The organism is Kitasatospora sp. NPDC034023 (assembly GCF_055575795.1).
In genome coordinates this window covers 461,372-502,732 of sequence record NZ_JBVIRY010000003.1, presented here as the reverse complement: position 1 = coordinate 502,732, position 41,361 = coordinate 461,372, and the positions used below count along the sequence as shown (strand labels likewise).

The 41,361-nt window shown below is 69.9% G+C and carries 32 protein-coding genes and 3 pseudogenes (1 of these 35 running past the window's edge); 20 read left to right on the top strand and 15 right to left on the bottom strand.

The annotated features are described in order from the left end of the window. Positions 1-151: 151 nt before the first annotated feature. From ACZ52R_RS07125 to ACZ52R_RS07070, 12 genes and pseudogenes are all read left to right on the top strand, one after another. Positions 152-364, top strand: a complete 213-nt coding sequence (locus ACZ52R_RS07125; protein ID WP_465753018.1) for a hypothetical protein — start codon at positions 152-154, stop codon at positions 362-364. A gap of 14 nt (positions 365-378) precedes the next feature. Continuing rightward, positions 379-1,209: an arylamine N-acetyltransferase family protein gene (locus ACZ52R_RS07120; protein ID WP_360263029.1), complete on the top strand. Its 831-nt coding sequence runs from the start codon at positions 379-381 to the stop codon at positions 1,207-1,209. Then, positions 1,209-3,329 carry an aminodeoxychorismate synthase component I gene (gene pabB / locus ACZ52R_RS07115; protein ID WP_465753016.1) on the top strand — a complete coding sequence of 707 codons (2,121 nt, stop codon included), beginning with the start codon at positions 1,209-1,211 and terminating at the stop codon, positions 3,327-3,329. The genes ACZ52R_RS07120 and pabB overlap by 1 nt, the downstream gene beginning before the upstream one ends. Then, positions 3,326-4,153: an aminotransferase class IV gene (locus ACZ52R_RS07110; RefSeq protein WP_465753014.1), complete on the top strand. Its 828-nt coding sequence runs from the start codon at positions 3,326-3,328 to the stop codon at positions 4,151-4,153. Before pabB ends, ACZ52R_RS07110 begins: the two co-directional genes overlap by 4 nt. Before the next feature lie 13 nt (positions 4,154-4,166). Next, positions 4,167-5,096 carry an AurF N-oxygenase family protein gene (locus tag ACZ52R_RS07105; RefSeq protein ID WP_465614751.1) on the top strand — a complete coding sequence of 310 codons (930 nt, stop codon included), beginning with the start codon at positions 4,167-4,169 and terminating at the stop codon, positions 5,094-5,096. A gap of 40 nt (positions 5,097-5,136) precedes the next feature. After that, on the top strand, positions 5,137-6,546 hold the full coding sequence (locus ACZ52R_RS07100; protein WP_465753033.1) for a class II 3-deoxy-7-phosphoheptulonate synthase: 1,410 nt from the start codon (positions 5,137-5,139) through the stop codon (positions 6,544-6,546). A 98-nt stretch (positions 6,547-6,644) separates the two neighbouring features. Further along, positions 6,645-8,246 (top strand): ANL family adenylate-forming protein, encoded by a 1,602-nt coding sequence (locus ACZ52R_RS07095; RefSeq protein WP_465753012.1) that lies wholly within the window; start codon positions 6,645-6,647, stop codon positions 8,244-8,246. A gap of 337 nt (positions 8,247-8,583) precedes the next feature. Next, a complete protein-coding gene (hemA, locus tag ACZ52R_RS07090; RefSeq protein WP_465753010.1) occupies positions 8,584-9,798 on the top strand; it encodes a 5-aminolevulinate synthase in 1,215 nt (404 codons plus the stop codon). 82 nt (positions 9,799-9,880) lie between these two features. Beyond that, positions 9,881-11,422: a long-chain-fatty-acid--CoA ligase gene (locus tag ACZ52R_RS07085; RefSeq protein WP_465753008.1), complete on the top strand. Its 1,542-nt coding sequence runs from the start codon at positions 9,881-9,883 to the stop codon at positions 11,420-11,422. Between the two features lie 126 nt (positions 11,423-11,548). Then, positions 11,549-12,351, top strand: a pseudogene (locus ACZ52R_RS07080) (IS630 family transposase); the annotation flags it as partial. Positions 12,352-12,433: 82 nt separating this feature from the next. Then, positions 12,434-12,973, top strand: a pseudogene (locus tag ACZ52R_RS07075) (transposase); the annotation flags it as partial. A 17-nt stretch (positions 12,974-12,990) separates the two neighbouring features. Beyond that, a pseudogene (locus tag ACZ52R_RS07070) lies at positions 12,991-13,263 on the top strand (transposase); the annotation flags it as partial. Positions 13,264-13,363: 100 nt separating this feature from the next. Here ACZ52R_RS07070 and ACZ52R_RS07065 read toward each other — a convergent pair. Continuing rightward, positions 13,364-14,380: an Lrp/AsnC family transcriptional regulator gene (locus ACZ52R_RS07065; protein ID WP_465622786.1), complete on the bottom strand. Its 1,017-nt coding sequence runs from the start codon at positions 14,378-14,380 to the stop codon at positions 13,364-13,366. A gap of 110 nt (positions 14,381-14,490) precedes the next feature. On the opposite strand from ACZ52R_RS07065, the gene ACZ52R_RS07060 reads away from it, so the two are divergent. Further along, positions 14,491-15,462: an alpha/beta hydrolase gene (locus tag ACZ52R_RS07060; RefSeq protein ID WP_465622788.1), complete on the top strand. Its 972-nt coding sequence runs from the start codon at positions 14,491-14,493 to the stop codon at positions 15,460-15,462. Continuing rightward, complete coding sequence (locus ACZ52R_RS07055) at positions 15,459-16,301, top strand: NAD(P)H-binding protein (RefSeq protein WP_465622790.1); 843 nt, start codon at positions 15,459-15,461, stop codon at positions 16,299-16,301. The genes ACZ52R_RS07060 and ACZ52R_RS07055 overlap by 4 nt, the downstream gene beginning before the upstream one ends. Positions 16,302-16,332: 31 nt before the next feature. On the opposite strand, the gene ACZ52R_RS07050 is transcribed toward ACZ52R_RS07055, so the two are convergent. Further along, positions 16,333-17,394, bottom strand: coding sequence for a terpene synthase family protein (locus ACZ52R_RS07050; RefSeq protein WP_465622792.1), 1,062 nt, complete (start codon positions 17,392-17,394; stop codon positions 16,333-16,335). 43 nt (positions 17,395-17,437) lie between these two features. After that, entirely contained in the window at positions 17,438-18,892 is a 1,455-nt protein-coding gene (locus ACZ52R_RS07045; protein WP_465622793.1) for a cytochrome P450, read from the bottom strand. Positions 18,893-19,496: 604 nt separating this feature from the next. On the opposite strand from ACZ52R_RS07045, the gene ACZ52R_RS07040 reads away from it, so the two are divergent. After that, the gene (locus ACZ52R_RS07040; RefSeq protein WP_465622795.1) at positions 19,497-19,973 is read left to right on the top strand and encodes a hypothetical protein; all 477 of its coding nucleotides are present in this window, start codon (positions 19,497-19,499) and stop codon (positions 19,971-19,973) included. Positions 19,974-20,164: 191 nt separating this feature from the next. Here ACZ52R_RS07040 and ACZ52R_RS07035 read toward each other — a convergent pair whose 3' ends face one another. Continuing rightward, a complete protein-coding gene (locus ACZ52R_RS07035) occupies positions 20,165-22,891 on the bottom strand; it encodes a beta-L-arabinofuranosidase domain-containing protein (protein ID WP_465622796.1) in 2,727 nt (908 codons plus the stop codon). Positions 22,892-23,490: 599 nt separating this feature from the next. On the opposite strand from ACZ52R_RS07035, the gene ACZ52R_RS07030 reads away from it, so the two are divergent. From ACZ52R_RS07030 to mmsB, 4 genes are all read left to right on the top strand, one after another. Then, positions 23,491-24,933 carry a non-reducing end alpha-L-arabinofuranosidase family hydrolase gene (locus ACZ52R_RS07030; RefSeq protein WP_465753006.1) on the top strand — a complete coding sequence of 481 codons (1,443 nt, stop codon included), beginning with the start codon at positions 23,491-23,493 and terminating at the stop codon, positions 24,931-24,933. Between the two features lie 623 nt (positions 24,934-25,556). Continuing rightward, a complete protein-coding gene (gene chvE, locus ACZ52R_RS07025; RefSeq protein WP_360501618.1) occupies positions 25,557-26,657 on the top strand; it encodes a multiple monosaccharide ABC transporter substrate-binding protein in 1,101 nt (366 codons plus the stop codon). A 106-nt stretch (positions 26,658-26,763) separates the two neighbouring features. Further along, complete coding sequence (gene mmsA / locus ACZ52R_RS07020; RefSeq protein WP_465622799.1) at positions 26,764-28,332, top strand: multiple monosaccharide ABC transporter ATP-binding protein; 1,569 nt, start codon at positions 26,764-26,766, stop codon at positions 28,330-28,332. After that, positions 28,329-29,573 carry a multiple monosaccharide ABC transporter permease gene (gene mmsB / locus ACZ52R_RS07015; protein ID WP_465622800.1) on the top strand — a complete coding sequence of 415 codons (1,245 nt, stop codon included), beginning with the start codon at positions 28,329-28,331 and terminating at the stop codon, positions 29,571-29,573. Before mmsA ends, mmsB begins: the two co-directional genes overlap by 4 nt. A gap of 96 nt (positions 29,574-29,669) precedes the next feature. Here the strand turns inward: mmsB and ACZ52R_RS07010 are convergent, their stop codons facing one another. Beyond that, positions 29,670-30,749, bottom strand: coding sequence for a LacI family DNA-binding transcriptional regulator (locus ACZ52R_RS07010; protein WP_360501626.1), 1,080 nt, complete (start codon positions 30,747-30,749; stop codon positions 29,670-29,672). A gap of 309 nt (positions 30,750-31,058) precedes the next feature. On the opposite strand from ACZ52R_RS07010, the gene ACZ52R_RS07005 reads away from it, so the two are divergent. Next, a complete protein-coding gene (locus ACZ52R_RS07005) occupies positions 31,059-31,238 on the top strand; it encodes a hypothetical protein (protein WP_465753004.1) in 180 nt (59 codons plus the stop codon). A 156-nt stretch (positions 31,239-31,394) separates the two neighbouring features. On the opposite strand, the gene yjfF is transcribed toward ACZ52R_RS07005, so the two are convergent. The 10 genes from yjfF to ACZ52R_RS06955 all read right to left on the bottom strand — a co-directional run. Continuing rightward, positions 31,395-32,381: a galactofuranose ABC transporter, permease protein YjfF gene (gene yjfF / locus ACZ52R_RS07000; RefSeq protein ID WP_465753002.1), complete on the bottom strand. Its 987-nt coding sequence runs from the start codon at positions 32,379-32,381 to the stop codon at positions 31,395-31,397. After that, complete coding sequence (locus ACZ52R_RS06995; protein ID WP_465753000.1) at positions 32,378-33,430, bottom strand: ABC transporter permease; 1,053 nt, start codon at positions 33,428-33,430, stop codon at positions 32,378-32,380. Before ACZ52R_RS06995 ends, yjfF begins: the two co-directional genes overlap by 4 nt. Then, on the bottom strand, positions 33,430-34,980 hold the full coding sequence (locus tag ACZ52R_RS06990) for a sugar ABC transporter ATP-binding protein (RefSeq protein WP_465752997.1): 1,551 nt from the start codon (positions 34,978-34,980) through the stop codon (positions 33,430-33,432). Before ACZ52R_RS06990 ends, ACZ52R_RS06995 begins: the two co-directional genes overlap by 1 nt. A gap of 56 nt (positions 34,981-35,036) precedes the next feature. After that, positions 35,037-36,035 carry an ABC transporter substrate-binding protein gene (locus tag ACZ52R_RS06985; RefSeq protein WP_465622807.1) on the bottom strand — a complete coding sequence of 333 codons (999 nt, stop codon included), beginning with the start codon at positions 36,033-36,035 and terminating at the stop codon, positions 35,037-35,039. A gap of 356 nt (positions 36,036-36,391) precedes the next feature. Further along, positions 36,392-36,553, bottom strand: coding sequence for a hypothetical protein (locus ACZ52R_RS06980; RefSeq protein ID WP_465622808.1), 162 nt, complete (start codon positions 36,551-36,553; stop codon positions 36,392-36,394). A gap of 354 nt (positions 36,554-36,907) precedes the next feature. Then, positions 36,908-37,114, bottom strand: coding sequence for an aldose epimerase family protein (locus tag ACZ52R_RS06975; RefSeq protein ID WP_465753031.1), 207 nt, complete (start codon positions 37,112-37,114; stop codon positions 36,908-36,910). A 33-nt stretch (positions 37,115-37,147) separates the two neighbouring features. Further along, on the bottom strand, positions 37,148-37,480 hold the full coding sequence (locus tag ACZ52R_RS06970) for an aldose epimerase family protein (RefSeq protein ID WP_465752995.1): 333 nt from the start codon (positions 37,478-37,480) through the stop codon (positions 37,148-37,150). Between the two features lie 76 nt (positions 37,481-37,556). Continuing rightward, positions 37,557-39,062: an L-arabinose isomerase gene (gene araA, locus ACZ52R_RS06965; protein ID WP_465622811.1), complete on the bottom strand. Its 1,506-nt coding sequence runs from the start codon at positions 39,060-39,062 to the stop codon at positions 37,557-37,559. 11 nt (positions 39,063-39,073) lie between these two features. Then, complete coding sequence (locus ACZ52R_RS06960) at positions 39,074-39,754, bottom strand: L-ribulose-5-phosphate 4-epimerase (protein WP_465752993.1); 681 nt, start codon at positions 39,752-39,754, stop codon at positions 39,074-39,076. Between the two features lie 4 nt (positions 39,755-39,758). Further along, positions 39,759-41,361 carry the 3' portion of a ribulokinase gene (locus tag ACZ52R_RS06955; protein ID WP_465753029.1) on the bottom strand. It continues 113 nt past the right edge of the window, so 1,603 of the gene's 1,716 nt are visible here — the last part of the coding sequence; its start codon lies beyond the right edge, outside the window; its stop codon occupies positions 39,759-39,761.

The window sequence follows — 41,361 nt, the reverse complement described above, 5'->3', positions numbered from 1 at the left end:
GACCAACATCGCCGCCGCAGCCGACCACTACCGGTCACGCCCCGACCACGCCACCGCACTCCTCAAGATCACCTGCTGAGAACGCATCAGCCCTGGGTCTTCCGCCCTGCTGTTCGGCAAGGCCACCAAGGCGTGGCTGGCGATTTTCGTCGTGCTCAGCGTCGGCGGCGTGCTGTGGGCCGGTTCCCAGACGCCGATGGGGTGGGCGTTCTACCTGATCGTCGTGCTCGCGGGAATCTTCTTGTCCTATCTGGTCGTACGTGTGGACCTGGATGATCCGCAATCGTGCTGGGACACCTTCGTCGCCAACACGTACTTCGGCTGGATCGTTCTCGCGGCCGCGGTCGCCGGGCAGTTCACATGAAGGATGAGCTACGTATGACGGATTCGATGTGGCAGGGCAGTGGCGTCGACCTGGACGCCTACCTGACCCGCGTGGGCTACCAGGGCGACGTGGCTGCGGACCTCTCCACGCTGCGGGGTCTGCACGCCGCCCACGTCGACGCGATCGCCTTCGACAACCTCGACGCGGTGCTCGGGCGGCCGACGGTGCCGTTGGACCTGGACAGCGTCCAGGAGAAGATCGTGCGACAGGGCCGCGGCGGCTGGTGCCTGGAACAGGTCGTCCTGATGGCGGCGGTGCTGGACCGGATCGGCTTCACGTTCTCGGCGTTCGCGGGCAGGACACGGATCCGCACCGGGAACAAGTTCGGTCCGGCACTCCACGTAGCCCTGTGCGTGCAGCTCGACGACGAACGCTGGATCTTCGACGTGGGTTTCGGTGCATACGGGCCGCACGTCCCCATCCGCCTCGCCGAGAACTCGCGGCTGGACGGCGATTGGCCCTTCGACGTGGTGCGGGAACCGAGTGGTGAACACGTGCTGCGGTTCCTTCGACCTGAGGGTCCCGCAGAGCTCTACGGTTTCACCACCGACGCGCGCTATCCGTCGGACTTCGAGCTCCTCAACCATTTCTGCCTGACTCACCCGCGCTCGCCGTTCAACCACCGCATGGTCCTCCAGCGCACTCAGCCCGACGTGAGGCACCTCCTCGTCGGCAGCACTCTCACGGAGATACGTCCCGCAGAGCCGGCGACCTTCCGGGAACTCGACAAGGACGAGACGCTTTCCGCTCCCGAGGAAATCTTCGGGATCACCTTGGAACCGGGCGACGTCCAAACGCTCCGGAAGATCTTGGACGGCCCGTGATGCGTACCTTGCTGCTGGACAACTACGACTCGTACACCTTCAACCTGTACCAGTTGATCGCCGAGATCAACGGCCGGGAGCCCGTCGTCATGGTCAACGACGATCCGATGTTGTCCAGCCTGCGGCTGGAGGACTTCGACAACATCGTCGTCTCGCCCGGCCCTGGACGGCCGCAGAACCCGCGCGACGTCGGCCTCCTCGGCGACCTGCTGCGTCGCACCACGCTGCCCGTGCTGGGCGTCTGCCTCGGCCATCAGATGATCGCGCACCTGGCCGGAGCGTCGGTGGCCGCCGCGCCCGAACCGAGACACGGGTACCTCGCCAAGGTCTCCCACGAGGGAGATCCGCTGTTCGCCGGCATTCCGCGGGAATTCGTCGCGGTTCGCTACCACTCGCTGTGCGTGCAGGAGCCCCTGCCCGAGGAGCTCATCGCCACCGCGTGGGCAGACGACGGTGTACTCATGGCGCTGCGTCACCGCGATCTGCCGCAGTGGGGCGTGCAGTTCCACCCCGAGTCGATAGCTTCCCAGTACGGGCGTGAGATCCTGCGGAACTTCGCCGATCTGACCCGCCGGACGCAGCACAAACAACGGCCCTCCGTCACCGACACCGGAACGGACACGGACACCGGCACCGGCACCGCACTGGCCGGCGAGACGCCCGGCGCGGTCGAGGAACTGGGAATCATCAGCACGGCCGTGCCGACCGCTGCCGATTCCGAGGCCATCTTTCTGAAGCTCTTCGACAACACCCCGTACTGCTTCTGGCTGGACAGCAGCCGGGTGGAGGAGGGCCTGTCCCGGTTCTCGTTCCTCGGCGACACGTCAGGTCCGCTCAGCGAGGTCCTGACCTACCGCACCGGCAGCGGGACAGTGGAAGTGCGCGACGCGAACGGCGTCGGCATCGTCACCGGCAGCGTGTTCGACGTCCTCGAACAGCGGCTGCGCGACCGGCGCATCCCCGACTCGGACCTGCCGTTCGACCTGACCGGCGGCTACGTCGGCTACTTCGGCTACGAACTCAAAGCCGAATGCGGGGCCACGGCCAGCCACACCGCCGAAACGCCGGACGCCATCTGGATGTTCGCCGATCGCGTCATCGCGGTCGACCACCAGGAGGGACTGACCTACCTGGTGGCCGTCCACGACGAGAAGACCCGGCGTGACGCGCAGGAGTGGGTGGAACGGACGTCCGCGCTCCTGACGGGCCTGAACCCGGCCGATGTCGAGCCGCCGCGCGAACCCGCCGCCGGCCCGCCCCCGAATGCCGAGGAGTACCTCGGCCGCGGCCGGAGCCAGTACCTGGCGGACATCACGGAGTGCCAGCGGCAGCTGAACCGGGGCGAGAGCTACGAGATCTGCCTGACCAACAAGTTGCACATGCCGTTCCACGACGACGACACGTCCTTCTACCTGCGGCTGCGCCGGGCGAACCCGGCACCGTACGCCGCGCTCCTACGCCTGGGCGACGTCACGGTCTTCAGCTCCTCGCCGGAGCGGTTCCTGCGCATCGAGAGGGACCGCACGGTCACCAGCAAGCCGATCAAGGGCACGGCCCCGCGCGACGCCGACCCGGTGCGCGACGCCGAACTGGCCGCCGTCCTCGCCTCCAGCGCCAAGACTCAGGCCGAGAACCTGATGATCGTCGACCTGTTGCGCAACGACCTGGGCCGGGTGTGCGAGGTGGGCAGCATCGAGGTCGACCCGTACCTGGCCGTCGAGAGCTACGAGACCGTGCACCAACTGGTCTCCACCGTTCGCGGACGGCTCAGTGACGGGGTCAGCGCGATGGACTGCGCCCGGCAGTGCTTCCCGGGCGGGTCGATGACCGGAGCGCCGAAGCTGCGCACCATGGAGATCATCGACCGCTTGGAGACGGAGGCCCGGGGTGTCTACTCCGGCGCCCTCGGCTACTTCGGCCTCTCCGGCGGCACGGAACTGAACATCGTGATCCGCACCGCGGTCCGTGTCGGTGACCGGTTGACCATCGGAGCCGGCGGGGCGATAGTGCTCGACTCCGACCCGCACGAAGAGTACGAGGAGATGCTGCTCAAGGCGGCGGCGTCGCTCCGCGCCTGGCGTGCGCCGGCGGTGTCGGACGTGGGCGGCTCCCGACGATGAACACGGCAAAGAGCACGGCCACCGACCAGGGCGTCCGCCGGTGCTGGGACCCCGATGGCGGATGGTCGACGGCCGACGCCGCCGGGACGGTGCTGGCCATCGACTCCTGGCTCGTGGACGAGGGGCGGGTGCGGGGACTCGACCGGCACGCCGAACGCTTCGGTTCGGCCTGCGACCGGTTCGGCGGACCGGGAGCCGAACGGACGAACCGGTTCCTGCGGGCGGTCGCCGAGTCGCTGCCCGCGCAAGGCCGATGGTTTCCTCGCGTCGAACTCGTGGAGACCGGGTCGGGAACGCGGCTGCGGATGTGGCTGCGCCCCGCGCCACCGCGCACCGCGACCGTCCGGTTGTGGACCGCGGCGGGACCCGACCGCCGTCGACTGCCGGCCGTCAAGGGCGCCGACCTGGATCACCTGGCCTCCCTACGCGCTGCCGCGGCTGCGGCGGGAGCTGACGAGCCGGTGCTGGTCTCGACGGAAGGGCATGTGGTCGAAGGGGCGTCCACGAGCATCGTCTGGTGGCGGGGCGACACGCTGTGCGGGCCACCACCCGGCCCCGGCCTGCTCCCCGGGATCACCCGCGCCCTGCTCGGCGAGCTCGCCGCCACGGCAGGGCACCAGGTCGTCACCGAGCAGGCCACCGCGTCGGATCTCGCCGGCGTCCCCGTCTGGACGCTGAACGCCCTGCACGGCATCCGGCCGGTCACCGAGGGGCTGGGCCGGTTCCAGGACACGGACGCCGCAGCGGCCGAGCGCTGGCAGTCGCGCCTGGCCGCGCTCGCCGTTGCGGCCGACGCCTCGCTGATTCCTGTGGTGAACCCATGAAGGAGGTTTCCCGATGACCTCGGCACGTGAAGAGCCCACGTACGAGCGCGACTTGCTGGTGCAGCTGACGCGCCGCTGGGGGAAGCGAGTGGCCGTCAAGAAGGACGAGCTCGACCTCGACGGTCACTTCGACACGGCGATGCCGGACTTCCCCGAACGCCTCGTCCCGGTGCTGGGACTGCCGGGTGCCGACCGGCTCGACCAGGACGCTCGCGAGCGCATCCTGTCCGCGGCGTGGATCTCCTACAACGCCAAGACCGCGGCCATCGAGGACGAGATCATCTTGCCGGCCTGCCGGTTGATGCTCCAGGAACGGATCCCCGTCCGCCACGACGACGTCGCCGTCGACGCGCTGCACCAGACGATCATCGATGAGCACTACCACATCCTGATGTGCCACAACGCCGTCGGCGTGACCCGCAGGCGGCGCGACCTGACGGACCTGCGGTTCGCGCCGGGCGCCTGGTCGGTCGTCCGGGAGCTGGAAGCCACCCGCGCCGGGCTGTCCGGGTTCGACCGCGACATCGTCGACATCGCGTTCTCCCTGGCCGCCGAGACGACGATCAACGGGTTCCTCTCCACACTCGGCACCGCCCAGGAGATCCAGCCGATGAACCGGATCACCACCGATCTGCACCGGCGGGACGAGAGCGGACACGCGGTGGTGTTCCGTGAGTTGTGCGGCTCGCTCTACCGGAACCTGGACGGCGCACTGCAGCGGACGTTCCGCGAAGCGCTCGTCGCCGGGCTGACCGCGTTCCGCTCCGCGGACCTGGACCCCTGGGTGACCGTGGCGGCCCAGGGCGGCTTCGAGATCGACACCGATCAGCTGAGCGAGTGGGCCGCCTCCCGTCCCGTGCCCGCGCGGGACACCGGACCGTTGCAGCTGCTGCTCGACGACCTGGGCATCAGCCACGATCTCGTCGAGATGGTCCACCCATGACCGCCCCGCACCGTTGAGCCGTGAGAAGCGGACGGAGATCCTGTTGACCCCCACCGGCGAAGCCGCCGCGCACTGGCGCACACTTGTCGCCCATCAGCGGCCGGAGTGGCCTAGCCTGGCTGAGCTCGGCGACGTGATGGATCAGCTGGCAGCCGTGCTCCCGTTGGTCACGCCGCAGGAGTGCGACACGCTCACCGCTCGACTCGCCCAGGCGGCAGAGGGCAAAGCGTTCCTGCTGCAGGGTGGCGACTGCGCCGAACGCTTCGGCCGCCTCTCGACGCAGGCGATTCACAGCAAACTACGCCTCCTGCAGCAGATGGCCGTGATCCTGGCGTACGCGTCGGCGGTGCCGGTGGTCACGGTGGGCCGGATGGCCGGGCAGTACGCGAAGCCCCGATCCCGGCCGACCGAGACCGTCGACGGGCGCACGCTGCCGGTCTACCGGGGCGACGCGGTGAACGGCGTCGGCTTCAGCCAGGCCGAACGACGGCCGGACCCGTCCCGGCTGCTTCGGATGTACGACGCTTCGCGCTACACCCTGGACGCCATGCGCGCATTCGCCCGTGTCGGCACCGATCTACGCCAACTGCACGAGGAGAACCAGGACTTCGTCTCACGCTCGGCTGCCGGTGAACGCTACGGCGAACTCGCCGGTCGAATCGGCCGGGCACTGTCCTCCAAGGACGCGCGCGGCGGCGATCCGTCGCGCACCACGGAGTTGTTCGCCAGCCACGAGGGATTGCTGCTCGACTACGAGGCCGCGCTGACCCGTTACGAGCCGCGTTCCGGCCGAAGGTACGCGGGCAGCGGCCACATGCTGTGGATCGGCGACCGCACCAGACAGCTCGACGGCGCCCACGTCGCCTACTTCGCGACCATCGACAACCCGATCGCGGTGAAGCTGGGCCCTGCCACCACGCCCGAGCAGGCGCTGGCCCTGATCGACCGCCTCGACCCCGACCGGCGGCCGGGCCGGCTGACGTTCATCGTGCGCATGGGCGCACACCGCGTGCGGCACCTGCTGCCGGAACTCGTGGAGAAGGTCACGGCTTCCGGCGCGCCGGTGGTGTGGGTGTGCGATCCGATGCACGGCAACACCTTCGAGGCGCCCAGCGGGCACAAGACCAGGCGGTTCGACGACATCCTCGCCGAGGCCGCCGGCTTCTTCGAGGTGCACCAGGCGCTCGGCACCCACGCCGGCGGACTGCACGTGGAGCTGACCGGCGAGGACGTGACCGAGTGCGTCGGCGGCGGCGCCGATCTGGGTTTCGACGACCTGCACCGCAGGTACGAGTCGGCGTGCGACCCGCGCCTCAACGGAGGCCAGGCGCTTGACCTGGCCTTCCTGGTAGCCGAGATGTTCAACCCGGGAGCAACCGGCGTCGTGGCACCGGAGGCAGCGGTGAACGCCGCGGCCCAGGGCGCAAGTCACAGCAACTCTCCCGCCTAGTTCGCCGCGTGAAACCAGCAACATTTTCGAGTGCCCACGCTCTCGCGATCATGTAATCCTACACCGATCAATAAACGGGTCGGCGGAATGGAGTTCCGATGCCTTCGAAGGAGAATTACGCCCGCCGGGTGCTCGAGGCGCTGGCGTCCGATCCTGACCGGATTGCCCTGTGGCGGGAAGGCGAAGAGTTCACCGCAGGCCAGTTCTCCAAGGCCGTTCTCACCGCGGCGGAAATCTTGCGTCGGCACTTCACGGAACACCGAGCTCCGATTGCGGAAGGCAAGGATCCGGTTGTGGCGGTGCTAACCGTCACCAACACCCCGGCGACCATCATCTTCCGCTACGCGGCCAACCTCGCCGGGGCCACCCTGGTCCACCTGCACTCCACGAACGCGGTGGATCCCACCGATCAGCTGGCCGCCGCCGCCCGGCAGGAGATGCTCAGCAGGACCGGGGCGACCTTCCTCGCCATCGACAAGGAGAACGTCGACGCGGCCCGCGAGCTGTGCGACCGGCTGCCTGAGCCACCGCGTCTCGCCGCTCTCGGCCCCCTCGGTCCCGATGTCCTGGACCTCTCGTCGGGCGACTCGTACGCCTTCGACCTCGACGCCGTCGAGGTCGACCCCGAACAACCGGCCGTGGTGATCTGCACCAGCGGTACCAGCGGCAGCCCCAAGGCTGTCACAATGCCGTACCGCGTCCGCAGCCTCTACCTGCAGGTGGGCCCCCGGGTGGGCTTCCAGTCCCCGGAACCCATCGTGTACCTGTCGACCCTTCCGGTGAGCAACTCCAGCGGTACCGTCGTCGACCTCGCGCTCGCCTCCGGCGGAACGGTCGTCCTGCACGACGGGTTTGAGGCGGGCGAAGTGCTGCGGGCCGTGGAACAGCACCGCATCTCCACGCTGGCGATCACCCCGCCGCAGCTGTACATGCTGGTCGACCACCCCGACATCGCCACCACCGACCGGTCGAGCATCAGGAACATCACCTACGTCGGCTCCCCCGCAGCTCCCGCCCGCCTGGCCGAGGCGGTCGAGGTGTTCGGCCCGGTGCTGACCCAGATCTACGGGACCACGGAGACCAGCCCCATCAGCATCCTGACCCCGCCGGACCACTCCGACCCGGCACTCTGCCGGACCGTCGGGCGTCCGACCGCGGAGGTACGCATCCGCGGCCTGGACGACGACCGTGACGTCCCACCCGGCGAGATCGGCGAGGTGTGCGTGCGGAGCCCGTCCACCATGCTCGGCTACTGGGGCGAACCGGAGCTGACCGCCGTGACCATCCGCGACGGCTGGGTGCACACCGGCGACCTCGGTTCCCTCGACGAGAACGGCTTTCTGCGCCTGCACGGCCGGATGGGCGAGGTGATGAAGACCAACGGCATCAAGGTCCGTCCCACAGATGTGGAGAACGCGCTGCTAACCCATCAGGAGGTCGCCCAGGCCGCGGTGTACTGCGTGGTCGACGACGACCGCGTGGAGCACATCCACGCCGCCATCGTGGTGCGGCCGGGCAGCACCGCCGACTCCGGGGCGCTGATCGGTCACGTCGCTGCCGAGCTGTCCCCGAATCACGTACCGGCCGTGGTGACGTTCTACGACGCACTGCCCCTCACCGGTGCCGGCAAGCCGGACATGCAGACGCTGGTCGCACTAGCTAGCGCTCTCGCTGATAAGCCGTTGTCTTACCGGATGTGATCGGTAGGTTTCCGCAGGTCAGGCTTAGGCTCGGCGACCGCGCGACAGGGTTGGTCCATCCGGCGAGACAGGTTCCCACTTGGACCGGGGGCCACGTTTCTGTCAATCTCGGCAGTCCTCCTGGCGGGGATGCTGTCGAAAATCCTGGCCTGACCGGCCTGAGACCGATGACTGGCTGACTCTCGCTACAGGCGCTCTGTTGGCGGCCCAACCAGCCCCAAACGCACCGGTGCTACTGGGGATCGAGTCCCAGGCCGGATCCACCTTCCCAAATTCCGTTCGATCGACAGCCTCGTGATCGATATGACAGCGGCTTCTTTAGAGAGCGAGTGGCATAATGACCGCACACCTGGATTTCTTCACTCATGAGATGAAGGAATTCGCCGACCACAGCCGTCAGTTCCTGGAGGTCGGTCGGCGTGCCGGACGGTTCCCGAGTGCCACTGCCCGGGAGGGGCAGGCAGGCGCCGAGCTGGAGATCAGCGTCTGGTGCAGCAACGACTACCTCGGCATGGGGCAGAACCCGGCCGTGCTGACCGCCATGAAGGAGGCCGTCGACGCGTTCGGCGCCGGCTCCGGCGGCTCCCGCAACATCGGTGGCACCAACTACTACCACGTCCTGCTGGAGCAGGAGCTCGCCGCGCTGCACGGCAAGGAGGCGGCGCTGCTGTTCAGTTCGGGCTACACCGCCAACGACGCCGCGCTGTCAGTGCTGGCGGGCCGGATGCCCGGCACCGTGGTCTACTCAGACCAGCTGAACCACGCATCGATCATCGACGGGCTGCGGCACAGCGGTTGCGAGAAGCGGATCTTCCGGCACAACGATGTCACGCACCTCGAGGAGCTGATCCGCGCCGACGGCGACCGCCCGAAGCTGATCGTCCTGGAGTCGGTGTACTCGATGTCCGGTGACATCGCGCCGCTCGCCGAGATAGCCGCCGTCGCCGAGAAGTACGGCGCCACCACGTACATCGACGAGGTGCACGCGGTCGGCATGTACGGCCCGCGCGGTGCCGGGATCGCCGCCCGGGACGGCATCGCCGACGAATTCACCGTCGTGATGGGCACCCTGGCGAAGGGCTTCGGCACCGCCGGCGGCTACATCGCCGGGCCCGCCGCGATGGTGGACGCGGTGCGCAGCTTCGCCCGCGGCTTCATCTTCACCACCTCGCTGCCGCCGGCCATCGCCGCCGGCGCGCTCGCGGCGGTCCGCCACCTCGTCGTCTCCGACGAGGAGCGCGAGCGGCTGCGGAACAACGCGCAGCTGCTGCACCGGCTGCTCGACGAGCAGCGCATCCCGTTCGTCTCGCCGATGTCGCACATCGTCTCGGCGTTCGTCGGCGAGGACGCCACCTGCCGTCAGGCGTCGGCGCTGCTGCTGGACCGGTACGGCATCTATGTGCAACCCATCAACGCCCCCAGCGTGCGGGAGGGCGAGGAGATTCTGCGCGTCGCGCCGTCCGCGACGCACACCACGGCCGATGTCGAGAAGTTCGCGGAGGCGCTGGACGCCATCTGGCAGGAGCTCGACATCCCGCGCACACAGGCGTGAGGCGGGGACGGCGGTCGGGGGCCCTGGCGCGCCCGGCCGCCGTCGTCGCTGCTTTCGACCGCAATCGATCAGCGGAGGTTTGGTGACTCTCTCGGTAGCAGCCGTTCTCGCCGAGTCGGCGGTACGACGTTCGGACCACCCGGCGATCGAGTTCGCCGGAGCTCGCCTGACGTACCGTGAACTATGGTTCCGTGCCCGGCAGTACGCCACGGTGTTGGACGAACGGGGTACTCGCCCCGGTGACCGGGTGGCGCTGCTGCTGCCGAACGGCCTGGAGTTCCCGGCGGCCTACTTCGCCGTGCTGGCGCTCGGCGCGGTCGTGGTGCCGATGCACGCGCTGCTGAAGGCGACCGAGATCGAGTACGTGCTGCGCGACAGCGGGGCCCACGTGCTGATCTGCGCCGGGTCGTTGCTCGCCGAGGGGCGCAAGGGAGCGGAGATCGCCGAGGTGCCGCTGCTCGCGGTGCGGGCCGACGCGGAGTGCGAAGCGCCGCGGCTGGACGTGCTCGCCGAGCACGCCGAACCGATCGCCGCCTACCGGCCGTGCGCGCCCGACGACCTCGCGGTGATCCTCTACACCTCCGGCACCACGGGTCGGCCCAAGAGCGCGATGCTGACCCAGCTGAGCATCACCATGAACGTCACCGTCGGGATGCTCTCCCCGTTCGACTTCCGGGCCGAGGACGTGCTGTTCGGTTGCCTGCCGCTGTTCCACACCTTCGGGCAGATCTGCGGCATGCTGACCTGCTTCCGGGCGGGCGCCACCATGGTGCTGACGGACCGCTTCGACGCCGCGGGCGCGCTCGACCTCATGGTCGCGCACAGGTGCACGGTGTTCATGGGCGTCCCGACGATGTACCTGGCGCTGCTCGACGCGGCCGCCGCCACCCCGCTCCGCCCGCCCCTGGACCGCGCGTTCTCCGGCGGCTCGGCGCTGCCGGTCAAGGTGCTGGAGGAGTTCCAGGCCACCTTCGGCTGCACGATCTACGAGGGGTACGGGCTGACCGAGACCTCACCGGTGGTCGCGTACAACCAGCGGGCCTGGCCGTGCAAGCCGGGCACCGTGGGCCGCCCGATCTGGGGCGTCGAGGTGGAGATCGCCAGGGCCAACCTGGAGGGCCGGATCGAGCTGCTGCGGACGGGCGAGGTCGGCGAGATCGTCATCCGGGGCCACAATGTGATGGCCGGCTACCTGGGCCGGCCCGAGGCGACCTCCGAGGTGCTGGTGGACGGCTGGTTCCGCTCGGGCGACCTCGGGGTGAAGGACGCGGACGGCTATCTGTCGATCATCGACCGCAAGAAGGACCTGGTGCTTCGCGGCGGGTACAACGTGTACCCGCGCGAGCTCGAGGAGATGCTGGTGCACCACCCGGCGATCGCGCAGGTCGCGGTCATCGGCGTCCCGCACGAGCGGCACGGCGAGGAGGTGTGCGCGGTGGTGATCCCGCGCGCGGACCGGACGCCGGACGAGGCGCTCGGCGCGGAGATCGTCGCCTGGAGCCGGGAGCGGATGGCCGCGTACAAGTACCCGCGCCTGGTGGAGTTCGTCGACGCGTTCCCGCTCGGCCCCAGCGGCAAGGTGCTCAAGCGGGAGTTGGCGCAGTGGTTCGGCGCCGAGCGCTGAATCAGACCGCCAGCAGCCCGCGGAACCTGTCAAGGCGATCAAGGCAGGTGATGTTGCGCCTACTCCACTTGAACTCGCCTTGTCGTAGGTGCTGAGAGCTGTCGATCCGTGGGTATGCCCCCGTCCGTGCGATACGCGCAGGGGGGCGGGTTCACTGCCCAGGAACAGCAGCGCCGGGAGCGGGTGCGGCTTGATGCCGCCGAGCGGTTCGAGCGTGGTGACAGCAACGGAATGATCGCCCGCGACCTGAGAGGGACGGTGCGGTCGGTCGAGCGGTGGCGCCGTGCCTGGCGGGAAGGTGGCTCGGTGGCACTTGAGCCGAAGGGGCCTCAGTCCCCGCCGAGGCTGGGCGAGCGGCAGTTCGCCCAGTTGGAGGGGGAGTTGGAGAAGGGGCCGTTGGCGCACGGCTGGGAGGACCAACGGTGGACGCCGGCGCGGATCAAGACGGTGATCGGCCGCCGGTTCCATGTCTCGTACACGGTTCAGGGTGTCTGGAAGCTCTTGCGGCGCAACGGCTGGTCCTGCCAGCAGCCGGTTCGTCGGGCGATCGAGCGCGACGAGGGCGCGGTCGAGGTCTGGAAGAAGCAGGTGTGGCCGCAGGTAAAAGCCTAGTGGCGACGCTCGGGGCCTGGCTGGTGTTCGAGGACGAGGCCGGGGTGTCGACGACACCGGCGCGCGCCCGAACCTGGGGACGCCGTGGCTGCACCCCTGTCGTCCGGGTGCGCGGCCGCTCCCGCCGGCGGGTCTCGATCGCCGCCCTGGCCTGCTACAAGCCTGGTGAATGATCCCGGCTGATCTATCGGCCCGGGCCGGACGACAGTCAGGGCCGGGCCAAAGGCCGCAAGAGCTTCGCTTGGACCGACTACCGAGACCTGATCGTCGCCGCGCACAACCAGCTCGGCGGCCCGATCGTCCTGATCTGGGACAACTGTGAGACTTGCGACGTGCCGCTGGGACCGGAAGCCTGACCCGTGGGACAACTGGCCGCAGTGCCCTGTTTAGGATCTGTCGGTGACCAATCCGGCGCTGGTCGCCACCTGCGTGGCACTGGGCGAGGATCGAGGTGAGGCCGTCTTCACGATGCGCCTGCTCGCCCGCCGGATCCAGAACCTTGGTCAGGAGATCAAGGAGTTGACCCGGCGAATGACCGCAGCTGTCCGGTCCAGCCGGCCCCAGCTCCTGAAGCTCGTCGGCGTCGGCCCCGACAGTGCCGCGGTCCTCCTCTCCGCCGCGGGTGACAACCCGGACCGGCTCACGGACGAGGCGTCGTTCGCCGCATTGTGCGGGGTCAGCCCAGTCGAGCAATCCTCCGGGAAGACCCAGCGGCGACGGCTGAACCGCGGCGGTCACCGGCAGGCCAACGCCGCCCTCTACCGCATCGTCCAGTCCCGCCCGCGCTGGGATGAACGCACCCAGGCCTACCTGCAACGGCGCACCGCCGAGGGCATGTCCAGGCGTGAGATCATCCGCTGTCTGAAGCGCTACGTCGCCCGAGAGCTCTACCGGCACATCCGGCCTTCTGCGAGTCCGGTCACTCCTTCGGCAGTTTGACGAACCATAGGGGCATCCTGAACACCCACCTGATGCCGCCGATGCAGGCGTTCATCCAGGCGAACCAGGACTGGCTGACCGTCTACCAACTGCCGGCGTATGCCCCCGATCTCAACCCGGTCGAGGGGATCTGGTCGCTGCTGCGGCGGGGGTTCCTGGCCAACGTCGCGTTCGCCGACCCGGAGCACCTGGTGCGGACGGTCAGACGAGGGTTACGGAAGGTCCAGTTCCGCCCGCACCTCATTGACGGCTGCCTGACTGGGACCGGGCTGGCCCTTGCCCCACCGTGACCACCGACATCGCGAGTTCAACCTGAGTAACCCAGCGGTGTTCGGGCTTCTCGGGGTCGAAGCGGCAGCCGGCGTCCCACGTCGACCGCTCGTTCTGCCCTCACCTCGACAAGGCCGGTCGGAGCGGCATGGGAGTGCGTTTGGCGGCGTGGCTGACGATGGCCGTCTCGACATGGGTGATGCCCAGGCCGACCAGGTCGCTGGAGAGGAAGCCGTAGAGGGTCGTCAGGTCCGGGAAGTACGCGGCCGCGTGGAGGTTCGAAGGTCCCGAGGTGGCGAAGGCGCCGTGCACCGCGGGGTGGTCGGCCAGCGCCCGGCCGGCGGCGGCCAGATGGTCCGGCGCCACCCGCAGCAGGAACTTGGCTTCGATGGGCAGCCCGAGGCGGCGGGGGTCGACCAGCACCTGGGTGATCAGTCGGCCCTGGGCGGCCATCTGGGCGAGGCGTCGCCGCACCGTGCTCTCCGGGTGGCCGGTGCGCTCGGCCACGGCCACCGCGGGCAGGCGCGCGTCGAGGATGAGGGCGTCGATGAGCTCCTGTTCCAGGGCATCGGTGTCGACGCCGTACGGGCCCGGGGATCCGGTACCGGCCGCCCCGGGGACCGGCTCGCCCGGGCTGAGAGCCTCGCGTTCGGACACCGTCAGCACCTGGTGGCGCCACTCGGAGGTGAGCCGGAAGACGTGCAGGATCGTGGCGCTCTCCAGGGACGTCACCGCCTGGGTGGAGGGCAGTCGGCGGAAGACCAACTGGTCGCGTGAGCCCGGCTCGGTGCGGGCGACCGCGAAGATCTCGTCACCCGACGTGGTGACGTCGATGAAGGGGATGTCCTCGCGCGCCGCGAGCGCGGCCACGATCGTGTCGAGCTTTCCCCGCAGGACCCGGATGCGCAGGAACAGGGCCCCGGCCGAGCCCCCGTTGCGCGGTCGGGCCACCGGTGAGATCACCACGCGCACGGTGCCGTCGGCGCCGAGCGCGTGCAGTCGGCGGCGGACGGTGGCGGGGCTGAGCCCCAGCACCTTGGCCGCCCGCTCCGCGGTGAGGCGGCCGTCCCACTGCAGCGCGGCCACCAGCCGCTGATCCGGGAGGCTCAGTACGGAATTCGTCGATTCGCGCGCCATGAAGGAAAGTTTCGCTCATCCCGTGGCCTCGCGGCGCCCGTTCCGGGGACGACGCCCCAACCATGGAGGTCATCCGCTCCGAGAACGACGGATCCACCACGGAGGTCCACATGCCCGTGTCCAAGGAACAGGACTCCAAGCAACGGGAGCCCAAGCAACAGGAGCCCAGGCAACGGGAGAAAGTACGCTTCGCCAGCGGCGACACCGCGTGCGCCGCCTGGCACTACCCGGGGTCCAACGGCGGCTGCGTGATCATGGCCGGCGGAACCGCGGTGACGAAGGAACCGGCCTCGGACCTGTTCGCCGCCCGGTTCAACGAGGCCGGCTTCGCGGTCCTCGCCTTCGACCACCGACGGTTCGGAGAGAGCGGGGGCACGCCGCGTCAGATCGTCCGCCTCGACGAGCAGATCGCCGACTGGCACGCCGCGATCGAGTACGCCGCCGCGCTGCCCGACGTCGACCCGGACCGGATCTCGCTCTGGGGCTTCTCGCTCGCGGGCGGCCACATCTTCCGCGTCGCGGCCGACCACCCGCGACTGGCCGGCGCGATCGCCCAGACCCCGCTGGTCGACGGCCTCGCGGTCGCTCCCCACGCGCTGCGCTCCATGACGCCCCTCGCGCTGCTGCGGCTCTTCGGGCGCGGTGTCGCGGACGCGCTCGGGGGCCTGCTCGGGCGGGCGCCGCTGCTGGTCCCCGCCGCCGGACCGCGCGGCGCCGTCGCCTCGCTCACCACACCCGACGCGATGGACGGCGACCGGGCCCTCGACCCCGAGCGTCGCCATACGAACTGGGACCAGACGGTCGCCGCACGGATCGCCCTCCAGGTCGGCGGGTACCGGCCCGGCCGCCACGCCTCCCGGATACGGTGCCCGCTGCTGGTGGTCGTCTGCGACCAGGACCGGAGCGTGCTCCCCGGCCCCGCCGTCCGGGCGGCCCGGAACGCGCCGGCGTCCGAGGTGGTCCGGCTGCCCGGCCGCCACTACGCCCCGTTCCTGGAAGCACACGAACAGGCCGTCGAGGCGCAGATCGCGTTCCTGCAGAAGCATCTGGCAACACCAGTCCGGACAGGAGAAAGCACATGATCATGGTCACCGGTGCGACCGGAACCGTCGGTCGCGACGTACTGAGACTGCTGGTGGCGGAGGGAGCCGAGGCGGCGGCAGTCACCCGTGATCCGGCCGCCGGCGGGTTCGCCGACGGTGTCCGGCCGATCGTCGGGGATCCGTCCACGCCGCGGTCGCTGGCGTCGGCGCTGGACGGTGTGGAGGCTCTCCTGCTCAGTCCGCGTGCCGTCGGCGGCGCGAGCGCCGAGCTGCTGGCGCTCGCGGCCGAGCGCGGCGTGCGGCGCGTGGTGGTGTTGTCGGCGGTCACCGTCGAGTACGGCGGCGGGTACCGGCGCTTCGCCGAGGAGTTCGAGCAGGTCGAGGCCGCAGTCAGAGCCTCCGGGTTGCCGTGGACGTTCCTGCGGTGCGCCGACTTCGCCGCCAACGCCCTGGCCTGGGCGCCGCAGATCCGCGCGACCGGCACCGCTCGGGGCGTGTACGGCGATGCGGCCACCTCCCCCATCCACCAGCGGGACATCGCCGAGATCGCCGTCCGGGCGCTGCTGGACGCCGCCCACGCGGGCCGCGCGTACGCGATCACCGGGCCGGAGTCGCTCACCCAGCGCGACAAGGCCCGGCTCATCGGCGAGGCCATCGGCAGGGAGCTGTCGTTCGAGGAGATCTCCCCCCAGGAGCTGCGCCGGGCGCTGCTCGCCCAGGGGCTGCCCGAGGACGTACCCGACCGGCTGATCGGCTACGCGGCCGCATGCCTGGACGAACCGGGCCCGACGACGGACACCGTTGCCCAGCTCCTGGGACGCCCCGCCCGGACCTTCGCCACCTGGGCCGCCGACCACGCGGCCGCCTTCCGCAGCTGAGGCTGTCATGAGGGGGGCTCACGGGTGAGCGTCAGGCCGGGGTCCGCCCACCGAGCAGATCCGGGTCACGGGTGAGGCGGAGGGTGTCGATGTCCACGTAGCGGCGGGAGTTGATCCCCCATTCCAGGTTGCCACGCATCCAGGCCTTCATGCCGTCGGTGAAGGTGCCGACGGCGGCCCGGTCGGCCTCCGGCAGGCCGTGCCAGCTGCCGCAGAGGGTGGTGAGCGACTCCTCGGCGTGCAGGAAGACCTCGATGTCGCGGGCGACCTTGCGGTACACGTGGTCGATGGCATCCTGGATGCCGCAGCGGAGTTCCCGGCTCACCGCGAGCACGCCGTTGGTGACTTCCCCCACGACGAGTTCCTTCTGCAGGGAGAGGACGTCGTTGACCCAGACGACGACGTCGGAGGCCTTGTTGACCATCGTGCGCAGCTGCTCGGACTCGTGGAGCAGGGCGGGTACTTCCAGGCCGGCCGCGTACTCCAGCAGGTCCAGTGAGGGGGTGATGCCGCCGGAGGCGCGGCGCAGCTGGGTGTAGCCGCTGACGGCGGGGACGTGCCGGTGTTCGCGGTTGACCGCCTCGTAGCGGAAGGCGTCCAGGAACTGCCCCATGTGGGTGATGAAGCGCAGCTGCCACTGGATGCTCTGCCGCCCGGCGAGGCGCCGCCACACCTCGGCGAGTTCGTCCACGAGCGGCGGTGCGTCCCCGGCCGGTGACGGTTCGGCGGAACGGAGCGAGAGGGCCGCGAGCATCCGCAGGGTGGCGCGGGTGTGGTCGGCGGCCTCCGCGGAGGCGCAGCCGTCGTACAGGTCGTCGATGACGAAGGCCCAGGTGAACCAACCGGCGAGCGGCGAGAGTCGCTCGGCGCGCAGGTGCGGGTAGCAGCGGGCGATGAGCTCGCCCAGGTGGGTGTCGGCGAGCCGTCGGCGGGCGCGCGGTCCGTCGACCAGGCCGTAGCGGTCGGCCCACTCCAGGATGAGCCGCTCCAACTCCTCCCGGTGCGGGGACATCCGGGGAGGCAGCCGGTACAGGACGTGGTCGGGGTCGGGCAGCAGTCGCAGGTCGAGGGGGACGGTTCGGGGGGTCGTCATGCGGGTGTCGGTCTCCTTCCGGCCGGTTCGTTCCGGTGCGGTTTCACGGGCGCCTGTGCAGCCGTAGGCGCAGCGGGGCCGGGTGGATCACCGTCCACGGGCGGGGCTCGACCAGGTGCGCGGGCAGTGGTCCCGGCAGCGGTTCCAGCCGCCACCGGGAGGTGATGACCGCGACGGCCAGGGTGAGTTCGGTCAGGGAGTAGACGTCACCGATGCACTTGCGGGAGCCGGTGCCGAACGGAACGTAGGCCTGGCGCGGGAGTTCGGCCTGGCGGGCGGGCGACCAGCGGTCGACGTCGAAGCGTTCGGGGTCGGGGTAGAGGTCGGGGCGGTGGTGGAGGAGGTAGGGGGAGAGCAGGACGGCGGTGCCCGGGCGGAGGCGTTCGCCGGCCAGCTCGACGGGCTCGGTGACGGTGCGGCTGTAGAACCAGGCGGACGGGTAGAAGCGGAGCGTCTCCGCCACCACGCGGCGGGCGAGGTCCAGGCGCGTGACGTCCGCCAGGGTGACGCCGGGGGGCGTGACGCCGGGGGGTGTGACGGCGGGGTCGGCGTCGGTGTCGGTGTCGTTCGGGAGGGTCTGGGCGGGGAGGACGGCGCGTGCCTCCTGGGCGACGGCGTCGGCCAGTTCCTCGTCCCGGGAGAGGAAGTGCAGGGCCCAGCCGAGCGCCGAGGCCGAGGTGCCGATGCCGCCGGTGAGCATGGTGACGACCTGGTCGCGCATCTCGCGGTCGGTCAGGCCCTCCTCGACCATCAGCGTGAGCAGGTCGTGATCGCTGTCATCGCCGCTGCCGCTGCCGCTGCCGCTGCCGCGACCGCTACCGCGCCGGCGGTCCTCGATCGCGCCGTCGACCACCTCGTCCACGGTGCGGCAGGCCTGGCGGAAACGGCGGTTGGCCCGCGTCGGCAGCCGGTCGAGCAGCCGGGACGGGGAGCGCATCTGCCGGCCGATGCCCTGGTGGAAGTCCGGGTAGACGGCGGCGATCCGGGCCACCGCGGCGGAGGGGCCGTCCGCGGAGAACATCGTCCGGGTGATGATCCTGGCGATCAACTGATAGGCGTGCTCCTCGACTTCGATCACCCGGCCGTCCGGCCAGCCGCCCGCGGTGGCGTGGATCTCCTCCAGCATCACCGGCAGGTAGCGGGTGAAGGCGTCCGGCCGGAAGGCGGGCTGGAGTTGCCGGCGCTGCCGGCGATGCACGTCGTGGGGTGTGGAGCCCAGCCCGTCGCCCAGGAACCAGCGCAGTTTGTCGAAGAGCGGGCCGCCCTTGTCGAAGTGCCGGGTGTCGGTGAGGACGTGGTGGAACAGGTCGGGGGTGCAGACCATCATCGCGCGCTGCGGTCCGAGCCGGAGCTCCACCAGATCGCCCTGGTCGGCGAGCGAGCGCAGGAACGGCAGCGGATTGCGGAAGAGGGCCGGGACGTGTCCGAGCAGCGGGAGGGCGCCGGCCGCCCGCGCGGCGCGGTGGGCGGTGGTGGTGGTTGCGGTGGGTGCCGTCATGTCTCCCCGTTCGACGCAGGGCGGAAGTCCGGAGGCCGGCGGGGGCGCCCGGCTTCCTGGGGCAGTCAATCTGGCACTCGGCGTCGGGAGTTGAGAAGGCCGGAACCGATCCGAAAATATGTCTTGGGACGGATTTCGGCCGGTGTGACGCATGCTGTCAGGAACATTTGCTCCCGGGGCCCTCAGCGGCGTCGCCCTGCACCTCGCGGGCCGCGTCCCCGGCGGCGCGGGCCGGAAGGCGCTGCTCCAGTGGTGATCGTGCGGTGCGCCCCGTGATGCGTTTCGACGAACTGAAGGCCGCTCCCCGTCACGCGAAATTCACAGACCGACGTCTACTCGCATAGACAACGATGGGCCATCCTGGTGCGATGCCGGCGCCCGAAGCCCGCCCCTCGTTCCCCGGGGAACCGCGGGCGGGGGTGCCGGACGGATAGGTCGGCCCTCGCGCCGGCGCACTGCCGCGTCACAGCACTGCGTACGACCCCGCCGTCCGAGCCGGTTCCGTGGGCCCGGCGCCGGGCTTACCGTCCTCCCGCCGAGGCGCGGCAGGAGGGCAGGAGGGCAGGAGTCGTCGCAGGCACACCATCCTCACCGGGAGATGCAGATGAAGCCACGCACCGCAGCCACCGTCGTCGCCCTGACCGCGGCCGGCCTCGCCGTCTCGGCGCCCACGGCCGGCGCCAGCGGTACCAAGCTGTCGCAGTCGGCGGCCGCCAGTCAGTTCAGCAACGCCGGCATCACGTGGAGCTCCAGTGGGGGCTGCACCACCAGGTCCAACCCCGCCTGTACCTCGTTCGAGCAGATCAACTCGGGCACGGTGAGCGCCGTCATCACCCTCAAGCGGGCCAGCGGCTGCGCCATCAACATCACGGGCGGGACCGAGGTGGGCCACGCCTCCGGCACCTACAGCCACTACAACGGCTACAAGGTCGACATCTCCCGCAGTTCCTGCATCGACGGTTACATCCAGAACAGCTTCACCTACATCGGCTACCGGGGCGACGGCTACCCGCAGTGGAAGGCCGCATCGGGCAACCTGTACTGCAACGAGGGCAACCACTGGGACATCCTCGTGTACTGACACCGACCTCGGGTGGGGCCAGTGCTCGCAGTGGACCAGCCGTGAGCAGACATCCGATCAGCGTCGCCCGCGGGATGGGGCTTCGGCGGGCCCCAGGGCCGGGGCCCGCCGGAGATCGGCGGGGTGGAGAGGGAAGGTTTCCTCCATGTCTCCGCGATCGGCCTGTGGTGATCAGCGGGCTCGGCGCCGGGTCAGATGAATCGCCACAGGTGGTCGCTGGTGCCGTTGTCGTCCCAGAGGACGGTCTGGGCGCCCTGGGCGGTGGAGCCACCGGAGACGCCGAGGACGCGGCCGCTGTTGGCGCACTGGATCCTGAAGGTGTCACCGCCGCCGTGGCGCAGGCGCCACCGGTGGTCGGCGGCGCCGCCATCCGCCCACTGGACGATCCGGGCGCCGTTGGCGGTGCCGCCGTTCTCCACGGCGAGGACCTTGCCGCTGTTGGCGTTGCGCAGGCGCAGGTAGCCGCCGGTGTCGACGACGGCCGTCCAGAGGTGGTCGGCGGTGCCGTTGTCGTCCCACTGGATGGCGAGGCCGCCGTCGGCGGTGGACATGCCCTGCACACCGAGGACCCGCCCGCTGGCGACGTTCTGGATGCGCCTGGCACCGTCGGGGACGAACTGCCACTGGCCGGCTGCGGCGCCGCTGTCGGGCAGTTGTACGGCTGCGGCGCCGTTGGCGGTGGAGCCGCCTTCGATACCGAGCAGCTTGCCGCTGTTGGCGTTCTGGAACTTGTGGTAGCCGTTGCCGGCGTCGACGACGGTCCACCGGTGGTCGGCGGTGCCGGTGTCGGCCCACTGGAGGATCGGGGCGTTGTCGGCGGTGGACATGTCCTGCACGCCGAGGACCTTGCCGCTGTTGACGTTGCGCAGCCGCAGTGCGGTGCCGTCGACGGTGAGGACCCAGTTGTGGTCGGCGGTGCCCGTGTCGGGCCACTGCAGGGCGAGGCCCCCGTCCGCGGTGGACATGTTCCGGATGCCGAGGACGAGTCCGCTGGCCGCGTTGACGAGACGGAAGCCGGCGGAGCTGTCGGTCCGCCAGTAGGCGGTGTAGTTGAAGCCCTGGGCGTCGTGGAACGGGGCGAGACCGACCGTCGCTCCGTCGGCGGTGGCCGTGAAGGTGAGGGCGGTACTGCTGGTCCGGGTGATCGAGGACGGGTCCAGGGCCGGGAGGGAGGACAGCGCGGTGCTGCCGTAGTTGCCGGCCAGGACGACGGGGCCGTAGGTGATCGCGGCGACACCGGGATTGTCGTTGGCGGCCTGGAGGGCCACCCGCATGGGGAGCTTCACGGTGACGGTGTCGCCGGAGGCCCAGGACCGGGTGAGGGTGGCGTAGGTGCCCGGGGTGGCCGTGACGGCCTGGGCGACGCCGTTGACGCTGATGGTGGCGCCGGAGGTCCATCCGGGGATGCGGACGCGCATCGACCAGGTCCCGCCGACGCTGCCGGTGACCTTGAGCGTCGTGGTGTCGTCGGCCGGGTACGAGGTGGTCTGGGTGACGGTGATGCCTCGCTGGGTCCAGTCCAGGACGGAGGGGAGGAACAGGTTCACCGTGAGGGTGGTGCCGTCGTGGAAGTAGATGGAGTCCATCAGCTTGGTGTTGGACTCCATGCCCGTTCCCTGGCAGCACCAGAACGTGCCGTAGTCGGTGCTCCAGGTGCCGCCGCCCCAAGCCGGCCCCTTGCCGCGCCGGGCGCCCGGGTTGAGGGACGTGAAGTAGGTGATGTGTCCGTGCGGGTCGGCCGGGTTCTGGGCGCCGATGACGTGGTTGAGCAGCGCCTTCTCGTAGAAGTCGAAGTACGACGCCCGGTCGGGGGTCAGCTGCCACAGTTCCCGGGTCAGCTTGAGCATGTTGTAGGAGTTGCAGAGTTCGCAGGTGTCGGGGACGAGGTAGCCGGAGATGGCGTTCGCGGCCCGGAAGTGCTCCGCCTGGCTGTTGCCGCCGATGGCATAGGTGTGCGAACCGGTGGTGAACGTCCAGGCGTTGGCGGCGATGTCGCGGTAGCGGGTCGTGCCGGTGGCCTTGTACTCGCGGACGGCTCCGATCCACTTGGGCACCTGCGTGTTGGCGTGCAGGCCGTCGAGCTGGTCCCGGTTCGCGGCGAGCGGGTCGAAGACCGCGGCATGGTCGAACCGCTGGGCGCAGGTCAGCCAGCGTGCGTCGCCGGTCTGTTGGTAGATGTCGGCCAGCACCTCGTTCATGCCGCCGAACTCGGTGCCCATCAACGACTGCATCGTGCTGTAGCCGAGCGGAGCGGTGCGTCGGTCGACCCAGTCGGCGAGCGCGAGGAGCACGTCGCGGGCCTGCGTGTTGCCGATCAGGCGCCACACGTCGAGCAGACCGGCCATGGTCTTGTGGATGCAGTAGTAGGGGACGTTGCCGTTGCTCAGCTTGCCTGCTTCGAGGCCGGCGAAGTCGGCCTCGGGGAAGCCCGAGAGATAGCCGGCGGAGAAGCCCGCGGCGGAGTTGTTGGCCTGGCATTTGGCGAGTTCGGCCACCATCTGGTCGGCCTTGTCACGGCAGGTGGTGTCCCCGAGTGCGGCGTGGGCCTGGGCCCACGCCGAGAGGAAGTGGCCCTGCACGTGAGTGCGGAAGGGGAACGCCGGGTCGTCCCAGCCTCCGGTCGGGGCTGCGGCGTTGGTGGAGAGCCGGTGGTTGGCGCGGAAGTTGTACAGCAGGCGGTCGACGTCGACGAAGCGGAGGTAGGCCAGGGTGCGGTTCTGGTTGTCGAGCCATCGACTGCTGGTGAGCGTGACCTGACCCAGGTCGAACGGCACCGTCGACACTCCGACGTCCGACCTGACCGGGGATGTCTGCGCCGCGGCGGAGACGGGGCTGAGGACAGGGTCGGCAGCTACGGCCACGGCCACAGCGCTCGTCGCCTTGATCACGGTGCGGCGGCTGAAGGGATGAGCCGGCATGGCGAACTCCTTGGTCCGTGGAAGACGTCGGGGACTGGGGCCGGTGGCAGTGCGGGAGTGCTGACGGCGACGCGGGTCCCTTCGAGCGGGTCGCGTCACGTTCGCTGCCTTCCCCGGCCGTCATGGCCTGTGGGGGGACGCAGCCGTATCCCTGTGCGTGGGCATGCGTCACCGGCCCTGGATTTCGGGGCGGCATCCGCCTGATGACATGAGTGTTAACGCTCACAATTTGCGTGTCAATACTTTTGTCGGTGAGCGGTCGAGACGTTCTCGCCGACCCGTCGTACCGGAAGGCGACCGACCGATCGCCACCGGGATGCGGACCGCACTCGCATCCGTGAAACGCGCGCGCCACTCGTCACCGGTCTCGACCCTCAGCTCCGACCATCGATCCGGACGGACGGCGAGTCGACCGAGACGTGCCGGTCGATGTCGGGCGCTCGCACATCCCTGGACACGATCGGGGCGCCGGGTCTATAAACGTGGAACTCACCCTCACTCCACCGCTGTTCTGCTGCCAGCATTTTGTTAGCGCTAACACTTCGCAGCCGTCTCCCTCCCCCACCCGAGCCGCTTGCTCAAGGATGACGAGGCCCCCCATGCACAGTCCTGGTTTCAACCGCAGACGTCCGCCTGCGGCGCTCGCCGCCGCGGTTGCGGTCCTGGCGGCATTGGCCGCACTGGCCGCGATGCTCGTCGCCGGCCCGGCTCAGGCGGCCACCGCCGGCGCCGTGCGCGGTACGGGTTCCGGTCGGTGTCTCGACGTCCCGGGCGCCGGCCAGACCGACGGCACGTTCCTGCAGATCTGGGACTGCACTGGCGGGACCAACCAGCAGTGGACGTCGACGGACAGCAACCAGCTGACCATGTACGGCAACAAGTGCCTGGATGTCCCGGGCCACGCCACCACGGCCGGTACCCGGGTGGAGATCTGGTCCTGTAGCGGCGCCGCGAACCAGCAGTGGCGGGTGAACTCCGACGGCACGATCGTCGGCGTGGAATCCGGGCTGTGCCTGGACGTCTCGGGCGCCGGCACGGCCAACGGCACGGCGGTGCAGCTCTGGAACTGCACCGGCGCCGGCAACCAGAAGTGGACCGGCCTGTCCGGGACGGGCAGCACATGCTCTCTTCCGTCGACATACCGGTGGACCTCGACTGGTCCGTTGGCACAGCCGACGAACGGGGCGGTCGCGCTGAAGGACTTCACCACCACGACGTACAACGGCAAGCACCTGGTCTACGCGACGACCTCTGACGGATCGTCGTGGGGCTCGATGGGGTTCAGCCCCTTCACGAACTGGTCGGACATGGCGTCGGCCGGCCAGACCGGGATGAGCCAGTCCGCGGTGGCGCCCCAGGTGTTCTACTTCGCTCCCAAGAACGTCTGGGTGCTCGCCTCACTGGGGTGGGGTACCGCCTGGCCCTTCACCTACCGCACGTCCAGCAACCCCACCAACCCCAACGGCTGGTCCGCGCCGCAGGCGCTGTTCACCGGCAGCTTCCCCACCGGCGTCACCGGCAGCCCGATCGACCCGACGCTGATCGCCGACGACCAGAACATCTACCTGTTCTTCGCCGGTGACAACGGCAGCATCTACCGGGCGAGCATGCCGATCGGGAACTTCCCGGGCAACTTCGGCTCCACCTACACGACGGTCATGAGCGACACGGCGAAGAACCTGTTCGAGGCGCCGCAGGTCTACAAGGTCCAGGGCCAGAACCAGTACCTCATGATCGTCGAGGCTCGGGGTGCCACTGAGCAGCGCTACTTCCGCTCGTTCACGGCCTCCAGCCTCAGCGGCGCGTGGACCCCGCAGGCCGGCACCGAGAGCAACCCCTTCGCCGGCAAGGCCAACAGCGGCGCCACCTGGACCAACGACATCAGCCACGGTGACCTGGTCCGCAACAACCCCGACCAGACCATGACCATCGATCCCTGCAACCTGCAGTTCCTCTACCAGGGCTACGCCCCCAACACCCCGACGAACACCACCTACCTGCAACTGCCGTACCGGCCGGGCGTCCTCACCCTGCAGCGCTGACCCGCACCCTGCACCGCTGACCCGCCCCGATCCACAGTGATCGCGATGCGGTGCGGTCCGCCGACGCGTGGACGAGCGGTTCACGGCGTGGGTGACTCCACCTGCTGACCGATACTCACCGCCCTGAGGAACCCCAGCCGCGCGTCGGCTGGGGTTCCTCTCCTTCGTGGGGCCCGTCCAACCGACGGCTCTGTCCCCTTTTATCGGACTGGCGATCACCCGCGAGGGCGTCCCGGTCCGCTGCCGGACCTGGCCCGGCAACACCAGCGGCGCTACCGTGCCGATGGCCGAAGATGAGCGGCCTCCAGGCCCAGGAACAGCCCCTGACCAGGCCTTATCCCTCACGGAGCCGTGGACGCACACCCCCCCGGCGGCACCTCACGCCCATTCTTCCCAGGTCAACCCCCACGTTGAGCCCGCCCTTGGGCCTGCCGACTGTCGAACTCGGGCGGCTCGTCGAGTGGTCGACGAGGCCGACAGCACAGCCCGGGAAACCACTCCGACACATCGGGGTAACGGTTCGAAACCGGTCTCTTGACGTGCCTGTTGTTAGCGTTAACACTCAGGCAACGTAACCCGAGAGCAGCTGGCTCGGCAGCATTCGGCGCACCACTGGAGGAACTGTGCGTAAGGCAATAGCGGGACTCGCCACGGCGGCACTCGCCCTGACGCTGTCGGCCTGCGGGCAGAGCAGCAACGGCGTCGGCGACGGTGCCGCCAAGAGTGCCGACGCCAAGGGCGGCACCATCGGCATCGCGATGCCGACCAAGTCGTCGGAGCGCTGGATCAACGACGGCAACAACATGGTCAAGCAGTTCCAGGCCCAGGGCTACAAGACGGACCTCCAGTACGGCGACAACGTCGTCGAGAACCAGGTCTCGCAGCTCGAGAACATGATCACCAAGGGCGACAAGCTCCTGGTGGTCGCGGCGATCGACGGTGCGGCACTCACCGACGTGCTGCAGAAGGCCGCCGACGCGAAGATCCCGGTGATCTCGTACGACCGCCTGATCCGTGGCACCAAGAACGTCGACTACTACGCGACCTTCGACAACTTCAAGGTCGGCGTCCTGCAGGCCACCTACATCGCCGACCAGCTCGGGCTGAAGGACGGCAAGGGCCCGTTCAACATCGAGCTCTTCGCCGGCTCGCCGGACGACAACAACGCGGGCTTCTTCTTCAACGGCGCGATGAGCGTGCTCAAGCCGTACATCGACTCGAAGAAGCTGGTGGTCCAGAGTGGCCAGACCGAGTTCAACCAGGTCGCCACGCAGCGCTGGGACGGCGGGGTCGCGCAGTCCCGGATGGACAACCTGCTGAGCAAGTCGTACACCTCCGCGCACGTGGACGCCGTCCTCTCGCCGTACGACGGCATCTCGATCGGCATCCTGTCCTCGCTCAAGGGCGTCGGCTACGGCGGTACCGGCAAGGCACTGCCGATCGTGACCGGCCAGGACGCCGAGCTGGCCTCGGTGAAGTCGATCATCGCGGGTGAGCAGACCGAGACCGTCTACAAGGACACCCGTGAGCTGGCCAAGGTCACGGTGCAGATGGCCAACGCCGTGCTGACCGGTGGCAAGCCCGAGGTCAACGACGAGAAGCAGTACAACAACGGCGTCAAGGTCGTGCCGGCCTACCTGCTCGACCCGGTGAGCGTCGACAAGGCGAACTACCAGAAGGTGCTGGTGGACGGCGGCTACTACACCGCCGACCAGCTCAAGTAGCCTGTCGGCCCGAACCCGGGCCATACCCCGAGCCGGCGGAGCCGGCGGCGGACCGCCCCGACCGATCCCGCTGCCGGCCCCGCCCCCAAGCGAACGGATGCACCACATGGCCGGACCCGTCCTCGAGATGCGTTCGATCAGCAAGTCCTTCCCCGGCGTCAAGGCCCTCTCGGACGTGAACCTCACCGTCGCGCCGGGTGAGGTGCACGCCATCTGCGGCGAGAACGGCGCCGGTAAGTCGACCCTGATGAAGGTCCTCAGCGGCGTCCACCCGCACGGGTCCTACGACGGGGAGATCCTCTTCGAGGGCGAGCCCTGCGCCTTCAAGGACATCAGGGCGAGCGAACACCGCGGAATCGTCATCATCCACCAGGAACTCGCCCTGGTCCCCTACCTCTCGATCGCCGAGAACATCTTCCTCGGCAACGAGCACTCCCGCCGGGGGATCATCGACTGGAACCGGGCTCTCGGCCATGCGAAGGAGTTGCTCGCGCGGGTCGGCCTGCCCGAGCACCCGCAGACCAGGGTCGCCGACATCGGCGTGGGCAAGCAGCAGCTGGTGGAGATCGCCAAGGCACTCGCCAAGCAGGTCAAGCTGCTCATCCTGGACGAGCCCACCGCCGCGCTCAACGACGAGGACAGCCGCAAGCTCCTCGACCTGATCCTCGAGTTCAAGGCGCAGGGCATCTCCTGCATCATCATCTCGCACAAGCTCAACGAGATCGCGCGGGTCGCCGACGCCGTCACCATCCTGCGCGACGGCCGGACCATCGAGACCATCCAGGTCGGCGAGGAGGGCATCGCCGAGGACCGGATCATCCGTGGGATGGTCGGCCGCGACCTCGACCACCGCTTCCCCGAGCGCGAGCCGTACACGGGCGAGGACGCGGGGGAGATCGCCTTCGCGATCGACGACTGGACGGTGTTCCACCCGATCGACCAGCACCGCAAGGTGGTCGACGGTGTCTCGATCAACGTGCGGCGCGGCGAGATCGCCGGCATCGCAGGCCTGATGGGCGCCGGCCGGACCGAGTTGGCGATGAGCGTCTTCGGGCGCTCGTACGGCCGGTACGCCGGCGGCCGGGTCGAGCTGAACGGCAAGGAGATCCGCACCCGGACCGTCCCCGAGGCGATCAAGCACGGCCTCGCGTACGTCACCGAGGACCGCAAGCACTTCGGGCTGAACCTGATGGACAGCATCGGCCGGAACATCTCGCTCAGCGCGCTGGGCAAGGTCTCGAAGCGCGGGATCGTCGACGAGTACGCGGAGTCCCGGGTCGCCGAGTCCTACCGCAAGAGCATGAACATCAAGGCCCCGTCGATCTTCGCGGCCACCGGCAAGCTCAGCGGCGGCAACCAGCAGAAGGTGGTGCTGAGCAAGTGGATCTTCTCGGCGCCCGAGGTGCTGATTCTCGACGAGCCCACCCGGGGCATCGACGTCGGCGCGAAGCACGAGATCTACACGGTCATCGGTGAGTTGGCGGCGCAGGGCAAGGCGATCCTGATGATCTCCTCCGAACTGCCCGAGCTCCTCGGCATGTGCGACCGCGTCTACACCATGGCCGAGGGCCGGCTGACCGGCGAGGTCCAGCGGGCGGACGCCACACAGGAATCACTCATGCGCCTCATGACCAGGGGCAAGGCGCCCGACATCGAGCAGGGAACTACCGAATGAGCGACGTGAAGACCGAAGAAAGCCTGCGCCCCGCGCCCACCGCGCCGGCCCCGGGCGACGGCACCCCCGGCACGCTCGGCCTGCTGGTGCAGGCCGTGCGCGGCAACCTCCGCCAGTACGGCATGCTGGTCGCCCTCGCCCTGATCGTGGTGCTGTTCCAGTTCTGGACCGACGGCATCCTGCTCAAGCCGCTCAATGTCACCAACCTGATCCAGCAGAACAGCTACATCCTGATCCTGGCGATCGGCATGATGATCGTCATCATCACCGGGCACATCGACCTCTCGGTCGGCTCGCTGGCGGCGTTCGTCGGCGCGGCGGCCGCGGTGATGATGGCCAAGGACCACATCTCCTGGCCGGTGGCCCTGGTAGCGGCACTGCTCATCGGCGCGGCGGCCGGCGCCTGGCAGGGCTTCTGGATCGCGTACATCGGCATACCGTCGTTCATCGTCACGCTGGCCGGGATGCTGCTCTTCCGGGGCGGCACGCAGATCCTGCTCCAGGGCCAGTCGGTGGCGCCGTTCCCGAAGGGCTTCCAGAAGATCAGCAGTGGGTTCCTGCCCGAGGTCGGTCCGCAGACCAACTACCACAACCTGACTCTGCTGCTCGGCCTGGCCGTGCTGGCCGTCTCCCTGCTGCAGGAGGTGCGCGGCCGCCGCCAGGCGCAGCGCCACGGCCTGGAGCCGCTGCCGGTCGGGCTCTTCCTGGCGAAGTGCGCGGCGATCACCGCCGCCGTCGTCGTCTTCACCCTGCTGCTCGCGAGCTACCACGGCTTTCCGATCGTGCTGCTGATCCTGGGCGTGCTGCTGGTGGCGTTCGGCTACCTGATGCGCAACTCCATCCTGGGCCGGCACACGTACGCCATCGGCGGCAACCAGGCGGCGGCGAAGCTGTCGGGTGTGAAGAGCAAGCGCGTCGTCTTCCTGGTCTTCGTCAACATGGGCGTCCTCGCGGCGCTGGCGGGCATGGTCTACGCGGCCCGGTTGAACGCGGGAACGCCGAACGCCGGTATCAACTTCGAGCTGGAGGCGATCGCGGCCGCGTTCATCGGCGGGGCCTCGGCCAGCGGCGGTGTCGGCACGGTGTTCGGTGCGATCGTCGGTGGCCTGGTGCTGGGTGTGCTGAACAACGGCATGTCGCTGGTGGGCATCGGTACCGACTACCAGCAGGTCATCAAGGGTCTGGTGCTGCTGGCCGCCGTCGGTTTCGACGTCTGGAACAAGCGCAAGAGCGGATCCTGAACCCTCCCCGCACGGCACTGTGCCCGCCTCTCGCGTGAGGGGCGGGCACAGTGCCGTGCGCGGGCAGGGCCGGGTGCGGGCGCCGGGCTGTCCGGACTACGCCCGGCTGCGAGCGGGTGCGGGCGCGGTGCTCAGGCGGACCACCATCTCCGGGGCCACCAGGACGCTGCCGGGTGCGCCCGAGCGGTTGTCCGGGGTGTCGTCGAGCTGGGCGACGAGGAGCTCGAGCCCGCGTCGGCCGAGCCCGCCGAAGTCCTGGCGGACCGTGGTCAGCGGCGGCACCAGATAGGACGCCTCCGGGATGTCGTCGAAACCGACCACGCTGATGTCCTCGGGCACCCGGCGGCCCGCCTCGTGCAGCGCCCAGAGCAGGCCGAGCGCCATGTGGTCGTTCGCGCAGAACACCGCCGTGACGTCCGGGTCCGCTGCCAGCTGCCGGCCGGCCTCGTACCCCGAACGGGAGCTCCAGTCGCCGGGCAGCGGGCGGGGTGCGGCCACGCCGGCATCGGCGAGCGTGGCGGACCAGCTCTCGGCGCGGTGCCGGGCCTCCAGCCAGCTCGGTGGGCCCGAGACGTGGTGCACCGTGCGGTGCCCGAGATCGAGCAGGAACCGCGTCGCCGCCCTGGCGCCTGCGATGTTGTCCGCGGCCACCGTGGGCACCCGGACCTGGCCGGACGTACCGAGGCGAACGACCGGGACGCTCACCGAGATGTGGGCCAGCGGGTCCGCCGCGGAGGTCTGGGGCGCGATCAGCACGATGCCCTCGACGCCCTGGTCGCGCAGGCGGTCGACGGCCTCCTGCACCGATCGGGCGTCCAGTGCGCGCGGCGAGACGATGCTGATGTAGTAGCCCGCCGCGCGAGCGGCCCGCTCGATGCCGTAGAGCATCGAGGCCGGGCCGAACAGCGTGGTGTCGAAGCTCACCACGCCGAGCATGTTCGACTTCCGGGTGACCAGCGTGCGGGCTGCCGAGTTCGGGCGGTAGCCCAGCTCCCGGATCGCCGAGAGCACGCGGTCGCGGGTGGCCGGGCGTACGTTCGGGTGATCGTTGAGAACCCGGGAGACGGTCTGGTGCGAGACTCCGGCCAGCGCCGCGACGTCGGCCATCACCGGCTGGCGGGGCCCGGCGGCAGCGGCCTCCTCCGACCTGCCCTGTCGACCTGCGGCGGTGCTCATGATCTCCGCTCCGTCCTGAGTTTGTGGATCACTCTCACGAGCCTACCGAGAGCGCGGGCGCGCTCCGGTTGGCGCCCCGGCACCGGCGCCGCCGGCCAGGCAACCGTCACAGCTCGCAGCGGCCGACGACACGCCGCGCCTCCGCACCGGGTGGGTGTGCGGAGGCGCGGCCGGTCGTCAGCCGACGGTGAGGACGGTGACCGAGTACGGCGGGAAGGCGCGGGTGACGGAGCTGCCGAGCCCGGTCCTCGCACCACTCCGGGTACTCGAGCAGTCCAACCGGATGGACGAGGGCTTCAGCGCCTTGAGTTGTCGAGCTTCACCCAGGCGGACACCGAGAACGACTTCGAGGTGTCCACCACGGGTGCGGCGATGTCCGCGTCGGCGGTGGAGGATCCGGTCAGGCCCAGGCTGTGCGAGCCGACCTGGCCGACGGTGTGGGTCGCGCCCGACCCGAGTGTCGCGGTGTGCGCGTTCCCCGGATTCTGATCCGGTGGCGCATGGGGATCCCTTGCTGGTGGGTGGCAAAGGGAAGGTGCCATGGCGCCGGTCCTGCGGGCGCCATGGCACCGGTGGTGGTGGTGCTGGTGGTGTTTTCTTGCTGGTCCCCCGTGCGTGGTCCCCCGTTGAGCCCGCCGCCGTCCGTCAGGAGCGGCGGCGGGCCGTCATGATGCGCTGCAGCAGGACGAAGACGAAGAGCAGCGTGCCGACCGCGATCTTCGTCCACCAGGAGCTGAGCGTGCCCTCGAAGGTGATGACGGTCTGGATCACGCCGAGCACCAGGACGCCCAGCACCGTGCCCAGGACGTATCCCGAACCGCCGGTGAGCAGCGTCCCGCCGATCACCACGGCCGCGATGGCGTCCAGTTCGGTGCCGACCAGGTGCAGGCTGTAGCCCGACAGGGTGTACAGCGTGAAGAGCACGCCGCCGAGCGCGGAGCAGAGCCCGCTGACGGTGTAGGCCCGGATGACGGTCCGTCCGACTGGCACGCCCATGAGCAGCGCCGACTGCGGGTTGCCGCCGACGGCGTACACCGCCCTGCCGAACCGGGTGTAGTGCAGCACGACGAACGCGGCCGCCACCACCGACACGGCGATCACCACCGACCACGAGACGAACACCCCGCCGGGCAGCGTCAGATGGCTCTGCGCCAGGGTGGTGAACAGGTGGTCGGAGATCGGGATGGAGTCGGTGCTGATCAGGTAGCAGAGGCCCCGGGCGAAGAACATGCCCGCCAACGTGGCGATGAACGGCTGCACTTCGAAGTGGTGGATGGCGTACCCCATCCCGGCGCCGAACAGCCCGCCGACCACCAGGACCAGCGGGATCACCAACAGCGGTGGCCAGCCCTGACGTTCGACCAGGTCGGCACAGAGCATGGTGCTGAGCGCCCCGACCGCGCCGACCGAGAGGTCGATCCCGCCGGTCAGGATCACGAAGGTCATGCCGACGGCGATCACCAGCAGGTGGGCGTTGTCGACGAAGAGGTTGGCCAGGACCTGGCCGGAGAGGAAGCCGTAGTAGCGGTAGTTGCCGGCCTCCAGAGTGAGCGCGAAGAGCGCGGTGGTGGCGAGGACCGGGAGGTAGCCCCGGCGCTGTGCGGCGAACTCCCGCAGGGACGTCGTACTCATGCCGCCGTGGCCTCCTTCTTCCCTGGCTTGGCTTCGACGACAGCGGCACGGCGGCGGGCCCGGCCGGGGAGCACCTTGGCGCGGAAGGCCGGGGACTGCAGCAGGCACACTGCGGTGACCACCAGGGCCTTGAACACCAGGGTGGTCTCCGGCGGCACGCCGATCGTGTAGACGGTCGTGGAGAGGGTCTGGATGACGAGCGCTCCGACGGCCGTTCCGCCGAGGTGGAAGCGGCCCCCGGAGAGCGAGGTCCCGCCGATCACGACGGCCAGGATGGCGTCGAGCTCGATCCACAGACCGGCGTTGTTGCCGTCCGCCGACGCGACGTTGGAGCTGATCATCAGCCCGGCGCCGGCCGCGCACAGGGCGCAGAAGGCGTACACCGTGACCGTGAGGCCCCGCGCCCGGATGCCGACCAGCCGGCTGGCCTCGCGGTTTCCGCCGACCGACTCCAGCAGCAGGCCGAGCGCGCTGCGTCGAACCGTGAGACCGGTCAGTACCAGCACTGCCGCCGCGATCAGGACCGAGAGCGGCAGGCCGAGTTCGTAGCCGCCGCCGATCAGGTGGTACGGCTCGCTGTTGACGGTGATGATCTGTCCGCCGGTGATCATCTGGGCGACACCGCGCCCGGCGACCATCAGCACCAGGGTGGCGATGATCGGCTGCATCCCGGCTCCCGCCACCAGCAGGCCGTTCCAGATCCCGAGGGCGACGCAGACCGCCAGCGCGAGCAGCACGGCCAGCACGACCGCCCCACTGTCCTTCTGGTTCGTCAGGTGACTGATGTTCAGGCAGGCGACGGCTCCGGAGATGGCCACCAGGGCGCCGACCGAGAGGTCGATGCCGCCGGTGGCGATGACCAGCGTCATCCCGAGGGCGACCAGCAGCAGCGGCGAGCCGAGGCGCAGGATGTCGATCAGGCTGCCGTAGAGGTGGCCGTCACGGACCCGGATGCTGAGGAAGTCCGGCGAGTAGATCACGTTGGTGACGAGCAGTGCGGCCAGCAGGGCCACCGGCCAGAACAGTCGGTGGCCTAGGAGTTGCCTCATCAGTGGGCACCTCCGCTCGCGATGGTCTCCATGAGCCGGTCCAGGGTGAGTTCGGGAGTGTTGGGGAGCGTCGCCACGAGCTCGTGGTCGCGCAGCACGCCGACGGTGTCGGAGAGGCGCAGGACCTCTTCGAGTTCGGCGGAGATGTAGAGGACTGCCATGCCGTCCTCGGCCAGCGAGGCGACCAGCTTCTGGATCTCGGTCTTGGCGCCGATGTCGATGCCACGGGTGGGCTCGTCCAGGATCAGCAGCTTGGGTTCGGTGATCAGCCAGCGCGCGAGCAGGACCTTCTGCTGGTTGCCGCCGCTGAGGTTGCGGACCAGGGCCGAGGGGTCGGCCGGATGGACGTGCAGCGCCTTGATCCACTTGTCGACCAGTTCGTCGGCCCGGCGGGTCGGCAGCGGCCTGGTCCAGCCGCGGGAAGCCTGCAGGGCGAGCAGGATGTTCTCGCGGACGGTGAGGTCCGGGACGATGCCCTCCGTGCGGCGGTTCTCGGAGCAGAACGCGATGCCGTGCCGGATCGCGGCCCGCGGGCTGCGCAGGCTGACGCTCTGTCCGGCGACGGAGATCTTGCCGGTGTCCGCGTGGTCGGCCCCCGCGATCAGCCGGGCGGCCTCGGAGCGCCCGGCGCCGAGCAGGCCGGCCAGGCCGACCACCTCTCCCGGGTGCAGGGCCAGGTCGAACGGCTCCACCGCGCCCTTGCGCCCGAGGCCGTGCGCGGCCACGTACGGCTCGCCGGCCGCACCGGACTCCCGGCCCGTCCGCTGGTGGTCGGAGACCTCCAGCTCGCCGAGTTCCTGGCCCAGCATCGCCGCGACCAGCTCCAGTTGGGGCAGCTCGGCAGTCAGGTACTCCCCCACCAGCTGCCCGTCGCGCAGGACGGTGATCCGGTCGCAGACCTCGTAGACCTGGTCGAGGAAGTGCGTGACGAAGAGGATCGCCACGCCCTCCTCGCGCAGCCGGCGGATGACCGTGAAGAGCCGCGCGACCTCGTCGCGGTCGAGGCTGGAGGTGGGCTCGTCCAGGATCAGGACCTTCAGCCCGCCGACGCCGCCGTCCTCGGTGTCCACGGCTCGGGCGATGGCGACCATCTGCTGCAACGCGAGTGGCAGGGTGCCGACTTCGGCCCGTACGTCGATGTCGAGGTCCAGGCTGCGCAGCAGCTCGGCCGCCTTGCGGCGCAGGGCGGACCAGTGGATGCCGCCGAGGCGGCGCGGTTCACGTCCGAGGAAGAGGTTCTCCGCGACCGAGAGGTTCGGGCAGAGGTTCACCTCCTGGTAGACGGTGCTGACTCCGGCTCCCTGTGCCTGCAGCGGGCCGCCGAAACGGACCGGCGCGTCGGCGAGGACGATCTCACCGGCCTCCGCGGTGTGGACGCCGGTGAGTACCTTGATCAGGGTCGACTTCCCGGCGCCGTTCTCGCCCATCAGGGCGTGCACCTCGCCGGCGAATAGCCGGAGGTCGACGCCGGTCAGAGCCTGGAATCCGGCGAACTCCTTGCTGATACCGGTCATTTCGAGGACCGGGCTGGCGGACTGTGGCGCCGGCATGGTTGCTCCTCTCCTCGCCTGGTGGCCGGGGCCCGGTGCGGGCCCCGGCGGGGTGGTCAGTACTGGCGGTTGGGGAGCTCGGCGGCGGCCTGGTCCTTGGTGAAGACGCCCTCCTTGGAGAGGACCCGGTCGGACACGTCCTGCTTGTCGTGGATCTTCTGGACCAGGTCCATGATCTGCGGGCCGATCAGCGGGTTGCACTCGACGACCTCCTCGATCTTGCCGTCGGCCATCGCCTGGAAGGCGTCCTTGATGCCGTCGATCGAGACGATCTTGATGTCCGTGCCCGGCTTGAGGCCGGCCTCCTCGATGGCCTGGATGGCGCCGACGGCCATGTCGTCGTTGTGCGCGAAGAGGATGTTGATGTCCTTGTGCGCCTTGAGGAAGGCCTCCATGACCTCCTTGCCCTTGGCGCGGGTGAAGTCACCGGTCTGGTCGGCGATGATCTTGAACTTCGGGTCCTTGAGGACGACGTCCTCGAAACCCTTCTTCCGGTCGAGCGCCGGGGCCGATCCGGTGGTGCCCTCGAGCTCGGCGATGTTCACCGGCCCGGGCGCGCTCTTCTCGGCGTCCACCAGCCACTGCCCGGCGCTGGTGCCCTCCTTGACGAAGTCCGACCCGATGAACGACTTGTAGAGCGTCTTGTCCTGGGTGTCGACGGCCCGGTCGGTGAGGATGACCGGGATGCCGGCCGCCTTGGCCTCCTTCAGGACGGTGTCCCAGCCCGTGGTGACCACCGGCGAGAAGCCGATGACGTCCACCTTCTGCTGGATGAAGGACCGGATCGCGGCGATCTGGTTCTCCTGCTTCTGCTGGGCGTCCGAGAACTTCAGCTCGAAGCCGGCCGCCTTCGCCGCGTCCTGGATCGACTTGGTGTTCGCGGAGCGCCAGCCGCTCTCGGCGCCGACCTGCGAGAAGCCGAAGACGAGCTTGTGCTGACCGCCCGCGTCGGCGGAGCCCGCGGGGGCCTTCTTGCCGTCGCAGGCGGCCAGCGAGACGGTCAGCGCGGCGGCGACCGCGACGGCGCCGAGGGTTCTGCTGATGGAACGGGACATCGTGCTCTCCTTGATGATGGCGGATCAGTGAGCGTTGTCTGAAGTGCGATCGGTGATGTTCCGGCCCCGGAGGGCGGCCGAGGGGCGGGCACCGACCGGCACGGTCGACGGGCCTCGAAGGCCGGCCACCGCCCCCGCCGCGAATGGCGATCCTCGGTGTCTGCGGGTACGCGCCGCTCGGGCGGCGGGCGAGCGTGCGGGCGCCGGACGGGACGGGTGCGACGTGAGTGGATCTTCCGCTCCCCACCGATGGCGCCGAGAGGGGCTGCGGCCGCCACGGGGTCGCCCGTGGAAGCGGGGGAACGGGCGGTCCCGGGCGGCCGCAGCCGTGCGGAGCAGCGGGCCCGGCCGGTCGCCTATTTGACCGTGAGGCCCCACTGCCTGGCCAGGACCCCGCCCTGCGGGTCACCAGGAGCGGTCCCGAAGGCCGACCGGCGGCAGGCGGCTCTGCCGGTCAGCTCCGCGGACGCCTCGGACGAGAAGCGGGTCGCGCCGACGGCGGCTCCGGTGGAGCTCATCTTTGATCTCCGTACTCGGTGGGGTCTACGGGCAATGTGGCAGTTGGCGCTGACAAAGAACCGTCGAGAAAGCGCGCCGACAGGTCACGGGGGCGCGCCTTGAAAGCTGCCGCAATTGAGCCCCTGTCAGTGTCCGGATCACTACCGACGTGTGAATTGTTATCGCTAACATTCTGTCCGTCAATGCCCTGTGCAGGTCACATTCGGGTCTCGCCAGGACACCCGGGCTCGCGGAATCCCCGTCCGCTTCCGGGCAAGGCGCGGAGGGAAAGGCGCGGAGGGAAAGGTGGGGGATCGGGGACCCGCGGGCAGGGCGATATTCGACGACATGCCTGCCTCGGCTCCGACCATGCGTCACATTGTGGAGAAGCAATAGCGGGTGGTGCTGCGGTACTCCTCACCGGGGCGCAGCACCGTGGACGGATAGTCGGGGTGGTGCGGCGAGTCGGGGAAGTGCTGGGTCTCCAGCGCGACACCCGCGTACGCCTCCGTACGGTCGGCCGCCGACACCGCTGATGGTCCCGTCGAAGTGGTTGCCGGAAGGCCCGGCTCGGTGGTCAGGCGCTCGAGTCGCCGCCCACTTTCCGGGGCGGCTCAGGACGGCGGCGCGGCGCGGTGAAGTGGCCGCTCGCAGTGCCCAGTTGTGTCGATCGGCAGTTCCGCGCGGGCGATCCGGTTGGCGTACCGGCCCACGGTGGCGCCGAAGTAGCGGGCCGGGCCGATCGGATCGGCTACCGTCGCGGCGCCCAGGACGACGTTGGCCCGCCGCCCGTCCCGGTCGGGAGCGCGCAGCGTGTGCAGGGTCGCACCGAGGTCGAGCATCTCCACCGTGACCGCGCTCTCGCAGCCGAACGTCCGGCACCTGATGGTCCGTCCGTCCGGGAGGACGGCATGCGGCTCGTGCCGGACGGACAGTGCGGCGGTCATGCTGCTGCGTTTTCGAGGGTGGGACATGGTGCTGTGGCGGCGCCCCGCCGGCGCCGGGCGCCGCCACGTCGGGGTGTCAGAAACCCTGGGCCAGCCGGTGGTAAGCCTGGTTCCAGCGGATCTCCTTGGTGAACTGGCGCATCGTGGTGTCCGCGTCGATGAGCAGCAGTTCGGTGCCGACCATCTCCGCGAGGTCGGTCAGCTCCTCGGCGCCGATCGCGCTGGAGAGCACGGTGTGGTGCGGGGCCCCGGCGGTCAGCCACGCCTCGGCGGAGGTCCGCAGGTTCGGCCGCGGCTTCCAGACGGCGCGGGCGACCGGCAGGTTCGGCAGCGGCTCGGCGGGCTCGACGACGTCGATCTCGTTGGCCACCAGCCGGAACCGGTCGCCCATGTCGGCCAGGCCCACCACCACGGCCGGCCCGGTCTGCGCGTCGAAGACCATCCGGACGGGGTCCTCGCGGCCGCCGATGCCCAGCGGGTGGATCTCGAGCGTGGGCGTCTCGGACGCGATGCTCGGGCAGACCTCCAGCATGTGGGCGCCGAGGATGACCTCCTGCCCGGGCTCCAGGTGGTACGTGTAGTCCTCCATGAAGGACGTGCCGCCGGGCAGCCCGGCGGCCGCCGCCTTGAGCGTGCGCAGCAGGACGGAGGTCTTCCAGTCGCCCTCGCCGCCGAAGCCGTAGCCGTCGGCCATCAGGCGCTGCACGGCGAGGCCGGGCAGCTGGCGCAGACCACCGAGGTCCTCGAAGTTGGTGGTGAAGGCCTTGAAGCCGCCTTCGTCCAGGAACCCGCGCAGGCCGAGTTCGATCCGCGCCGCGTAGCGCAGCGACTCGTGGCGGTCGGCGCCGTGGCGGAGTTCGGCCGACACCCGGTAGGTGTCCTCGTACTCCTTCACCAGCTCGGTGATCGCGTCGTCCGCGACCGCGTCGACCGCGTCGACCAGGTCGTTGACGCCGTAGGTGTTGACCGAGACGCCGAACCGCCGCTGCGCCTCGACCTTGTCGCCCTCGGTGACGGCGACATCGCGCATGTTGTCGCCGAAGCGGGCGAGCTTCAGGGTGCTGAGCTCGGCGCGGCCGGCGGCGGCGCGGACCCAAGAGCCGATCCTGGCGGCCACCGACGGGTCGCTCACGTGGCCGGCGACGGTCTTGCGGGCCACCCCGAGGCGGGACTGGATGTAGCCGAACTCGCGGTCGCCGTGGGCCGCCTGGTTCAGGTTCATGAAGTCCATGTCGATGGACGCCCACGGCAGCGCGACGTTCGCCTGGGTGTGCAGGTGCAGCAGCGGCTTGCGCAGCGCGTCGAGTCCGGCGATCCACATCTTCGCCGGGGAGAAGGTGTGCATCCAGGCGATCAACCCGACGCAGTCGTCGGAGGCGTTGGCCTCCAGACAGACGCGGCGGATCGCGGAGGCGTCGGTGAGCACGGGCATCCACCGGACCTTGACCGGCAGGCCGGTACCGTCGCCCAGCGCGTCGGCGATCTGCCGGGACTGCTCGGCGACCTGCCGCAGGGTGTCCTCGCCGTAGAGCCCCTGGCTTCCGGTGAGGAACCAGACCTCGCGGCCTTCGAGTGACGTCACTTCAGGACTCCTTAGCCGGCCACGGACTGCTGGCCGTACACGTTCTGGTAGCGGTGGTTGAGGCTGTCGATGTCCGCCTGGGCGATCGGCAGCGGCTCGCCGAGCTGGCGGGAGATGTGGACCGTGCGGGCGACGTCCTCGCACATCACGGCCGCCTTGACCGCCGCCTTCGCGTCCTTGCCGATGGTGAAGACGCCGTGGCTCTTCATCAGCACGGCCGGGGAGCGGTGGCCGCTGAGCGTCTCGACGATGCCCCTGCCGATCGAGTCGTCGCCGATCAGGGCGAACGGGCCGACCGGGATCTCGGCGCCGAACTCGTCGGCCATCGCGGTCAGTACGCAGGGCACGGCCTCGCCGCGCGCCGCCCAGGCGCAGGCGTACGTCGAGTGGGTGTGCACCACTCCCCCGACCTCGGGCATGTGCCGGTAGACGTACGCGTGGGCGGCGGTGTCGGAGGAGGGCGAGTAGTCGCCCTCGACGACCTTGCCGTCCAGGTCGCAGAGGATCATGTTCTCCGGCGACAGCTCGTCGTACGAGACGCCGCTCGGCTTGATCACCAGCAGGTCGTGGCCGGGCACCCGGGCGGAGACGTTGCCGGCGGTCCAGACGACCAGGTTGTAGCGCACCAGCTCCTGGTGCAGTTCGCTGACGTGGCGGCGCAGCAGCGCCACGGTGTCGGGCAGGGTGCTCACAGGGTCAGACCTCGCTGTTCGGGCTGGCGGCGGTGGCTGCCGCGGCGGCGGTCAGGGCGGCGTTGCGGATCGAGCGCAGGCGGTGCAGCGCCTTGTCGGGCCCGGTGCCGAAGTGGTCGTGCAGCAGCCGGTACTCGGCGTACAGGGCGTCGTACGCGTCGGCCCGGTCCGGGTCGGGCGTGTAGGCGGCGCGCTCGACGCGACCCATCGCGGCGGCGCCCGCACGGACGTTTGGGTAGGCCCCCGCCGCGACGGCCGCGTGGATGGCGGAGCCCACCGCGGGGCCCTGGGTGGAGACCGCGAGCGAGACCGGGCGGCGCAGCACGTCCGCGTAGATCTGCATCAGCAGCGCGTTCTTCTTCAGGCCGCCGGTGACGATGAACTCGGTCACCGGGACGCCGCCCTGCTCCAGGGCGTCGACGATGGCGCGGGTGCCGAAGGCGGTGGCCTCCAGCAGAGCGCGGTAGATCTCCTCCGGACGGGTGGCCAGGGTGAGCCCGACGATGACGCCGGAGAGATGGTGGTCGACCAGGGTGGAGCGGTTGCCGTTCATCCAGTCCAGCGCCACCAGGCCGTGGCCGCCGACCGGCTGGTCCGCCGCCTTGCGGGTGAGCAACTGGTGGATGTCCTCGCCGAGTTCGGCCGCGTCTGCGAGGTAGTCGGCGGGTACGCCCTGGCCGGTCCACCACGCGAAGATGTCGCCGACCGCGCTCTGCCCGGCCTCGTAGCCGTAGCTGCCGGCGATGATGCCGCCGTCGACCACACCGCAGATGCCGGGGACGTCCGCCAGGGTGGCCCCGTTGACGACGTGGCAGGTGGAGGTGCCCATGATGGCGAGGAGCCGGCCGTTCTCGACGGCCTGGGCCGCGGGGGCGGCGACGTGCGCGTCGACGTTGCCGGCGGCCACCGCGACGCCCTCGGGCAGGCCGGTCCAGGCGGCGGCCTGCGCGGTCAGCGAGCCGACCCGGGAGCCGAGCGGGGAGAGCGGGTGGTCGAGCCGGGTGGCGGCGAAGTCCGCGAAATCGGGGTGCAGGGCGGCGAGGTAGTCGGCGCTCGGGTACTGGCCGTCCTGGAAGATGCCCTTGTACCCGGCGGTGCAGGTGTTCCGGGTCTCGGTGCCGCAGAGCTGCCAGACGATCCAGTCGGCCGCCTCGATCCAGCGCTCGATGGCGGCGTAGGTCGGCGGGTCCTCCTCCAGCACCTGGAGCGCCTTGGCGTACTGCCACTCGGCGGAGATCTTCCCGCCGTAGCGCGAGATCCACTTCTCGCCGCGCTGGTGGGCCAGTTCGTTGATCCGGTCGGCCTGGTGCTGCGCCGCGTGGTGCTTCCACAGCTTCGGCCAGGCGTGCGGCCGGGCGGCGAACTCCTCGACCTCGGCGAGCGGGGTGCCGTCGGCCAGCACGGGCAGGACGGTGCAGGCGGTGAAGTCGGTGGCGATGCCGATGACGTCGGCCGGGTCGATGCCGGCTGCGGCAACGGCGGCCGGGACGGCGGTGCGCAGCACCTCGCGCCAGTCGTCGGGGTGCTGGAGGGCCCAGTCGGGCGGCAGCGTGGCCCCGCCGACCGGCAGTGTCCGGTCGACGACGGCGTGGGCGTAGTCGTGGACG

Coding starts and splice junctions, on each gene's coding strand:
- hemA (WP_465753010.1), top strand. CDS start 8,584: ATGACCGCACACCTGGATTTCTTCACTCATGAGATGAAGGAATTCGCC.
- ACZ52R_RS07065 (WP_465622786.1), bottom strand. CDS start 14,380: ATGGCGCGCGAATCGACGAATTCCGTACTGAGCCTCCCGGATCAGCGG.
- ACZ52R_RS06990 (WP_465752997.1), bottom strand. CDS start 34,980: ATGCCGGCGCCACAGTCCGCCAGCCCGGTCCTCGAAATGACCGGTATC.
- ACZ52R_RS07045 (WP_465622793.1), bottom strand. CDS start 18,892: ATGACGGCACCCACCGCAACCACCACCACCGCCCACCGCGCCGCGCGG.
- ACZ52R_RS07050 (WP_465622792.1), bottom strand. CDS start 17,394: ATGACGACCCCCCGAACCGTCCCCCTCGACCTGCGACTGCTGCCCGAC.
- ACZ52R_RS06985 (WP_465622807.1), bottom strand. CDS start 36,035: ATGTCCCGTTCCATCAGCAGAACCCTCGGCGCCGTCGCGGTCGCCGCC.
- ACZ52R_RS07060 (WP_465622788.1), top strand. CDS start 14,491: ATGCCCGTGTCCAAGGAACAGGACTCCAAGCAACGGGAGCCCAAGCAA.
- ACZ52R_RS07030 (WP_465753006.1), top strand. CDS start 23,491: ATGCACAGTCCTGGTTTCAACCGCAGACGTCCGCCTGCGGCGCTCGCC.
- ACZ52R_RS07040 (WP_465622795.1), top strand. CDS start 19,497: ATGAAGCCACGCACCGCAGCCACCGTCGTCGCCCTGACCGCGGCCGGC.
- ACZ52R_RS07110 (WP_465753014.1), top strand. CDS start 3,326: ATGAACACGGCAAAGAGCACGGCCACCGACCAGGGCGTCCGCCGGTGC.
- ACZ52R_RS07120 (WP_360263029.1), top strand. CDS start 379: ATGACGGATTCGATGTGGCAGGGCAGTGGCGTCGACCTGGACGCCTAC.
- yjfF (WP_465753002.1), bottom strand. CDS start 32,381: ATGAGTACGACGTCCCTGCGGGAGTTCGCCGCACAGCGCCGGGGCTAC.
- ACZ52R_RS06970 (WP_465752995.1), bottom strand. CDS start 37,480: ATGACCGCCGCACTGTCCGTCCGGCACGAGCCGCATGCCGTCCTCCCG.
- mmsB (WP_465622800.1), top strand. CDS start 28,329: ATGAGCGACGTGAAGACCGAAGAAAGCCTGCGCCCCGCGCCCACCGCG.
- ACZ52R_RS07035 (WP_465622796.1), bottom strand. CDS start 22,891: ATGCCGGCTCATCCCTTCAGCCGCCGCACCGTGATCAAGGCGACGAGC.
- pabB (WP_465753016.1), top strand. CDS start 1,209: ATGCGTACCTTGCTGCTGGACAACTACGACTCGTACACCTTCAACCTG.
- ACZ52R_RS07105 (WP_465614751.1), top strand. CDS start 4,167: ATGACCTCGGCACGTGAAGAGCCCACGTACGAGCGCGACTTGCTGGTG.
- ACZ52R_RS06980 (WP_465622808.1), bottom strand. CDS start 36,553: ATGAGCTCCACCGGAGCCGCCGTCGGCGCGACCCGCTTCTCGTCCGAG.
- ACZ52R_RS07095 (WP_465753012.1), top strand. CDS start 6,645: ATGCCTTCGAAGGAGAATTACGCCCGCCGGGTGCTCGAGGCGCTGGCG.
- ACZ52R_RS07055 (WP_465622790.1), top strand. CDS start 15,459: ATGATCATGGTCACCGGTGCGACCGGAACCGTCGGTCGCGACGTACTG.
- ACZ52R_RS06995 (WP_465753000.1), bottom strand. CDS start 33,430: ATGAGGCAACTCCTAGGCCACCGACTGTTCTGGCCGGTGGCCCTGCTG.
- mmsA (WP_465622799.1), top strand. CDS start 26,764: ATGGCCGGACCCGTCCTCGAGATGCGTTCGATCAGCAAGTCCTTCCCC.
- ACZ52R_RS07010 (WP_360501626.1), bottom strand. CDS start 30,749: ATGAGCACCGCCGCAGGTCGACAGGGCAGGTCGGAGGAGGCCGCTGCC.